General features: G+C 64.6%; 55 protein-coding genes and 1 pseudogene (1 of these 56 cut by a window edge). 33 read left to right on the top strand and 23 right to left on the bottom strand.

The genetic code is table 11. The features are described 5' to 3' along the window. The 3 genes in view from Q352_RS20705 to Q352_RS20695 are tightly spaced (at most 32 nt apart) and all read left to right on the top strand, a layout consistent with a single transcriptional unit that may run on beyond the window. On the top strand, nt 1-1,404 hold the 3' portion of the coding sequence (locus tag Q352_RS20705) for an ABC transporter ATP-binding protein (protein WP_211249619.1). It extends 426 nt beyond the left edge of the window; 1,404 of the gene's 1,830 nt are visible here — the last part of the coding sequence; the start codon falls outside the window, past its left edge; it ends in the stop codon at nt 1,402-1,404. After that, nucleotides 1,401-3,200, top strand: coding sequence for an ABC transporter ATP-binding protein (locus Q352_RS20700; protein WP_036386021.1), 1,800 nt, complete (start codon nt 1,401-1,403; stop codon nt 3,198-3,200). The genes Q352_RS20705 and Q352_RS20700 overlap by 4 nt, the downstream gene beginning before the upstream one ends. A 32-nt stretch (nt 3,201-3,232) precedes the next feature. Continuing rightward, nucleotides 3,233-3,892, top strand: coding sequence for a 4'-phosphopantetheinyl transferase family protein (locus tag Q352_RS20695; protein WP_156952524.1), 660 nt, complete (start codon nt 3,233-3,235; stop codon nt 3,890-3,892). Nucleotides 3,893-3,958: 66 nt separating this feature from the next. Here the strand turns inward: Q352_RS20695 and darG are convergent, their stop codons facing one another. From darG to Q352_RS0110820, 3 genes are all read right to left on the bottom strand, one after another. Next, nucleotides 3,959-5,041 (bottom strand): type II toxin-antitoxin system antitoxin DNA ADP-ribosyl glycohydrolase DarG, encoded by a 1,083-nt coding sequence (gene darG / locus Q352_RS0110830; RefSeq protein WP_028499365.1) that lies wholly within the window; start codon nt 5,039-5,041, stop codon nt 3,959-3,961. Next, nucleotides 5,041-5,691, bottom strand: coding sequence for a type II toxin-antitoxin system toxin DNA ADP-ribosyl transferase DarT (darT, locus tag Q352_RS0110825; protein ID WP_028499364.1), 651 nt, complete (start codon nt 5,689-5,691; stop codon nt 5,041-5,043). Before darT ends, darG begins: the two co-directional genes overlap by 1 nt. A gap of 254 nt (nt 5,692-5,945) precedes the next feature. Further along, nucleotides 5,946-6,812 (bottom strand): YicC/YloC family endoribonuclease, encoded by an 867-nt coding sequence (locus Q352_RS0110820; protein WP_028499363.1) that lies wholly within the window; start codon nt 6,810-6,812, stop codon nt 5,946-5,948. A gap of 318 nt (nt 6,813-7,130) precedes the next feature. On the opposite strand from Q352_RS0110820, the gene rbsK reads away from it, so the two are divergent. From rbsK to rbsB, 5 genes are read left to right on the top strand one after another with little or no spacing between them, the layout of a single operon-like run. Beyond that, complete coding sequence (gene rbsK / locus Q352_RS0110815) at nt 7,131-8,024, top strand: ribokinase (protein WP_028499362.1); 894 nt, start codon at nt 7,131-7,133, stop codon at nt 8,022-8,024. A 5-nt stretch (nt 8,025-8,029) separates the two neighbouring features. After that, nucleotides 8,030-8,425, top strand: a complete 396-nt coding sequence (gene rbsD, locus Q352_RS0110810; RefSeq protein ID WP_028499361.1) for a D-ribose pyranase — start codon at nt 8,030-8,032, stop codon at nt 8,423-8,425. 9 nt (nt 8,426-8,434) lie between these two features. Beyond that, entirely contained in the window at nt 8,435-9,937 is a 1,503-nt protein-coding gene (locus tag Q352_RS0110805) for a sugar ABC transporter ATP-binding protein (protein ID WP_028499360.1), read from the top strand. Next, nucleotides 9,931-10,869, top strand: a complete 939-nt coding sequence (locus Q352_RS0110800) for an ABC transporter permease (RefSeq protein ID WP_233495262.1) — start codon at nt 9,931-9,933, stop codon at nt 10,867-10,869. The genes Q352_RS0110805 and Q352_RS0110800 overlap by 7 nt, the downstream gene beginning before the upstream one ends. A gap of 41 nt (nt 10,870-10,910) precedes the next feature. Next, the gene (gene rbsB, locus Q352_RS0110795) at nt 10,911-11,834 is read left to right on the top strand and encodes a ribose ABC transporter substrate-binding protein RbsB (protein ID WP_028499358.1); all 924 of its coding nucleotides are present in this window, start codon (nt 10,911-10,913) and stop codon (nt 11,832-11,834) included. Here rbsB and Q352_RS23385 read toward each other — a convergent pair. The 6 genes from Q352_RS23385 to Q352_RS0110770 form a co-directional block, all read right to left on the bottom strand. After that, on the bottom strand, nt 11,824-12,039 hold the full coding sequence (locus tag Q352_RS23385; RefSeq protein WP_146745091.1) for a hypothetical protein: 216 nt from the start codon (nt 12,037-12,039) through the stop codon (nt 11,824-11,826). The two genes, rbsB and Q352_RS23385, sit on opposite strands and share 11 nt — an antisense overlap. A gap of 27 nt (nt 12,040-12,066) precedes the next feature. Continuing rightward, on the bottom strand, nt 12,067-13,038 hold the full coding sequence (locus Q352_RS0110790) for a hypothetical protein (protein WP_028499357.1): 972 nt from the start codon (nt 13,036-13,038) through the stop codon (nt 12,067-12,069). A gap of 214 nt (nt 13,039-13,252) precedes the next feature. Further along, the gene (recD, locus tag Q352_RS20690) at nt 13,253-15,076 is read right to left on the bottom strand and encodes an exodeoxyribonuclease V subunit alpha (protein WP_051528875.1); all 1,824 of its coding nucleotides are present in this window, start codon (nt 15,074-15,076) and stop codon (nt 13,253-13,255) included. Next, nucleotides 15,073-18,723 (bottom strand): UvrD-helicase domain-containing protein, encoded by a 3,651-nt coding sequence (locus tag Q352_RS0110780; RefSeq protein WP_051528874.1) that lies wholly within the window; start codon nt 18,721-18,723, stop codon nt 15,073-15,075. The genes recD and Q352_RS0110780 overlap by 4 nt, the downstream gene beginning before the upstream one ends. Nucleotides 18,724-18,731: 8 nt before the next feature. Continuing rightward, nucleotides 18,732-22,052 carry an exodeoxyribonuclease V subunit gamma gene (recC, locus tag Q352_RS20685; RefSeq protein ID WP_051528873.1) on the bottom strand — a complete coding sequence of 1,107 codons (3,321 nt, stop codon included), beginning with the start codon at nt 22,050-22,052 and terminating at the stop codon, nt 18,732-18,734. A 72-nt stretch (nt 22,053-22,124) separates the two neighbouring features. Next, on the bottom strand, nt 22,125-22,805 hold the full coding sequence (locus tag Q352_RS0110770; RefSeq protein WP_028499355.1) for a YiaD family glycine zipper/OmpA-like lipoprotein: 681 nt from the start codon (nt 22,803-22,805) through the stop codon (nt 22,125-22,127). A 35-nt stretch (nt 22,806-22,840) separates the two neighbouring features. On the opposite strand from Q352_RS0110770, the gene Q352_RS0110765 reads away from it, so the two are divergent. Next, on the top strand, nt 22,841-27,235 hold the full coding sequence (locus Q352_RS0110765; RefSeq protein WP_084300071.1) for an RHS repeat domain-containing protein: 4,395 nt from the start codon (nt 22,841-22,843) through the stop codon (nt 27,233-27,235). Nucleotides 27,236-27,265: 30 nt separating this feature from the next. On the opposite strand, the gene trpC is transcribed toward Q352_RS0110765, so the two are convergent. The 5 genes from trpC to Q352_RS0110740 all read right to left on the bottom strand — a co-directional run bounded on the left by trpC (nt 27,266) and on the right by Q352_RS0110740 (nt 30,811). Then, nucleotides 27,266-28,057 carry an indole-3-glycerol phosphate synthase TrpC gene (gene trpC, locus Q352_RS0110760; RefSeq protein WP_028499353.1) on the bottom strand — a complete coding sequence of 264 codons (792 nt, stop codon included), beginning with the start codon at nt 28,055-28,057 and terminating at the stop codon, nt 27,266-27,268. A gap of 49 nt (nt 28,058-28,106) precedes the next feature. After that, on the bottom strand, nt 28,107-29,060 hold the full coding sequence (locus Q352_RS0110755) for a YheT family hydrolase (protein ID WP_028499352.1): 954 nt from the start codon (nt 29,058-29,060) through the stop codon (nt 28,107-28,109). Between the two features lie 25 nt (nt 29,061-29,085). Next, complete coding sequence (mog, locus tag Q352_RS0110750) at nt 29,086-29,694, bottom strand: molybdopterin adenylyltransferase (RefSeq protein WP_028499351.1); 609 nt, start codon at nt 29,692-29,694, stop codon at nt 29,086-29,088. Next, the gene (gene yjgA, locus Q352_RS0110745; protein ID WP_028499350.1) at nt 29,672-30,229 is read right to left on the bottom strand and encodes a ribosome biogenesis factor YjgA; all 558 of its coding nucleotides are present in this window, start codon (nt 30,227-30,229) and stop codon (nt 29,672-29,674) included. Before yjgA ends, mog begins: the two co-directional genes overlap by 23 nt. Nucleotides 30,230-30,346: 117 nt before the next feature. Beyond that, nucleotides 30,347-30,811: a universal stress protein gene (locus Q352_RS0110740; RefSeq protein WP_028499349.1), complete on the bottom strand. Its 465-nt coding sequence runs from the start codon at nt 30,809-30,811 to the stop codon at nt 30,347-30,349. Between the two features lie 112 nt (nt 30,812-30,923). Between Q352_RS0110740 and Q352_RS20680 the strand changes: the two genes are divergently transcribed. The 16 genes from Q352_RS20680 (at nt 30,924) to map (ending at nt 43,789) form a co-directional block, all read left to right on the top strand. After that, nucleotides 30,924-31,493 (top strand): thioesterase family protein, encoded by a 570-nt coding sequence (locus Q352_RS20680; RefSeq protein ID WP_308417833.1) that lies wholly within the window; start codon nt 30,924-30,926, stop codon nt 31,491-31,493. After that, nucleotides 31,471-31,887 carry a hypothetical protein gene (locus Q352_RS0110730; protein WP_028499348.1) on the top strand — a complete coding sequence of 139 codons (417 nt, stop codon included), beginning with the start codon at nt 31,471-31,473 and terminating at the stop codon, nt 31,885-31,887. The genes Q352_RS20680 and Q352_RS0110730 overlap by 23 nt, the downstream gene beginning before the upstream one ends. Before the next feature lie 183 nt (nt 31,888-32,070). After that, the gene (gene rpoE / locus Q352_RS0110725; RefSeq protein ID WP_028499347.1) at nt 32,071-32,670 is read left to right on the top strand and encodes an RNA polymerase sigma factor RpoE; all 600 of its coding nucleotides are present in this window, start codon (nt 32,071-32,073) and stop codon (nt 32,668-32,670) included. A 6-nt stretch (nt 32,671-32,676) separates the two neighbouring features. Continuing rightward, the gene (locus tag Q352_RS0110720; protein ID WP_028499346.1) at nt 32,677-33,180 is read left to right on the top strand and encodes a sigma-E factor negative regulatory protein; all 504 of its coding nucleotides are present in this window, start codon (nt 32,677-32,679) and stop codon (nt 33,178-33,180) included. Beyond that, entirely contained in the window at nt 33,177-34,136 is a 960-nt protein-coding gene (locus Q352_RS0110715) for a MucB/RseB C-terminal domain-containing protein (protein WP_028499345.1), read from the top strand. The genes Q352_RS0110720 and Q352_RS0110715 overlap by 4 nt, the downstream gene beginning before the upstream one ends. After that, entirely contained in the window at nt 34,133-34,603 is a 471-nt protein-coding gene (locus tag Q352_RS0110710; RefSeq protein WP_028499344.1) for a SoxR reducing system RseC family protein, read from the top strand. Before Q352_RS0110715 ends, Q352_RS0110710 begins: the two co-directional genes overlap by 4 nt. A gap of 63 nt (nt 34,604-34,666) precedes the next feature. After that, complete coding sequence (locus tag Q352_RS0110705) at nt 34,667-36,082, top strand: DegQ family serine endoprotease (protein WP_028499343.1); 1,416 nt, start codon at nt 34,667-34,669, stop codon at nt 36,080-36,082. After that, the gene (locus Q352_RS0110700; RefSeq protein WP_028499342.1) at nt 36,079-36,324 is read left to right on the top strand and encodes a glutaredoxin family protein; all 246 of its coding nucleotides are present in this window, start codon (nt 36,079-36,081) and stop codon (nt 36,322-36,324) included. The genes Q352_RS0110705 and Q352_RS0110700 overlap by 4 nt, the downstream gene beginning before the upstream one ends. Nucleotides 36,325-36,392: 68 nt before the next feature. Further along, a complete protein-coding gene (gene lepA / locus Q352_RS0110695; protein ID WP_028499341.1) occupies nt 36,393-38,186 on the top strand; it encodes a translation elongation factor 4 in 1,794 nt (597 codons plus the stop codon). A 63-nt stretch (nt 38,187-38,249) separates the two neighbouring features. After that, nucleotides 38,250-39,212 (top strand): signal peptidase I, encoded by a 963-nt coding sequence (gene lepB / locus Q352_RS0110690; RefSeq protein ID WP_028499340.1) that lies wholly within the window; start codon nt 38,250-38,252, stop codon nt 39,210-39,212. A gap of 152 nt (nt 39,213-39,364) precedes the next feature. After that, nucleotides 39,365-40,078, top strand: coding sequence for a ribonuclease III (gene rnc, locus Q352_RS0110685; protein ID WP_051528872.1), 714 nt, complete (start codon nt 39,365-39,367; stop codon nt 40,076-40,078). A gap of 4 nt (nt 40,079-40,082) precedes the next feature. Next, the gene (gene era, locus Q352_RS0110680; RefSeq protein WP_028499338.1) at nt 40,083-40,988 is read left to right on the top strand and encodes a GTPase Era; all 906 of its coding nucleotides are present in this window, start codon (nt 40,083-40,085) and stop codon (nt 40,986-40,988) included. Nucleotides 40,989-41,021: 33 nt separating this feature from the next. Beyond that, complete coding sequence (recO, locus tag Q352_RS0110675) at nt 41,022-41,741, top strand: DNA repair protein RecO (protein WP_028499337.1); 720 nt, start codon at nt 41,022-41,024, stop codon at nt 41,739-41,741. A 77-nt stretch (nt 41,742-41,818) separates the two neighbouring features. Further along, on the top strand, nt 41,819-42,553 hold the full coding sequence (pdxJ, locus tag Q352_RS0110670) for a pyridoxine 5'-phosphate synthase (protein ID WP_028499336.1): 735 nt from the start codon (nt 41,819-41,821) through the stop codon (nt 42,551-42,553). After that, nucleotides 42,550-42,927, top strand: a complete 378-nt coding sequence (gene acpS / locus Q352_RS0110665) for a holo-ACP synthase (RefSeq protein ID WP_028499335.1) — start codon at nt 42,550-42,552, stop codon at nt 42,925-42,927. The genes pdxJ and acpS overlap by 4 nt, the downstream gene beginning before the upstream one ends. Continuing rightward, nucleotides 42,869-43,789: a type I methionyl aminopeptidase gene (map, locus tag Q352_RS0110660; RefSeq protein ID WP_373280116.1), complete on the top strand. Its 921-nt coding sequence runs from the start codon at nt 42,869-42,871 to the stop codon at nt 43,787-43,789. Before acpS ends, map begins: the two co-directional genes overlap by 59 nt. A 73-nt stretch (nt 43,790-43,862) precedes the next feature. On the opposite strand, the gene Q352_RS0110655 is transcribed toward map, so the two are convergent. The 6 genes and pseudogenes from Q352_RS0110655 to Q352_RS0110630 form a co-directional block, all read right to left on the bottom strand. Then, a complete protein-coding gene (locus Q352_RS0110655) occupies nt 43,863-44,957 on the bottom strand; it encodes a porin (protein ID WP_028499333.1) in 1,095 nt (364 codons plus the stop codon). A 373-nt stretch (nt 44,958-45,330) separates the two neighbouring features. Then, nucleotides 45,331-45,624 (bottom strand): annotated as a pseudogene (locus Q352_RS0110650) (DUF3579 domain-containing protein); the annotation flags it as partial. Between the two features lie 142 nt (nt 45,625-45,766). Further along, entirely contained in the window at nt 45,767-46,576 is an 810-nt protein-coding gene (locus tag Q352_RS0110645; RefSeq protein ID WP_028499331.1) for an alpha/beta hydrolase, read from the bottom strand. Between the two features lie 103 nt (nt 46,577-46,679). Next, nucleotides 46,680-47,138 (bottom strand): c-type cytochrome, encoded by a 459-nt coding sequence (locus Q352_RS20675; protein ID WP_036386015.1) that lies wholly within the window; start codon nt 47,136-47,138, stop codon nt 46,680-46,682. A gap of 186 nt (nt 47,139-47,324) precedes the next feature. Further along, on the bottom strand, nt 47,325-47,780 hold the full coding sequence (locus Q352_RS0110635) for a c-type cytochrome (protein WP_028499330.1): 456 nt from the start codon (nt 47,778-47,780) through the stop codon (nt 47,325-47,327). 136 nt (nt 47,781-47,916) lie between these two features. Continuing rightward, a complete protein-coding gene (locus Q352_RS0110630; protein WP_051528871.1) occupies nt 47,917-48,261 on the bottom strand; it encodes a DUF4870 family protein in 345 nt (114 codons plus the stop codon). Nucleotides 48,262-48,377: 116 nt separating this feature from the next. Here Q352_RS0110630 and Q352_RS0110625 point away from each other — a divergent pair, with 116 nt between their 5' ends. The 6 genes from Q352_RS0110625 to Q352_RS0110600 all read left to right on the top strand — a co-directional run bounded on the left by Q352_RS0110625 (nt 48,378) and on the right by Q352_RS0110600 (nt 52,504). Then, nucleotides 48,378-48,812 (top strand): transcriptional repressor, encoded by a 435-nt coding sequence (locus Q352_RS0110625; RefSeq protein ID WP_028499328.1) that lies wholly within the window; start codon nt 48,378-48,380, stop codon nt 48,810-48,812. Beyond that, on the top strand, nt 48,809-49,738 hold the full coding sequence (locus Q352_RS0110620) for a CobW family GTP-binding protein (protein WP_028499327.1): 930 nt from the start codon (nt 48,809-48,811) through the stop codon (nt 49,736-49,738). The genes Q352_RS0110625 and Q352_RS0110620 overlap by 4 nt, the downstream gene beginning before the upstream one ends. Before the next feature lie 35 nt (nt 49,739-49,773). Beyond that, nucleotides 49,774-49,899 carry a hypothetical protein gene (locus Q352_RS24290; RefSeq protein WP_255420231.1) on the top strand — a complete coding sequence of 42 codons (126 nt, stop codon included), beginning with the start codon at nt 49,774-49,776 and terminating at the stop codon, nt 49,897-49,899. After that, nucleotides 49,896-50,642, top strand: a complete 747-nt coding sequence (locus tag Q352_RS0110610) for a metal ABC transporter ATP-binding protein (protein WP_028499326.1) — start codon at nt 49,896-49,898, stop codon at nt 50,640-50,642. Before Q352_RS24290 ends, Q352_RS0110610 begins: the two co-directional genes overlap by 4 nt. Next, a complete protein-coding gene (locus tag Q352_RS0110605; protein ID WP_028499325.1) occupies nt 50,639-51,511 on the top strand; it encodes a metal ABC transporter permease in 873 nt (290 codons plus the stop codon). The genes Q352_RS0110610 and Q352_RS0110605 overlap by 4 nt, the downstream gene beginning before the upstream one ends. Nucleotides 51,512-51,598: 87 nt before the next feature. Beyond that, a complete protein-coding gene (locus Q352_RS0110600) occupies nt 51,599-52,504 on the top strand; it encodes a metal ABC transporter substrate-binding protein (protein WP_028499324.1) in 906 nt (301 codons plus the stop codon). 57 nt (nt 52,505-52,561) lie between these two features. Here the strand turns inward: Q352_RS0110600 and Q352_RS20670 are convergent, their stop codons facing one another. After that, nucleotides 52,562-52,894, bottom strand: a complete 333-nt coding sequence (locus Q352_RS20670) for a hypothetical protein (RefSeq protein WP_051528870.1) — start codon at nt 52,892-52,894, stop codon at nt 52,562-52,564. A 93-nt stretch (nt 52,895-52,987) separates the two neighbouring features. Here Q352_RS20670 and Q352_RS20665 point away from each other — a divergent pair, with 93 nt between their 5' ends. Beyond that, nucleotides 52,988-53,458: a hypothetical protein gene (locus Q352_RS20665; RefSeq protein ID WP_051528869.1), complete on the top strand. Its 471-nt coding sequence runs from the start codon at nt 52,988-52,990 to the stop codon at nt 53,456-53,458. Further along, a complete protein-coding gene (locus tag Q352_RS0110585; RefSeq protein WP_028499323.1) occupies nt 53,439-53,855 on the top strand; it encodes a YchJ family protein in 417 nt (138 codons plus the stop codon). Before Q352_RS20665 ends, Q352_RS0110585 begins: the two co-directional genes overlap by 20 nt. 6 nt (nt 53,856-53,861) lie before the next feature. Here Q352_RS0110585 and Q352_RS0110580 read toward each other — a convergent pair whose 3' ends face one another. Continuing rightward, entirely contained in the window at nt 53,862-54,281 is a 420-nt protein-coding gene (locus Q352_RS0110580) for a hypothetical protein (RefSeq protein ID WP_112692702.1), read from the bottom strand. A gap of 209 nt (nt 54,282-54,490) precedes the next feature. Continuing rightward, nucleotides 54,491-56,125, bottom strand: a 1,635-nt coding sequence (locus tag Q352_RS23740) for a DUF8616 domain-containing protein (protein WP_036386011.1), incomplete at its 5' end; no start/stop codon positions are given.

Genomic DNA, 56,125 nt, shown 5'->3' with positions numbered 1-56,125 from the left:
GTCGCCGACAGTACGCCGCTGCGAACACGGGCGCAGGTGGCGCCGGTCATGACCGCGCTGGCTCTGCTGTGGCTGGACTGGCGGCTGGCGCTGGCGGCGATGGCCGTGCTGCTGACCGGCATGGCGGTCCTGATGCTGGCGACGCGGAATGCCGCCGATATGGGGCGCCAGTACCACGAGGCTCGCGAGCGGGTCAGCGCCGCCATCATCGAATTCGTCCAGGCCATGCCGGTGGTCCGTACCTTCGACAGCGGCCACGTCGCCTTCGGCCGTTTCCAGCGGGCGCTGGATGCCTATTACGGCGTGCTGACCCGCTGGTACCGCGAGGCCGGATTTCCGGCGCGTTTCTCCTTTGCCATCCTTGGCCCGCTGCCGACGCTGATTGTCCTGCTGTGGCTGGGCTGCTGGCTGATCGCCGGCGACCGGCTTGCCCCCGACACCTGGATCGCCGTGCTGCTGCTGGGCACCGGCATGGCCGAGTCGGTCATGCCGATGATGATGCTCCGGCACATGGTGGCCCGCGCGATGCTGAGCGCCGCACGGATCCGGGAGATCATGGCCTTGCCGGTACAGCCGCAGCCGGCGCGGGGCCGGCAGCCGGCGGATGCCGGCATCACCTTCGACCAGGTCGGCTTTTCCTACCGGACCGGTCACGGCGAACCGGCATTGCGCGACGTGAGCTTCCGGGTGCCGCCGGGTACGGTGACGGCGCTGGTGGGCCCGTCCGGCGCCGGCAAGAGTACGGTGGCGCGGCTGATTCCGCGCTTCTGGGATGTCGATGACGGTCGTGTGCTGCTGGGGGGAGTTGATGTGCGGGATATCCGCGCCGATGTGCTGATGCAGCAGGTCGCCTTCGTGTTTCAGGATACCTTCCTGTTTGCCGACACCATTGCCAACAATATCCGCCTCGGCCTGCCGCAGGCCACGATGGACGAGGTGCGGGCCGCCGCCACCGCCGCCCAGGCACATGAATTCATTTCCGCCCTGCCGCACGGCTATGACACCCCGGCGGGTGAGCGCGGGGTCCGGCTGTCCGGCGGACAGTGCCAGCGCATCACCATTGCCCGTGCCATCCTGCAGAACCGCCCGATTCTGGTACTTGACGAGGCAACGGCGTTTGCCGATCCGGAAAACGAGGCGGCGCTGGTCGTCGCGCTGTCGGCACTGATGCGCGGCAAGACCGTGCTGATGGTGGCGCACCGCCTGTCGACCATCCGCGATGCCGACCAGATCCTGGTATTCGATCGCGGCACCCTGGCCGAATCCGGTCGCCATGCCGCCCTGATGGCGCAGGACGGTGTCTACGCCCGACTATGGCGCCATTACCGGCAGGCCCGCCAGTGGACCTTGCCGGCGAGCCCGCTGGCGTTTTCGGCCGGCATGACCGGGGAGACCCTCTCATGAAAGCGGATACCGGGCATTCGCCGCGCCTTGGCGCATGGCGGGACAGCTATCGCCGGCTGCTGCGCAGCGCCGGCCGGCAGGCGCCGGCCCTGCGCCTCTGCCTGGCCGGCCTGCTCGCTGCCGCTGTCGTCCAGGGGCTGGCGCTGGCCTGCCTGTTTCCGCTGTTCGCTGCGGTTTTCCACCTGCGCGAGCCCGGTGACATCCTGTTCTGGCTGGGGCTGATGTCGGGACTGGCCCTGGCCGCCACCGTGCTCCGCTGGCATGCGCAGGGTTTCGAGTACAACGGCCGGCTGGCGTCCATGACCCATCAGCTGCGCGGCCGGCTGGGCGAACAGCTGCGGCGCATGCCGCTGGCGTCGCTGCAGGATCGGCGCGCCGGGGAAATGAACGCACTGCTGCTCGGCAATGTGGACGAACACTTCAATTACACCCCGCTGCTGGTCAATCTGATCCTGCTGGCCACGGTGACGCCGCTGGTGACCGCCCTGGCGACGCTGCTGGTCGACTGGCGTCTGGGGCTGGCACTGCTGCTGGTGTTCCCGGCCATCGTGCCGTTCTACCGCTGGCGCCGTCCGGCGTCCGGCCGCCACATGCGGCAACTGGCGCAAGCGCACCAGCGCACCAGCGCCGATCTCGTTGAATACACCCAGGGGCTGCCGGTGCTGCGCGCTGCCTGCAGCGCCGGCGACCGGGCGGCGACACTGCAGGCGGGCTTGTGCCAGTTGCAGCAGATCCAGACCGAGGCCCATCGCCGGGGCAGCAAGGCCGAGGTGCTGACCGTCAGCGTGGTTGAACTCGGTCTGCTGCTGGTGGTGGCCATCGGTGTCAGCCGGGTGGTGACGGGCACGCTGGACCTTGCCGTGCTGGCCGCGGTCATGGTGATCGTGGCGCGCTTCTCCGAACCGCTGGCGACTTTTGTCAGTTACACCATGGCGCTGGACCTGATCGAGTCGGCGCTGGAACGGATCGATGCCCTGCTGGCGGTCGAACCGCTGCCGCAGCAGTTGCCGGTCGCCAGACCCGGGGCTTTCGACGTGCACTTCGATGACGTGTCCTTCCAGTACCCCCGGGCGGGCGACAAGACACTGGACCGCTTCAGCGCGACGGTGCCGGCGCGAAGCCTGACCGCCATTGTCGGCCCGTCGGGGGCGGGCAAGAGCACGGTCGTGCGCCTGCTGATGCGCCATTTCGATCCCCAGCAGGGTCGCATTACCCTCGGCGGGGTCGATCTGCGGCAGATCCCGGCAGAAGAACTGAACAGCCTGATCTCGGTGGTGTTCCAGGAGGTCTACCTGTTCGATGACAGCATCCTGGCCAATGTGCGCATGGCCCGTCCGGATGCCAGCGACGAGGCCGTGCAGGCCGCCCTGCACCAGGCGCAGTGCACGGCCTTCATCGAGCGCCTGCCGCAGGGCTGGCATACCCGGCTGGGCGATATCGGTGGTCGCCTGTCCGGTGGCGAGCGGCAGCGGATCTCCATTGCCCGTGCGCTGCTGAAGGAAGCGCCGGTCGTCATCCTCGACGAACCGACTGCCGCACTGGATACGGAAAGCGAGGTCGCCGTGCAGCATGCCATCGATACCCTGGTGCGGGACAAGACCGTCATCGTCATCGCCCATCGCCTGTCCACCATTGCCGGGGCTGACCAGATCCTGGTGCTGGACCCCGGCCTGCCGCCGGTGCAGGGCCGCCACGCCGAGCTGCTGAAACGCTCCGCCCGCTATGCGGCCATGTGGGCGGCCCAGCAGTCGCTCAAGGTCTGGCGAGCCGACGGGGCCCGCCCCGCGCCACAGTGAAACCGGCGCCGGGCGGATTCGTGGACCGGGCGGTGCCGCTGTTGCCCTTGCCGGCCGGCGAGGCCGTGTCGTGGGCCGCGGTGTCGTTTGCCGGCGAGGCGCCGTTCGCCGCATTCGCGGCCCGGTTGCCGGTGGCGCTGCAGGACGCCGTGCCCCGGCGACGCAACGAATTCCTGGCCGGCCGCTATTGCGCCGTGCGTGCCCTGGCCCGTGCCGGCTGCATGGACGCCGCGTGGCCGGCGCGGCGTGATGACGGTCTGCCGGTCTGGCCTGCGGGCTGGCTGGGCAGCATCAGCCATACCGCGGACGGCGCGCTGGCCGCCGTGGCGCCGTGCAGCGCATGCACGGCGCTCGGCGTGGATATCGAGCGGATCATGAGCGCGAACCAGGTGGAAGCGGTCCGTTCGCTGGTGGCAATGCCCGGCGAACTGGAGCAGTTGACGGGGCTGACGCCGGCACAGGCGCTGACGCTGCTGTTTTCGGCCAAGGAGGCACTGTACAAGGCGCTGTATCCGCAACTGCGGCGCTTCGTCGATTTTTCCGCCGCCTGTGTCAGCGGCTGGCAGGACCACGCGCTGTCACTGCGGCTGGCGCAGCACTGGAGCCCGGACTGGCCGCAGGGCCGCTGCCTTCCGGTCGCACATGCGTTCGTCGGGCCGCATGTGCATACCGCCGTCTGCGTGCCGGCATGAAAAATGCCCTGACCGGAGGGCAGGGCTGAAGGGGGATTGCCGGGGACTGGGGCCGGAATGGAGAACTCAGGTGCATGCCGTAACCGGAGCATGCTGAGTCAGCCGCTCCAGTGCAATGCCCAGCATCCGGTCAGTAAACAGGCGGTTCTTGCGTTCGGCGGCATTGGCGCTGCTCCGCCAGTGCTGCAAGCCTTCCCGCAAGCCCGGCACCGTGGGGGGGGCGGCTTCCCGGGTCAACAACCAGTCAACGGTGGCCAGCAATTCCATGCCGAACGGCGATTCGAAGCCATCGATCAATGCCGAAGTGTATTCCAGCGCAGCAGTGTAGGCCCTGGCGTCCTCCCTCAGATACCTGTGCACACAGTCCTTGCGCGTGTCATCGAACCAGATGATGTCGAGCGGGTCGGCATCGCTGATGTGCTTGTCGCAATGCAAATAGCTGCCATCCAGGTCGTTCAGCAGATGATCCAACCGGTTCGCGTAAGGACCGTACTGGTGTGCCACGAACTGGAGTTTCAGCGGGTTGTCTCCGGGGTTGCAGCGCTCGAGTGCGCGCTCGAGAAACCACGCCAGTTTCTGAATCTCCAGCAGGCTGCATTCCATGCCCAGCACCCAGTAGCGGCGCACCAGCTCGGCAATCAGGGCGCGGGAAGGCGTCAGCTTTTCCACTCCGGCGCGCTTGGCCGCGTTCTGGTACTGCAGGGTTGGCTGGAACACCCGTACCTCGGTATCCAGGTCCGCCAGTATGGCCTCGATCTGTTCACGCACTGCAGCCCACGCCAGACCGCCGTTACCCGCTCCCAGCGGAGGGACGGCAATCGATTTCACTTTGTTTTCGATCAGAAAACGGCGCAGGTCCTGCAGGCCCTCCGTTATCCAGGCCAGTTGCGAAGGGGCGCGCCAATGCTGCTTTGTCGGGAAGTTCACGATCCAGCGCGGACCGTCCAGTTCGTTTACCCCGGTGATGAACATCTTGCCGGTCTGCACTTCACCGGCCTTGCAGGCAGCGGCGTACAGGCGGAAGTTCTCGGCAAACCGTTCCTTGAACATCAGTGCGATGCCCTTGCCCATCACCCCGACGGTATTGACGGTATTGACTAGTGCTTCGGTTCGGGCTTCGAGCAAATTGCCTTGCGTGTAGGTAATCATCAGAAATACCACCCTGTACGGGCATGAACCGGCAGGCTCAGACGGCGAGTCTGAATTTCCTGCTCAATGCGTTGTTTCACTGTGCCGGTGTAACACACGATGCCAAGCAGCCCGGCTACTGGCAACTGCCGGTGAACCAGCGCTTCGGCCTGGTAGCGCTCGAATCTGGCCGGGTCTTCCGGATCGCGCTTGAAGTCCCGTCGCTGCAACAGCGGCCAGTCAATCCGGTCGAGATCAGCCAGATCCGAATAGAAGTTTGCCCACTGATAGTAGGCATGACTGTCGGTGAACAGAAACGGCACGCCCAGATTCGCCAGATGCGGCAGGCTGGACACCAGAATCACGATTTCCTCGTTTGCCCGTTTCTGGATGCCACCCCAGCCGGTGTGGATATTGCGCAGCATGGGCGAGAATGGCGTGAAATAGAACGGTATATAGTCATTCAGTCTGCCGCCGGGCGGCAGGGGCACCGGATGGCGGGCGCGCCTGTCGCTCAGTTCCGGGTTGCCGATCGTCACCCACCCTGGTGCCTGCATGGCGCTGTTGCCGCAGTGCAGGCCGTTGTCCAGAATCCACGGCAGATTGTTGCAGTGGACGATGCGCCAGATCAGCGCTTTTTGAGGATTCAGGCCGGGGTAATGGCTGGCCATCGATTGCCTCCGTGGTATCGACCTGTGACGGAGCTTTGCCCCTGGGCAGGTCTCGCTGCGGACGGAATCGTCCACTGGCGCCCGGCCCCTTCGCGATGCCACCTGAACGTCGGGTCATGAATGCGCCAGCCGTATTGTCGTGCAGGCTTGCTGCCGATTCCACCACTCCGCCAGCTCACGCAGCATGCGTGTGGCTGGCGGTCGCGGTCACAGACCGAGGGACATGCGCGTCTGGCGAGACGCGTGCGGAACCCTTACTCGATATTCTGAATCTGCTCGCGCATCTGCTCGATCAGCACCTTCAGCTCGACCGAGGCCTGAGTGGTTTCGGTCGATACCGATTTCGAGCCGAGCGTGTTCGCTTCGCGGTTCAGTTCCTGCATCAGGAAGTCCAGTCGCTTGCCGACCTGGCCGCCCTTGCCGAGGATGCGGCGTACTTCGCTGACATGGGTCGACAGCCGGGCGAGTTCCTCGTCGACGTCGATCTTCTGTGCGAACAGCGCGAACTCCTGCTTCAGGCGGTCGTCGTCGATGCTGCCGATGGCTTCGACCAGTCGGGCGGTCAGTTTGTCGCGCCAGCCGGCGAGGATCTCCGGCAGCCGCGGGCGGATGCGGGTGACGATGTCCTCGATCTGGGTCAGCCGGTCGATCAGCACCGCCTTCAGTTTTTCGCCTTCGCGGGCGCGGGTGGCATTGAAGTCGTCCAGCAACTGGCCGACGGCGCCGAGCACCAGGTGCTGCAGGCTTTCGGCGTCGATGTCGTTGGCGGACAGCAGGCCGGGCCAGCGCAGCAGTTCACCGGTGGACAGGTCGCGGATGCCGGGTGCACGCTGCTTCAGCTGGGCGACGGCATCGAGCAGGCCGGTCAGCACGTCCTGGTCGATTTCCATTCGCGGCGCGGTGTTTGCGGCCTGGCTGATGCCGATGCGGCATTCGATCTTGCCCCGGGTCACGCGGGCGGCAATCTGTTCGCGCAACTGCGGTTCGATCACGCGCAGTTCTTCGGGCAGGCGCAGCTGCAGGTCGAGGTAGCGGTGGTTGACCGCGCGCAGTTCCAGCGCGATCAGGCCACCGGGAAATTCGCGGCTGGCAGCGGCGAATCCGGTCATGCTGAGGATCATCGGAGAAGCTCCATGAGGAAGGGAATGCAGGGTCGATGAGCCCGGAATGCTGTGGCTGGCAGACATCCGTGGCTATGGTGGAATATAACACTGCCAGTGGCCTCCCATCCGTACGGGATTTCCCGACTGCTGTATGAGTCAAAACTTATGCGTAGGCGACGAAAAATGTATCAATGCGTCGGATGGTATTGTGTTGGCGACGTCCGTGTGGACAATCGCGCCCTTGATTCCGGTACGCGGGCGCAGCTGCATGGCTGGCGCCCTTGATGTTCTGGGCGGGAAAGACCCCGGTGCCGGATGGATCACTCAGGAGCAGACATGCCGAAAATCGTAGTCGTCGGCAGCATCAACATGGATCTGGTGGTGCTGACGCCGCGCTACCCCGGGCTCGGGGAAACGCTGACCGGCGAACGCTTCGCCAATTTCGCCGGTGGCAAGGGTGCCAACCAGGCGGTCGCCGCCGCACGGCTGGGCGCCGACGTGACACTGATCGGCTGTGTCGGCAACGACGCGTTCGGCCGCGAGCTGTCGGCGCGCCTGCTGGCCGAGAAGGTCGACACCACCTGGATCGACATCGCCGATGACGTGGCGACCGGCGTGGCGGTGATTACCGTTGCCGGCCATGACAACGCCATTGTGGTGGTGCCGGGCGCCAACCATCGCCTGCGGCCCGAGCATGTCGCCGCTGCCGAGCGGGTGATCCGTGATGCCGACGTGGTGCTGTCGCAACTGGAAGTGCCGATGGACACCGTGCTGGCCGCCGCGCGCATGGCACGCAAATACGACAAGCCGTTCATTCTCAATCCGGCACCGGCGCAGCCGCTCGACACCGAATTGCTGGACTGCCTGACCCTGATCACGCCGAACGAGTTCGAGCTGGCCCGCTCGCTGGGCCGGGAACAGGCCGATCTGGCCGAGCTGCTGACGCGGTTGCCGGGCCGGGTGATCATGACCCGCGGCGTCGATGGCGCAAGCTATTGCGATGCGGCCGGCCAGTTGCGCCACCAGCCCAGTTTCAAGGTCGATGCTGTCGACAGCACCGGCGCCGGCGATACCTTCAACGCGGCGCTGGCAACGTTCTGGCACCTCGGCATCGGGGAAGCCGCCCGTCGTGCCTGCGCTGCCTCGGCCCTGTCGGTCACCCGTCTCGGCGCGCAGGGCGGCATGCCCACGCTGGCCGAGCTTGACCAATTCCTCGCCTCAAGGAGCTGAAACAGATGAAAAAGCACGGAACGCTGAATGCCGCGCTGTCTCGGGTCATTGCCGAGCTTGGCCATACCGACTACATCGTCATTGCCGATTGCGGGCTGCCGGTGCCGCCCGGCGTCGAGCGCATCGACCTGGCGCTGAAGCCGGGCATGCCCGGATTTCTCGACACGCTGGCCGTGGTGCTGGAAGACATGCAGGTCGAACGGGCTCTGCTGGCGAATGAAATCAGCCAGCACAACCGGGATCTGGAACATACCGCCACCGCCATGCTGGAGGGCCGTCCGCTTGCCCATGTCCCGCATGGCGAGTTCAAGCAGATCACCCGTGGCGCCCGCGCCATTATCCGCACCGGCGAAGCCACGCCGTATGCGAACGTGATCCTGTACTCCGGCACGACGTTCTAAGGAGTGCGGGTGAGTACAACGCTGGTAGACATGCGCGGGATCTGCAAGTCGTTCGGACCTGTCGAGGTGCTGCGCGATGTGGCGTTCTCGCTGTGTGCGGGCGAGATCCACGCACTGATGGGCGAGAACGGCGCCGGCAAGTCCACGCTGATGAAGATCCTGACCGGGATCCATGCCGCCGACGCCGGCGAGATCCGCATCAATGGCCAGCCGGCCGTCGTGCGCGGCACCCGCCAGGCCGAGAAGCTCGGCATCGCCATCATCCATCAGGAGCTGAACCTGATTCCGGAACTGAGCGTGACCGAGAACCTGTTTCTCGGTCGCGAGCTGACCTTTGCCGGTACCGGCATCCTGCGGCATGGCGAAATGCGCCGCCGGGCGAGCGTGGCGCTGGCACGGCTGAACGTGACCGGCATCGACCCGGACCGCGAGGCCGGCAGCCTGTCCATCGGTCAGCAGCAGATGGTCGAGATCGCACGGGCGCTGTCGCTCGATGCGCGGGTGCTGATCATGGACGAGCCGACGGCAGCACTGACCGAGCGCGAAATCGATGCGCTGTTCCGCCTGATCCGCGAGTTGCGCGCGTCCAGGGTCGGCATCGTCTACGTGTCGCACCGGATGGAAGAGATTTTCGCCCTGTGCGACCGCATTTCGGTGTTGCGCGATGGTCAGTTTGTCGGCTGCGAGGCCATTGCCGATACCGATCTCGACCATGTGGTGCGGATGATGGTCGGGCGCGAGATCGGTGAGCGCTATCCAAAGCGCGAGGTCAGCCATGGCGCAGAGCGGCTGCGGGTCGAACACCTGTCCGACGGCGGCACCATTGCCGACATCAGCTTCTCGGTCCGTTGCGGCGAGGTGCTCGGCATTGCCGGGCTGATGGGCTCGGGCCGGACCGAAATTGTCCGCGCACTGTTCGGCGTGACGCGCAAGAACGGCGGCCGCATCCACCTGGACGGCCAGCCGGTCGACATTGCCTCGCCTGCGGATGCCATCGCGGCCGGTATCGGCTACGTGACCGAGGACCGCAAGAGCCAGGGCCTGGTGCTCGGGCTGTCGGTGCGGGAAAACATGACGCTGACCCATCTGGCCGGCTTCTCGCGCGGCGGGGTGATCACCGCGGCCAGGGAAAAATCCTTTGTCGCGCGGATGATCGAGCGGCTGAACATCCGTACCCGGGACGCCGACCTCGAGGTCAGGGCGCTGTCGGGCGGCAACCAGCAGAAGGTGGTGCTGGCCAAGTGGCTGGCGATCCGTCCGCGGGTGCTGATCCTCGACGAACCGACGCGCGGGGTCGACATCGGCGGCAAGGCCGAGATTTACCACATCATCAATCAACTTGCGTCCGACGGCGTGGCCATTGTCATGATCTCGTCGGAACTGCCCGAGGTGCTGTCGATGTCCGACCGCATCCTGGTCATGCACGAGGGGCGGATCGCCGCCGACCTGGACGCACAGACGGCAACGCAGGAGCGCATCATGCATGCCGCCACCGGAGACACCCAGTGCTGAGTGAAAAGAACCGTAACCTGTTGCAGAAACTGGCGCCGCTGGTCGCGCTGGCGCTGATCAGCGTGGTGCTGTCGGCGTTGTCGCCGAACTTCCTGACCCTGAACAACATCCTCAATGTGATGCGCCAGGTGTCGATCAATGCGCTGATCGCCTTCGGCATGACCTTCGTCATCCTGACCGGCGGCATCGACCTGTCGGTCGGCTCGATCCTGGCGCTGTCGGCCGTGCTCGGCGCCGGCTGGATGTCGGCCGGCATGGACCCGATCCTGGCCACGCTGCTTGGCGTCGGTGCCGGCGCGCTGATGGGACTGGCCAATGGCCTGATCATCTGCCAGGGCCGTGTCGCCCCGTTTATCGCCACGCTGGCGACCATGACCATTTTCCGCGGCCTGGCGCTGGCGCAGACCAACGGCACGCCGGTCACCGGCATTTCCAGCCCGTTCTTCGATCTGCTCGGACGCGGCTATGTCGCCCATCTGGTGCCGGTACCGGTGGTGTGGATGCTGCTGTCGTTTGCGGTGCTGTGGTTCATTGCGCGCAAGACCACCTTCGGCCGCCATGTCTATGCCATCGGCGGCAACGAGGAAGCGAGCCGGATCTCCGGCGTCCGCGTGTCCACGGTCAAGACCTCGGTCTATGTGCTGACCGGTGCGCTGTCGGCGATGGCCGGCGTCATCCTGACCTCGCGACTGAATTCGGCCCAGCCGAACGCCGGCATGGGCTACGAGCTGGACGCGATTGCGGCCGTGGTGCTGGGCGGCACGTCGCTGGCCGGTGGTCGCGGCTGGATCGTCGGCACGCTGATCGGTGCGCTGCTGATCGGCGTCCTGAACAACGGGCTGAACCTGCTCGGCGTATCGTCGTTCTATCAACTGGTCATCAAGGGCGCCGTCATCCTGCTGGCCGTACTGCTGGACCGGCGGCACAAATAAGCCACCGGCCGGAACCTTATTCAAACACGAGAAAGATCATCATGAGCAAACTGATGCAATCCCTGCTGGCCGGCGCGTTCGCCGTGGTCGTGGCGGCCTGCTCGCAGCAGGGCCCGGAGGCCGAACAGCCGGCGGCGCCGGCCAGTACCGGCCCGACCATCGGCCTGGCGGTATCGACCCAGTCCAATCCGTTCTTCGTCTCGCTGAAGAGCGGCGCCGAGGCTGAAGCCCGGGCGCTGGGCATGACCCTGATTACCGTCGATGCCCAGGACGACCCGGCCAGACAGATCTCCAGCATCGAAGACCTGATCCAGAAGAAGGTCAAGGTCATCCTGGTCAACCCGACCGACTCGGCCGCCGTGGCCAGCGCGGTGAAGGAAGCCAATGCGGCCGGCATTCCGGTCATCACCCTCGACCGCTCGGTCGATGGCGGCACCGTCGCCAGCCATGTGGCCAGCGACAATGTCGCCGGTGGCAAGATGGCCGGCGAGTACGTGCTGGAAAAAATCGGCGGCAATGGCGCGGTGGTCGAGCTGGAAGGCATTCCGGGCGCCAGCGCCGCACGCGAACGCGGGCAGGGCTTCCATTCGGTGATCGACGCAGCCGGCGGGGTCAAGGTCGTTGCCCGTCAGCCGGCCGACTTCGATCGTGCCAAGGGGCTGTCGGTGATGGAAAACATCCTGCAGGGCCACAAGGACGTGAAGGCGGTGTTCGCCCATAACGACGAAATGGCGCTCGGCGCAGTGCAGGCGCTCGAAGCCGCCGGCCTGAAGGATGTGGTCGTGGTCGGCTTCGATGCGACCGATGACGCGGTCAAGGCGGTCAAGGCCGGCAAGATGAGCGCAACCGTGGCCCAGAAGCCGGAACTGATCGGCAAGACGGCCGTGCAGACCGCCAAGCAGATCATCGACGGTCAGGCGGTCGACAAGGCGATCCCGGTACCGCTGGAACTGATCAAGCAGTAACGCCTACGGACTGCTCATGAAGGTGTGCACCGACGGCCGCAGCGGCGTCGGTGCACACCAGCATCCGGGGAAACCCCGCTTCGTCCGTTCTTCGCCGGTGGGGAGCCTGATGCCGCCGCTTCGCACCAGCAGTTTCACGGCGAACTTGATCACCTTGTCGACGGCTTTGGCGAATGCCGGTGCGCAGGTTGGTGGTGTCGGCCATGCTGTATTTCCTCCGTTGAATGCGTCGCTATTTCCCCGCCAGGGCGACGCTGTCCTGAAACGCCTGAACCGATTTGACATAGGCCTGCAGTTCGGCCAGCGTCTGTGCCAGCCCGGCCGAACTCATGGCCTTGCTGTCCACCGCCCTGACCAGTTCGGCGTGGGCCTTCGCCATGGCCCGGGTGCCCTTGCTGACATCGGCGAACAGGGCCCCGGCGCCCTGTTGCGCGCGATACAGGGTCCGGATCTGCTCCAGCCGTGCCAGCCGGTTGTCGAAGGTGGAATCGGGGCGGGTCCGGTCGCGGTTGTAGGCGATCTGCAGCGCACCGCGCGAGAGGCCGGCGGCATTCTGCGCATACTGGGCCAGTCCCGAGTCCGGCCCCAGATCGGTGGCGATCAGGGCGGCCGCTTTCTGGACGGCCGGGTCGGCGGCCCGCACGACCGCGCGAATGGCGTCGCGCTGCCGGGCCATCGCATAACCCTTGCCTGCGGCATTGACCGCGGTGGCAATCAGGCCGAAATCCGCCGCCGTCAGGCCGATATCGTTGCCGGTGGCGGCCTGATAGGTCTTGCCCAGCGAGACCAGGGCGCCATTGAGTTCTCCGGATGCGCTATCGATGTCCGCAGCGTAATTCGCGGCAGCCAGCGATTGCAGTGCACTGGCATAGCTGGCCAGTCCGGCCAGCAAATCGAGGCGGAGGGCCAGCGCCTGCTTGCGCGGGTCTTTCTGCCCGGTCTGCCGGTCGGGAAGCGTTTCAAAGAAACCGGTGAAGGTACTGTCGGTCGGCCCGTCTTTCGGATCGGACGCCAGCGTATACAGCTTGCGCTGGATTTCGAGCTGGTCGAGATAGGTGAAGGCATGTTTCGCACTGGCCGACAGCGTGGCGCTTTCCGTGCCGAACTGCCGGACTTGGGTGAGGGATGGCGTACTGCAGGCGGTGATCAGAATGACTGCCGAGACGATCACTGCACTGCGGGTCGCGGGACAGGACGGACGCATGGAGGAACCTCCGGTCAAAGGGGCGCGTGGTATTTCCTGACAAGACGGGCAGGGGATTGCGCTGTGACGGACAGGTTTTCATGACCACCTGTTACGACATTGGCATAGATCATGAGCCAAGACTAGCAGTACCTGTTTCAGGGTAAAGGTGAAAAAAGCGCCGGATGACAGCCGGTCTGTTATCCGGCGCGACCCCCCTGCCGGGGGAGGCGGTTCATGCCGGCCCGGGCGTGACCTGCAGGCGGCGCGCCAGCCCGGACTGTCGCGTCGGTACCTGCATGACCGCGGCCCGCGCGGCGGCCGGGTCGCCCCAGACGCAGACGGCGTGGCGGGCGCGGGTGACGGCGGTATAGAACAGCGCGCGGGTCGCCAGCGGCGAGTCGGCCGGTGGCAGCACGCACAGCACACGGTCGAATTCCGAGCCCTGTGACTTGTGCACTGTCATCGCGAAGGCGGTGTCGTGCGCCGGCAGGCGGGCCGGAGACAGGTGACGCACGCCGCCGTCGGCCTCGGCAAAGTGGGCGCGCAGGCCGGCCGGGGTGTCGAGCAGGATGCCGATATCGCCGTTGAACAGCCCGAGGGCATAGTCGTTCTCGCGCACGATGACTGGCCGGCCGGGGTACTGTGGCCGGTCGGCCGGCAGATGCAGTGCGCGTTCGATGCGGGCATTCAGCTGGGTCACGCCGTCCGGCCCGTCGCGGTGAGCGCTGAGCACGCGGAAACGGTCGAAGGCGGCGAGTACCGCGGCCGGCTCGTCGCCGTGGTGCACGCAGGCCAGATAAGCGCGGTAGCCGTCGGCGGCGATCCGCTCCAGCGCGGCCGGTGTGCCATTGCCGGCGCTCAGCGCGTCGTCGCCACCGGGCGCCGGTGCCGCGGCAAGGCGGCCGGCGACCGCTTCGCCGTTGCCGGTATGGATGTCGCGCGCCAGCTGGCCGATGGCGCTGTCGGCGCCGAAACGATGGCTGTGGGTCAGCACGGCGACCACCTGACCCAGACGCGACGCCGGCAGCGGGCCGTCCGGCGGTGTCTGGCCGGTGACCGTCGCCAGCATGGCCCGGGTGTCGGCCTCCAGGCCACGGCCGGCGCACAGCGCCGGGAACACGCTGCCGGCCTCGACCGCATCGAGCTGGTCCTTGTCGCCAAGCAGGATCAGCCGCGCGTCTGGCGGCAGCGCATCGACTACCCGTGCCAGCAGCGCCAGGTCGACCATCGACGCCTCGTCGATCACCAGCACGTCGAGATCCAGCGGCCGGCCGGCATGGTGGCGGAAACCGCCGCCATTCGGCTGCACGCCGAGCAGGCGGTGCAGGGTCTGGGCGCTGTCCGGCAGTTGTGCGAGCAGGGCCGGCGGCAGGGGCAGGCGCGCCTTCTGCTGGCGAATCGACTCGCTCATCCGCGCGGCGGCCTTGCCGGTCGGCGCTGCCAGGCGCAGGCGCAGCGGCGGCTGACCGCCCAGTTCGACCAGGGCCGCCATCAGCCGGGTGACGGTGGTGGTCTTGCCGGTGCCGGGGCCGCCGGAAATGATCGCGAACGACGATGCCAGCGCGCTGGCCGCCGCCAGCCGCTGCCCATCGTGCGCAGCCGGCGGCGGGCCGAATACGTGGTCGATGGCGGCCCGGGCACGCTGCGGGTCGAAGCCGGCCGGCGGCCGGGCGCGGGCCAGCAACTGTTCGGCCAGCCGCTGCTCGAATTGCTGATAGCGGGCCAGGTACAACCAGCCATGATCGAGGATCAGCGGTGCGACTTCGCCCGGTGCCCCGACCAGTGCGCTGGCGCGCAGCCGGCTCTCGGCATCGGCCGGCCGGTCGGCACGGCTGCCGGGATGCAGGCAGACGTCGCCGTCGTACAGCGCACGCACACAATCGGCCAGCAGTTGTTCGACCCAGCTGTCGCGCTGTGGCGCCAGCGCGCCGAGTGCGGCGGCCAGGTGGCCGGGCAGGCGCGGCATGGCGGTCGGCGCGATCGCTGCCGGGGGCGCGACCGGTTCTGCCGGGGGCGGCAGGTCGGGCAGGTCGTCGAACAGGTCGGGGGTCATCATGCCGGCGTCTCCTCTCGCGGGGTGGCCAGCCGGTCCAGCGCCTCGATCAGTGAACGGGCCGGTCGCCAGCGATGGACGCCGTGCTCGCCGCTGCCGTCGATGCCACGCAGGAACAGGTACAGCACCCCGCCGATATGGCGGTCATAGTCATAGTCGGCCAGCCGCACGCGCAGATGGCGATGCAGTGCCAGCGTGTACAGCAGCGCCTGCAGGTAGTAGTGCGAGCCGGTCATGGCCGCGGTCAGTGTGGCGTGGTCGTAGTCGGCAGGCTGGTGGCCGAGGTGGTTCGATTTGTAGTCGGCCAGCCAGTAGCGGCCGTCATGTTCGAAGACCAGGTCGATAAAGCCGGTAATGAAACCGTCCACGACGCCGAAGTCCAGCTGGGCTGCCGCCGCAATGAAGGCCGGGTCGACCTGATGGACCGGGTCGGCCAGGGTGCGGGCCAGTGCCCGGGCGGCAAAGGTGCGGCTGGAGAAAGTGAAGCCCATTTCCACCAGCCGCCTGTGGCGTGGCAGCGCCGACAGCGTCAGGCCGTCGGCCAGCAGCGGCGTGGCCAGAATCTGCGCCAGCCAGTTGGCCAGCGGCACCTGCCACTGCGCCAGCTCGTCGTCGCTGAACAGTCCGCTGCGGCGCAGTTCGGTGGCGATGATGTCATGGTGTGCGCTGGCCGGCGCGCTGAACTCGATGCGCTCGAACAGCGCATGCAGCAGGTCACCGGCACGCGCGCCGCGCGGAAAGGCGGCCGGCGACAGCGGATCGGGCGCAGCCGGCGCGTCGGCCGGGGCGGGTGCCACTTCACTGCGGTCGCGTTCCGGTGCCACGTCGACCGGTTCGCCGGCATGTGCCAGAGAGGTAAAGCTGGCGCGCCGCCACGAGGGGCGTACCCGGTCGCGCAGGAACGGCTGTGCGGCCAGCGGGACGGTCGTGTCGCGGGTGCGCGGGGCGACGACGACCGGGGCTGGTGCGGCATCAATGTGCTGCTGGCCGACGCCAGGCCAGCTGGCGATGGCCTGATCCAGGTCGGCGGTTTCCAGCGGGCGCCAGACCGTCTCGTACCAGTCCAGCAGGCGCGGAAAATCGAGATCGGCCTGATCGCTGCCGGCCGGTGGCGGATGCAGCAGCCAGGCCAGGGCCGGCGCGAAGGCTTCCGGGGCGCTGTTTTTCGCCGTACCGTGCTTGTCGAGCAGCGACGGTTGCTTGCCGGCCTTGCCCCAGACCAGATGACAGCGATGGCGGGCCCGGGTCAGGGCGACGTACAGCAGGCGCAATTTTTCGGCGAACAGTGTGACCGAGGCCAGCGCCTGCCGTTCCGCCAGCGCATCGCTGCCGTAGTCGTACAGGGTGCCGACGCGCACGGTCGAGCGGGCATGGGCATGCCACAGCGCGCCATTCCAGGCGAACGGCAGGAACACGACCGGGTATTCCAGTCCCTTGGACGCGTGCACGGTGACGATGCGCACGCGCTGGGCATCGCTTTCCAGCCGCAGCAGGGTTGATTCGCCGCCCCGGGCCGCATCGCGTTCGCGCGCCAGCCAGTCGATGACGGCATTCAGTCCGTGCAGGCGTTCGCTTTCGCCGGCAATCAGTTCGCCAAGGTGCAGCCAGTTGGTCAGCCGGCGTTCGCCATTGCCGAGTGCGACCAGACGCGCGGCGTGGCCGGTAGCGAACAGCCAGTCGCGGAACATCGACATGAACCCCTGTTCCTGCCAGCGCGTGCGCCAGTCGGCGTAGCGGGCCAGTTCGGCATCGAGCGCCTCGCCATCCTCGTGCAGGCGGTACAGGCCGCCGGCATCCAGCGCCGAGCCGGTCAGCGCGGCGGCGCGACGCACCTTGCCGGCATTGGCCGGGTCGGCCACGGCCTCCAGCAGCAGCTGCAGTTCACCGGCCTCGGCGCTGGCCAGTACGCTGTCGCGCGTCTGCAGCACGCTGGGCACGCCGCGCACGGCCAGGGCGGCGGCGACCTGGGCGCCCTGCCAGTGGGTATCGACCAGCACGGCGATGTCGCCGGCCTGCAGTGGCCGCGGTCCGACCGTCAACCGGCCGTCGAGACCGGCGGCGACCTGGCGTGCTATCTCGTTGGCGACGGCGGCCACCGCCAGTGCGGTGGCGTCACCCTTGTTCAGCGCGGCATCGTCCGGCAGCGACCAGACCGTCATTGCCGCATGGCCATCGCCGGCCATGCCGTCATCCGCCCCCGGGCGGGCGTGGACCGGCTCGAACGGGATGCCGCGAAAACCGAACGGGTTGCCGGTGCGCGCAAACAGCGCATTGACGGCTTCGATCAGCGCACGGTCCGAGCGCCAGTTGGTATCCAGGTGATGGCGGGCCCGGGCGGTATCGCGCGCCTGCAGATAGGCGTGGATGTCGGCGCCGCGAAAGCCGTAGATCGCCTGCTTCGGGTCACCGACGTAGAACGCTGCGCCGCGCTGGCCGTAGATGGCGTGGAAAATGCGGAACTGGGTGGGGTCGGTGTCCTGAAATTCGTCGATCAGCGCCAGCGGATAGCGCTCGGCCAGCCGTGCCGCCAGCGTATCGCCATGGGCCGGATCGGCCAGCGCCGCATCGAGCTTGCCGAGCAGGTCATCGTAAGACAGCAGCCGGCGCTCGGCCTTCAGCGCCGGCAGCCGGTCGCGGCATTCGCGCGCGGCAGCGGCCAGCAGGCCGGTGCGTGCGTCGTCGAGCCAGTTCCAGTGGCCGAGCAGGCGTTCGACCGCGGCAAAGAATGGATGGGCAGGTACATCAGCGCCGGCCTTGACGCTGGCCGCCAGCACCGCCGGCGTGAAATAGCCGAGTTTGTCGCCGGGCGAGCGGGTCGGGGCGATGCGGCTGGCGAACAGCTGGTCGACGGCAAGCAGGCGCGCTTCAACATAGTCGGCGCGGTAGATATTGGCTTTCAGCGCGCCGCCGAGCAGCAGCGAGCGCACGCTGTCGCGGGTGCCGTCGGCATGCCACAGCTGCCAGGCGGCGTCAAAGTCGGCTTCCAGCGCGGCCAGTGCCTGGCGATTGGCCGGTGCCCGGGTTTCGCCGTCGGCTGGCAGGATCTCCATGTCCGGGCGGGCGACGGCCGGGGCAATCAGCCGCCGCCAGACATCGGCGTTTTCGCCCTGTTCAGCCAGGTAGCGGGCGATCAGCGGATGGCGGTCGACCACGGTGGTCCGCCACGCATCGTCGACCAGCTCGGCGATCAGCGCATTCTCGTCCGGCACCAGCTCGGCGTCGAACGGCATCGCGCACTCGAACGCGCGATCGGTCAGCACGCGCTGGCAGAAGCTGTGAATGGTGTAGACCGCCGCCTCGTCCATGGTGCGGATGGCGTAGGTCAGCCGCCGCAGCGCACGCTCGCGGCTGACGCCGGCCGTGTCCAGTGCGACCGGCAGCCGTGACAGGAAGGCATCGCTGCCGGGTTCGCGCTCGCCGCCGAGCACCGCGTGCGCATCGACCATGCGCTGGCGGATGCGGTCGCGCAGCTCGGCCGTTGCCGCCTTGGTGTAGGTGACGATCAGCAGCTCACTGACCGCATGGCCGTGCTCGGCCACCAGCCGTACCGCCAGCGAACTGAGGGTCCAGGTCTTGCCGGTGCCGGCGCTGGCTTCGATCAGTTGCACGCCCTGCGGCTGCAGGGCGAACAGGTCGAGGGCTTCGGACATGTCGGGGCCTATTTCCATGATTCCAGATGGTCCAGCAAAGGCAGCACGATGCGCCCGGCCCAGTGTTCGAAGCCGTCGGGTGGCGTGTCGCGCTCGCCGAAGGCCGCGCGGGCATACGGGTTGTCGCCGTCGCCGCGCCGGTCGCCATCGCTGTTCCAGCTCTTCTGCGCGACTGCCGCGCCGGGCTTGTCGCCCCGGACGGCTTCGCCCCAGGCCAGCGCGGTGCGCGGAAAGAACGGCAGGGCGGACTGCTGGCCCTGCAGAAAGCCGTCGACCAGTTCGCCCAGCCGGGCCCGGGCATCGGCGGCAGCCAGCGGCCGCAACCGGCGCGCATCGACCGCCTCCTTGCCCCGGGCCAGCACGCCGGTGACCGGTGCCGGCAGTGTGTCCGGCCAGCCGGCGCACAGCGCCAGATGCTCGATCCACAAGACAATCAGGTCGGACGGGAACAGCCCGCCCGGGCGCAGCACGGTGCGGTTGGGGCGGCCGTCCGGATGCCGTTCGACATCGCCCAGCCGGCCGCTCAGGCGCAGGGTCTGGCCGGTGCCGGCAGGCAGCGGCAGATCGATGTCGAACGGGGCGGTGTTGCCACCGGCGACTTCCCGGGCCCGGCTTTCCAGTACGTCGACCACGCGCTGTTCCTGGTGCAGCAGCGCGCTGCCGTACTCGCCATGCGGCAGCAGCCCGCCGGCGCGGGCGCGATCGAGCAACTGGTGGCCGTCATCGCCATCGGCAATGGCGGCGAACAGGGTGCGGGTCAGCTGCTGGCGGTCATTGAAGTCCAGGGCGAACGGATCGCGACCGTCCAGCGGGCTGCTGTCGTGGTCCAGCCACAGGCCGAGACGCTGGCGCAGCAGCCAGCGGGCCGGGTGGCGCCAGAAGCGGACCAGTGTGTCGAGTTCGAGCAGGGCCGGGATTTCGACCGCCGGCAGCACGATGCCGTTGGCGAACAGCCCGGCGGCCGGGCGGCCGGCCTGCCCTGCATGCAGCAGGGTGGCCAGCTCGGCGTGGATGGCCAGATGGCCGGGTGGCAGTGGCGGGGCGGCGCCAAAATAGCGCGGGCTGAACGGCTGCAGCGCATGGCGCACACACAGCGCCGGCAGCAGCGGTGCGCCGGACGCCAGCCGGTAGCCGCGTTCGATGACATCCATCAGCTCGGCGACGACCGGCGATGGCGGCAGCTCGGCCAGATCGCGCTCGTTCTGGCCGATATAGCTGATCAGCAGCCGTTCGCGTGCGGCAAGCAGGGTTTCGACAAACAGCGAACGGTCATCATGCCGGCGCGAACGGTCGCCAGGACGCGGGTGGCGGGCGATCAGATCGAAACCGGGCGCGCGTGGCTGACGCGGGAAGTCGCCGTCGTTCAGGCCGAGCAGGACGATGACCCGGAACGGCACGCCGCGCAACTGCACCAGCGCACCGACGGTCATGCCGCCGGCCAGGTGGCGGCTGTGTTCGGGTGTACCGCTCAGCCGCGCTTCCAGCCGGGTGCGGGCCAGTGCATACGGCACGGCGGTGCGGTCGCCGGCGGCGCGGCTCTCTTCCTGCAACGCCGCCACTGCCGCCTGCACGCGCTCGAACGGCAGGGCCTCGTCGTCGTCAGCCTGCAGCAGGTCGTCGAGCAGCGCTTGCAGCAGGGCGAACCACTGCGGTGCCGGACGGTCTTCGCGGCAGGCATCGTCGAATGCCGCCAGTCGTGCAAACAGTTCGCACAGGCGGCCCAGGGTTTCCCCGTCGGCGCCTTCCGGCCCCGGGCTTGGCAGCCAGGCCACGTCGTCGGGCGTGTACAGCGCGGCCTCTGCGCTGCTGGCCGGCGGCAGGGCGAAGCCGAGCAGCAGCCGGGTCAGCCCGAAAGCCCAGGTGTTCTGCTGTTCCGCCGGCTGGCCGAAGCGTTCGCGGTGCGCGGCATCGCGGCCCCAGCGCACGCCGGCTGTCGCCAGCCAGTGGGCGATGCGGTCACCGTCGGCGGCGGACAGACCGAAACGGCGTCGCAGCGCCGGCAGGGCGAGCAGATCGGTGATGCGCTCGACCTCGAAGCGGCTGCCGGGCAGGGCAATCAGGCCGAGTACGGTGGCGTACAGCGGGTGTTCGCGCGCCAGCGCGCGGTCGGCGATCGAGTAGGCCAGTCGCGGCCGCTCGTCGACGCGATCGGTGCCGAACACGGCGTCGATGCATGGTGCATAGCGGTCGATATCGGCCGCCAGCAGCGCGACGTCGCTGGCAGTCAGGGTTGGATCGGCGTCGAACAGGGTCAGCAGGCGGTCATAGACGGCCTCGACCTCGCGCATCGGGCTGGAGGCTGCATGGAATTCGATGCTGCGGTCGTCGTCGGCCACGACCAGGGTATTGTCGTGGGCACGGCTGCGGTCGGTCAGATGCAGCAGGTCGTCCTGCAATTCAAGCAGCAGCGGGCGGGGTGCCTCGTCGGCGTGGCGGTTGCTGATGAACACCGGGGTCGATTCGGCTGGTTCCAGGGTCAGGATCTGGCCGAGAAAATCGCGCCACTGCTTGCCGAGCGAGGCCAGCAGCGGGTGGCCGACATCGAGGTGCAGCGTGTCGGCGTCGTCGGTTTCGGTGATGCCGGCGCGCAGTTGCTCACTGTAGTCGCGCACGTCGCCCCACCATTGCGACGACGGGTCGAGCAAATAGAAATCGACGGTACGGTGGCGGGCGATGGCCTGCAGCAGGCGCTGGTACATCGGCGGCAGGCTGGCCGGGGCGAACACCGACAGCCGGGGCGGCAGATCCTCCGGCAACTGGCCGGCCTCCAGCGCCTGCAGCGCCAGGCCCAGCGATTCGGCCCGGTGCGGCGCCGGTTCATCGGCCACCAGCGTGGCCCACAGCGTGGCCTGCCATTCCTCGTGCGGGCCGAGGTCGCAGCGCTCACCGCGTTCCCAGGCCGCGACCCACAGTGGCCGGTACAGCAGGTACTGGTCGAATACATCGGCAATGCGCGCGGCCAGATCGAAGCGGAACACCGCATCGCCCTGGCCGAGATAATGCGCCAGCAGCGGATCGGCGGCCGCGCCATTCCCGCGCTCCAGCAGGTCGAATACCCGCCAGCTCAGCACCTCGGGTGTATACGGCGACAGCGGCTCGGCGGCATGCCGCTCGGGCCGGGTCAGCTGCCAGGCCAGCCGTGCCGGAAACAGAAACTGGAAATGGGCGGCGATGCCGCACTGGCTGGCGATGCGCTGGGTCAGCCAGCGCTCGACCGCGCGCCCCTGCACCAGCACGACCTCGGGCGCCAGCGGGTCGCCATGACCGAACTGGGCAATCAGGATCTGGGCGAGAACTTCGAGGCGGTTGGAACGATAGAGCGTCAGCATGGGCAGGAGGCAAAAACGACCGGAGCGGCCATCTTACATGGCCGCTCCGGGGGATGCCGGCTTGCCGTCAGCTCAGTTGGCGACGACCGGTTCGATCAGCACTTCCACCCGGCGGTTCATCTGCTTGCCGTATTCGGTGGCATTGCTGGCGCGCGGGCGGCTGGCGCCGACACCCTGGTAGCCGAGGCGCTGGCTGTTGACCTGCTTGCCGAGGAAGTAGTCATACACCGATCTGGCACGGTTCTGCGACAGCGGCACGTTGATGCGGTCGTTGCCGCTGGAGTCGGTATGGCCGGTGATGACCAGCGTGGTCTTGCCGTACTTGTTGACGATGCGCGAGATGGTGTCCAGCGTCGGCATGAAACCCGGCTTCAGTGCCGCCGAATTGGTATCGAAGGCGGTGGCGCTGGTCATGGTGACCATGATGGTGTTGTCGGCACGCTTCTGCACGTCGATGGCCCCGGCCTGGATCTGCGAGGCGAGCTGTTTCTGGAAATCCCTGGCCTGCTGGTCCATGTAGTAGCCGACCCCGGCACCGGCCAGCCCGCCGCCGACCGCACCAATCAGTGCGCCCTTGCCGCGATTCTTGTGATTGATGGCGGCACCGACAGCGGCACCGCCGAGGGTGCCGATGATGGCGCCCATGGTGGTGTCGTTGGTTGGCAGGCGATTGCCGTATTCGTCAGTGGCGCAACCGGTGAGGGTGACGGCCGCGATCAGGGCGGCGAGGAGAGCGGGGCGACGGAACGACATGAAGATCCTTTGGTGCTGAGTCAATACAGCCGGAAATGGTACCACTTCAGCCGGGGCTGGCCCATGCGCCGACAGCAGCTGCCATTCATCCATCCGCTTGCCGCGATGGAGTACCGGAGGCTTATAACGAATGGATACATGAAGCCGAACACCCCTTTCCGTGCCTGGCGGCCCGCGCCTGCCAGCGGCCCTGGCTCATACGATTTTGTGATGGTGCAGGAGGCGTTATGCTTTTCTTTTCCAATGTTTTCAGCCTGATGGACTGGTCGGACGATGGGGTGAATAACTGCACGCTGATGTATCTCAGGAATATAGAGATGGCCCGGTTCTCAGCCAATAAACTGCAGGGGCCGGAAATAACGCTGGTTTTGCGATTCAACCAGTTCAGTGTGCATGATTACGGCTACGGGATCGGCTGGGATTTCAATCTCACCCGCATAGAATCCGAATATGACCAGGGGGCACAGATCAGGACGCTGGTCCTGTCTGATGGCAGCCGGTACCGGATTGACAGTGAAACGGCAGAGACGGTTACACTGAAGTACAAAAAAATCAGCATATTCAAATTTGAGAAAAATGGCAATGAGTATACGGTAACTTACAAAAACGGCATTGTGGAAACGCTGACATTTGGCCGGTTGAGTCGTATCCAGTACCCGAATGGAAAAGGGGTCGGGGTCGCTTCGTATATTGATGGTTCATTCACCATAACCGATGATGATGGCGTCGTAATGGTTGCGACCGAGGCCAAAAACGGAACGCACAGGGTGACAACGCCACGTGCCACCTTTGTTTTCAATTTTGCTGGGGATAATCTGTCTGAACTCGCTTCCATTACTGTTGATGGAAGTTCGTCCGGAGAAAAATTATATCAATTTTCCTACGTGTATCATAATAACGGGCTGTGTCTGGAAATGACGTCATGCGAATCGTGGCTGGATTTCTATCAAAAAGAGTCCATAAGCTATGTGGATTTGCCGGCGCCCGCCGGGCTTGCGGCAACGGTGCGAGCCGTATCCACAGTGGACAGTTATGTCTCGACCGACACAGATGGCACCATCAAATCTGTCCATAAAACATATGGATACCAAAAAGAATCTGGCAGCGGCAAGGAAAGAAATTACCTGGGGTACCCGGATGTGGCTGCCTGGAATAACGAGGCTGATAATCTTGAACTATTGCCGGATGACTATCAGTTTGTCAGCTATGAAAAAGTGGGGGCGGCGAAAAACCCATCAAGAACCACAGAGACTGCATATAATAAATATTATTTAATGACCAGCCTGAAACCATTCTATTCATTGCAGGAAAGAACGATATTTGAAATATACGATTACAATCTTGTTGCTGGCTCGAATATTGATGGGCAGTCAAGCACTTTCATGCTGCCAGTGCAAAAGGAATACAAACAATCCAGCCCAGGTTCCAGTGGGAAAATTATTGAACACTCTGATGTTGAGAATTATGAGTATGATGTCTATGCCAACCTGATTCGCTATACCAATATAGAAGGCATGACAGAGTGGAGTGAATATTATGATGCCGCAGGAGAAAAAGACAGTGCGGGGAATTTGCTTTGCCCGGCAAGTCCGTCCGGCATGGCCGATTATTTAAAAAGAAAAATATTGTCGCCAGGCATGGAAAAGGATAATTACCCGAGAAAAGTCTGGGACTACACCTACGTCCAGCTGGATAAAACACAGTTGATTCTGATTGCAGCAGAATATTTTCATGTCGAGAAGCCGTCGCAATCCACGCCTGCACCGGTGTTGCAAAAAACCGCATACAGTTATGAACCGAATGGGCGACCAGGCACGACGGTGGTCAGTGTTGGTACCATTGGGGACGATGGGGTGGTGAGTTATTTGTCCACCACGAAATCCGCTTCCTATGCCGAGGATGACAGCAATAAACAGCTGACCATGACGGAGACCCTTGCAGGCTACGATGGTGCCGGTTCGCAGAGCCTCACACGGCAGCTGTATGTGACCGCTGACATCGTGCAGACTCAGGATAAAAACAAACTGGTGTCCAGTTATGAGTACGACACTCTGGGGCGAGTCATAAAAACAGACTATGCAGTAGGGGGGCGGTTCCCCGTAACGGAAACGATTGTCTTCAATGCTGCCAAAAATACAGTGACGCGCCAGAAAACATCGGACAAAAAGACATCCATCTCGCTGTATGACGGTCTTGGTCGCCTTGTCAAAGAATCCATTTCCGTAGACGGGGAAAACACGCTCTGGGTAATGGCTGAGCAGGAATATAATGACCTTGGTCAGTTGGTGGTCGAGAATAAATATGATTATGCTGCTGATGGAAATATTATCAGCAAGCAGGTCAACACCTTCGTCTGGAATGTATTTGACGAGATGATCAGCCAGTCCAACTGGGATAAAAGCTCGCAAAAATACGGTTACGATTCTCATGAAAATGCATTGTACAAAAAAAGCATTACCGTGACCAAATATCCTGGCGATATTGCAGAAATCATGTTTTACGATAATCATAACCGGCTCAGACTGAAAGAGCAGCGCAGCCCTTCATCAAATACCTTGCCAGATATAAAGGAAACATTTGACTACGATGCTTTGGGACGATTGATACGTCACACCGAGACAGATAGAGAGGCACTGGTATATTCCTACGATGATTTTGACCGGCAGATAGAGAAGAAAGGGACGTCAAGTGGTACGGTAAAAATGACCTATGCGCCCCATAGCACTGACGAACTGGTAGCGTCAACACAAATTGATGCAGCGCTGATGAGCCTCTATTCATACGATGGTCTGGGCCGTGTAAAAGAGTCAAAAGTTTCTGGCGTGGCTACGCGCTACGATTACACCGGGAGTGCGATACTCACGCGACCGAGTCAGGTCACGGTTGCGGCAGATACGGAGCCTGCTGTCAACAAGGGGCGGGTGTGGAAGTATGAGTACGTGGCAGAAATGGATGATATTTCCCAATTCCAGATATGTGACCTTGCAAGCGGCAAGGCGTATTCAGCTCGAAAATTCAATCATGATGCCACTACCGGATTGCTGACCAGTAGCAGTGCCGAAGCATATTCGAGGACTTTTTCCTATGATGACTACGGGCATTTGCTTACGGAGACCGGGCAGTGGATAGACCTGGTGATGGGAAGCTACAAGACGGTTTTTGTGAGGACAAAGTCGGGGAATATCGAGTCGTTGACAGTGACAATGAAATTTGGTGGTGGAACAGGTTATGTGGTAAGGAAACGTTACCGTTATTACCCGGACGGAAAGATAAAATCGGTCGTCCTCGAATTGAACAATGCCATTGTCAGCCAGTGCAATATGGTGTGGGATGGCGCTTCCGGCAATCTGGTGCAGCAGCATCTTTGGGGGCGCCTGATGTGGGATGAAAAATTTGCGGCTCTCTCCATTTACAAGCACTATGGGAAAAATAATCTGGTCAACAAATTCAGCTACTCTGATAAAAATGGGGAATTTTTAAAATCAAGGGTAACATATGATGCGCATTGCCATGTCAGGGACACACATTATTATTTTGCTGGCAGGCAGCATTTTGTGTGGGGGGAAAATTTTGAAATAAATGACCGGGGGCTGGCCTCGAAGTGGGCGAGAAGAGGGAGCATTGTTTATATGAACGAGTATGAAGACAAGGTCATTTCCCAGTCATTCTCCATCGATTCCATGGGTAATATAAGCGAGAAAAAAAGTGAAACAGAAGGCGGGGAAATTATTGAAAAATACAGCTTTGTCAATAATTGTGTATTGAAAAAAATTGAGAAAACAAAAAAAGGTACCAGCGTGGCAACGGTGGCCTTTGCAACGAGTCCGGAGGGAAACTTTACAGAGAAAACCTATACGGCCGGATCTGATGTTGTCTCTGCTCATTACCAGTATGCCGGAAGTGAAAATTTTTCCAGATTACAGGTAGAGTCGATATTGAGTGGCCGTGTGCCGGAGACGCGCACTGCAGACTATTACTATGATGACTTGATGAGGAATGTGTGGGTCACGACAAGGAGCGAAGCGCTTTCGCTGTCACAGAAAACCGCCAGAATTTATGCTGAGAATGAGCTGCTTGTTGAGCAGTATCAGAATGACAGCACCGGGGGGGAGACCTCTCTGATGCTTTTCCTGCGTGTGCAGGGGCAGGTCCTCTATATCACACATGTTAATGCGAAAGGCAGTTGCAGCACCAACCCCTGCCTGTGTGATATTAATGGCAACCAGATTGCGGAGGGATTTTTCAGCGTGCAGTCCGGTTATTCGGACATGCACACCGTAAAAACGTTGACGTATAAATACTATGATTATGTGTTCAGTGGGCAAAACGCCTACGGTCTGACATTTTCGCTGGCGCGCGGGCAGCGCATTTGCGAGACCCAGCTCCTGAAATTCGCAATTCTCGCCAGGCCTGCTGCGGCAGGCCATTGATGCCGGCAGCAGGGCTGGGCCCTGCTGTCGTCAGGCGAACAGGCCGGCCAGTGCGGCGCCGGGCGACGCTTCGCGCATGAAGGCTTCGCCGACCAGGAAGGTCTGGACATGGGCCGCACGCAGCCGCTGTACGTCGTCGACCGTGGCAATGCCGCTTTCGCTGACCGGAATGCGCCGTTCCGCCAGCAGGGTCGGCAGCAGGGCCAGCGTGGTATCGAGGCTGACGTCGAAGGTATGGAGGTTGCGGTTGTTGACGCCGATCAGCGGCGTGTCGAGACGCAGCGCGCGGTCGAGTTCGGCCGCGTCGTGCACTTCGACCAGCACTGCCATGCCGAGGCCGGCGGCCACGGCTTCGAAGTCGCGCAGTTGCACATCGTCGAGTGCGGCGGCGATCAGCAGCACGCAATCGGCGCCCATCGCGCGCGCTTCATACAGCTGGTAGCTGTCGACCATGAAGTCCTTGCGCAGTACCGGCAGTGAGCAGGCAGCGCGGGCGGCTTCGAGGTAGGCCGGCAGGCCCTGGAAATAATCACGATCGGTCAGGACCGACAGGCAGGCCGCACCATGGCCGGCATAGCTGGCGGCGATATCGGCCGGATCGAAATCCGCGCGGATAATGCCCCGGGACGGGCTGGCCTTCTTGATCTCGGCAATGACGCCGGCCGCGCCGGCAGCATGCTTCGAGCGCAGCGCATCGACAAAGTCGCGGATGTCGCCACGGCTTTCGGCATCGCGGCGGAGCGATTCGAGCGGGCGTGCCTGGCGGGCGGCAGCGACTTCGGTCTGTTTGGTATCGAGGATGCGGGCGAGGATATCGGACATGGGAACGTTTCGTGGGCGTGGGCGGACTGGCCGGAGCGCGCGGTAGGGCTTACCCGCCGTTTTGCTGGAAGAAATCCAGTAACCGTTCCGGCAACCAGTCGATGTTACCCGGAAAGCGGCCGCAGACGAAGCCGACATGGCCGCCATGTTCGGGAAATTCGCGACAGACCCAGCGGCTGACGTCGTGTTCGGCCGGCAGCGCGCGCGCCGGCATGAACGGATCGTTGCGCGCGTTCAGCAGCAGGGTCGGCCGGCCGATGTCCTTCAGCAGCGGCTTGCTGCTGGAACGGGTCCAGTAATCGAGGGCGCCGGCAAAGCCGTGCAGCGGTGCGGTGACCGCATCGTCGAAGTCGCTGAAGGTGCGGCTGTGTTCCATGCGCTGGCGGTCGAACAGGTCCGGATAGCGTGCCAGCGTGATGCGGCTGGTCCGCTTCAGGGTCTTCAGGAACATGCCGGTGTACACGGCGCGGGAAAAACCGCGGTCAAGATTTTCGCTGGCCGCGTGCAGGTCCACCGGCACGCTGATGCCGGCAGCCGCGGCCGGGATGGCGTGGTGGCCGGCCTCGCCGAGGTATTTCAGCAGCATGTTGCCGCCGAGGCTGACGCCAGCGGTGTAGACCGTGGCGTGACGGGCGGCGAGCCGGTCGAGAATCCAGGCGATCTCGGCCGAGTCGCCAGCGTGATAAGCACGCGGCAGCGGATTGTCCACGCCACCGCAGCCGCGGAAATGCGGCACCACGCCATGCCAGCCGCGCGCCCGCACCCGACGCATCAGCGCGCTGGCGTAGTGGCTGGCGCTGGAGCCTTCCAGCCCATGGAACAGCACGACCAGCGGAGCGTCCGGGTTGGCCGCATCGGTAAAATCGAGTGCGATGCGACCGCCGTCCGGCGTGTCCCACAGTTCGCGGCGGTAATGCGGATGGCGATCTTTCAGCACCAGGGCCGGCCAGATGGTCTGGCTGTGGCCTTCAGGCAACCAGCGGGGCGGGCGATAGCGTGGCATGCGGCAGGGCAGGAACAGGGCCGGTTCAGGCGGTGCCGGCCGGGCGGAGGGCCGATTTTGGCCGGAATGCCCTGACGATATCGTCGCGGGTTTCCAGGTACGGACCACCGATCAGGTCGAGGCAGTACGGGATGGCGGCGAAGATGCCGGGCACCACGCTGTGGCCGTCCGCATCGCGCAGGCCTTCCAGTGTTTCGCGGATCGACTTCGGCTGACCGGGCAGGTTCAGGACCAGCGCGCGGCCGCGGATGACGGCCGTCTGCCGCGACAGGATCGCCGTCGGCACGAAGCGCAGGCTGATCTGGCGCATCTGTTCGCCGAAACCGGGCATTTCGCGCTCGCCGATGGCCAGCGTTGCGTCCGGGGTCACATCGCGCGGGGCCGGACCGGTGCCACCGGTGGTCAGCACCAGGTCGCAAGCGGCATTGTCGACCAGGTCGATCAGCGCGGCCTCGATCAGCGGCTGTTCATCGGGAATCAGCCGGGTCTCGAACTCGACCGGATTGCACAGCGCGGCGGCGAGCCAGTCACGCAGCGCAGGGATGCCCTTGTCTTCGTAGACGCCCTGGCTGGCGCGGTCGCTGACCGACACCAGGCCGATGCGGACCGGTTCAGGCGTCCTCGTCGTCGTCACCGTCGCGCTCCTGCTTGTAGTTGACCAGCGGCGGTTCCGGATACAGCGCCTTCAGCGCCTGGAACAGTTCGCGGAACGATTTTGGCGGCCGGCTCTCGGCCTGCTCGCGGCGGGCATTGCGGATCAGCGTGCGCAACTGCTGTACATCGCAGCCCGGGTGCTCGGCGACCAGTTCGGACAGCACCTTGTCGTCGGCCAGCAGCCGGTCGCGCTGGCGTTCGATGCCGTGCAGCCAGTTGTTGTGATGGGTGTTTTCACCGCGCAGGGTGGCAAGCTGGATGCGGATCGGCTCGGGATCGACATTGCGCATGATCCTGCCGATGTACTGGCGCTGGCGGCGCTGGGCGCCGTGCGCATTGAGGCGTTTGTACTCGACGACGGCGCTGCGCAGGTCGTCGGGCAGCACCAGGTGCTTGAGCGTGTCGCGCGACAGCTCCGTCAGCGCCTGGCCGAGTTCCTGCAATTCGTCCATCTCGCGCTTGATCTGCGATTTGGAAGGAATCAGGTCGTCGTCGTTATCGGGGGTGGCTTTCAAGGACTGGCTCTCGGCGGAAATGACAAGGCCGGCGCAGAGGCCGGCAGGGGAATCAGGCCGGATTCTAGCAGACGCCGGCCATTGCGCGCGCGACCCCGCGTCCCGGGGCCGGCGGCATCAGGCCTTCTTGATGTCCTCGGGACGGCCGCGCAGCAGCATGACCGGGATCTCGGTCCGGCGCATGACGCCCTCGGCGACGCTGCCCATGATCAGGGTCATGATCTCGCCCCAGCCATGCGTGCCCATCACGATCAGGTCGGCGTTCCACTTCTTCGCGTCCTCGATCAGCACTTCGGCGATCTTGTCGCCCCAGCTTTCCAGCATTGCCGTCTCGCAACTGGCGCCATGTTCGGCCAGCACCTCGATCGCGTCCTTGAGTACATGTTCGCCGGCTTCGCGAATATTCTTTTGCAACTCGGTCGCATCAAGAAATTCCGCGCCGCCCCAGCCGTACTGGGCCAGGTCGACCACATGGACCACTTTCAGGCTGGCGCCGCTTTCCCGGGCAAAGCGCGAGGCTTCTTCCAGTGCGCGCCGGGCCGTATTGCTGTCGTCGACCGGTACATAGAGTCGCTTGTACATGATCTCTCCTATCCGGGGGTTTCTAAACTATAGACTTCTGCCGTCACCAAATGTGCAGCTAGTGGCTTGCCGTTGCCGCGAACGCAAAAAATGTCCGCGAACCGGCGCCGCCATGACCGGCGCAGTGTATCGCGCCGCACCATTGGCACTGATTGATTTGGCGCAGGGTAGTGAATACACTCGATCGAACTTTATCGCGTATCTGGCCATCATGTCGCGTCTGTCCATCGAATTGCCGTCGCATTTCCCGTTCTCCACCACGCTGACCATCGGCATCGGCGACATCAACTATGGTGGCCACATGGGCAATGATGCCGTGCTGCGCCTGGCGCACGAGGCGCGGCTGCGCTTCCTGAAATCGCTCGGCCACACGGAAATGGACGTTCATGGCTGCGGGATCATCATGAGCGATGCCGCAGTGGTGTATCGTGCCGAAGCCTTCCACGGTGACGAACTCGTCGTCAGCGTGGCCGTGGCGGATTTCAACAAATATGGCTGTGACCTGCTGTATGCGATGGTGCGCAAGCGTGATGGCACCGAGATCGCCAGGGTCAAGACCGGGATCGTGTTCTTCGACTATCAGGCGCGCAAGGTTGCCCGCGCCCCCTCCGCCTTCGTCTCCCGCTTCCAGCCGACAACCGATACCGATGGAGAACGTCATGAGGGATTACCCACCGAATAGCCCGGAGGCCATCGCCCGCCTGCTGACCATGTTCATGCTGGGCGACGGCGAGGCGCACGATCACGAATTCGACGTCCTCGACCAGTTGCATGTCTATGACCTCGTCGGCATTGGACGCAAGCAGTTCATTGACGTGTTCCGGACCTACTGCAACGACATCAGCGATGACGCCGACCAGGATGGCGCCATCCACCTGATCGACCGCCAGCGCGTCGACCGCCTGCTCGAAGATGTGACCGAACGCCACCTGCGCGTGCTGGTGTGCGCGCTGGCCATCGACCTGTGCAAGGCGGACGAGGCGATGGGCGACGGCGAAGTGGCCTTGCTGCAGCACATGATGCGAAGCTGGAACCTGACGCTGGCCAATATCGAGGGCGAGTTCGTTCGCTCCTGACCTGGCAGCGCTGACAAAAAAACTGCCGTTGCTGCCGAACTTCCGCCCCTGTCGCCTGTCCATGGCAACAGGTACCCCTGATACGGGTGGGGTCTCCCGCCGGTCGCTGCTGGCAGAGCAGGGCCCGGGCGGAAGCTACACTCAGACAGTGGCATTGCGGCCGCACAGGGGGTTGTTCAACACATGAGCGAAAGGGATGCGGATCTGGAGCTGGTCCGGCGGGCGCAGCGCGGGGACCGGCATGCATTCGACTTGCTCGTGCTCAAGTACCAGCGCAGGCTGGCGAGACTGCTGTCGCGCTTCATACGCGACCCGGCTGAAATCGAGGATGTCACCCAGGAGGCCTTCGTCAAGGCGTATCGCGCACTGGCCAATTTCCGCGGCGACAGCGCGTTCTATACCTGGCTGTACCGTATCGGCATCAATACCGCCAAGAATCACCTGAGCGTCAGTGGCCGGCACGTCGTGCTGCACACGGACAATCACGATGAGGACGGGGAACCGTACGATCCGGCCGGACAGATTGCCGACAACAACACGCCGGAAACCGAAATGGCATCGCGGCAGATTATCGCCACTGTCAATGCGGCGGTTGAAGCGCTGCCCGAAGAGTTGCGGACGGCCATTACCTTGCGGGAACTCGAGGGATTGTCGTACGAAGATATTGCCGTGGCCATGCAGTGCCCGGTGGGGACAGTGCGTTCCCGCATTTTCCGCGCACGGGAAGCGATCGCGGCCCAGCTCAAGCCATTACTGGATACACCGAAGAACAAAAGGTGGTGAATCAAGATGGACAAACAACAGTTATCCGCGTTTCTCGATGGAGAATGGCCGGACGGCAAGGGCACTGTGCCCTGGAATGACCCGGACGGCGCATCCGAGCGGTGTGATGACTGGCAGTGCTGGCATGTAATCGGCGACGCCATGCGCCAATCGCGCTGCCTCGATGTCGACGTGGCCGACCGCGTGCGTCAGCGACTGGCAGAGGACGCGCCGGTTGCGGCACCGGTGTCGGGCCGGCAGGTGCGGCGCTCGCACCGCTATGCCGGCTGGGCCGTGGCCGCCAGCCTGCTCCTGGCCGGCATCATTGGCTGGAGCCCGCTCGACTCCGATAGCCCGGATACCGGCAAGATCCCGCTGAAAGTGGCTGACGGCGGGCCGGCGACGGTCATGCCGGTGGCGCGACCGCTGGCGACCGCTGGCGATGCCAATCCGTATATCGCCGCTCACCATGAGCTTGCATTCGAATCCGGTATCCAGACCGTCGCCATGGCGACGGAGGGGAAGCCATGAGCGGCTGGCGTGCCGCTTTGTGCGTTCTTGTGGTGCCGGTCTGCGCGGCGGCGGTACCGCTGGGCGGCAAGCAGGCGGTCGCACTGCTCGACCGTGTGGCCGCTGCTGCCTATCGCCAGTCGTACAGCGGCATCTATCAGCATCAGTATGCGCGCAGCCTGATGACCTATCGGCTGGCCCACGCTTCCGGCCTGGGCAATCCGCTGGAAAAACGCGAGTCGCTGGATGATCCGCCGTGGGAGGTGGTGCGCGACAACCAGTCGCTGACCGTCTACGCACCGGACCGTCAGGCGCTGAAGGCGGCCCGGACCGGCGCGTTCCAGACCTTTCCGTCGCTGTTCGGCGACAACCGGGCCGAGATCGCCCGCCACTATGCGGTCGAGCGCATCGGCAAGGACCGGGCTGCCGGGCGCGACTGTGTCTGGTGGCAGCTGACGCCGCGCGATGCGCAGCGCTATCCGCGTCGTTTCTGTGCCGACATCCGCACTTCGCTGATCCTGAAATCGGCCATCCTGACGGCAGACCGCCAGATCATCGACCGGCTGAGCTTCAGCGAGCTGAAACTGGGCAAGCTGGGTGACCTCGGCCAGTTGCAGCCGCAATACCGCGACGGCGCCGTCTGGCGGATGCCGGTTGCCGCCGGCGACCGGGGCGATGGCGGTCGCGGCATCCAGATTCCGGGCCTGCCCGAAGGCTTTTCCCTGCAGCGCGACGTCAGCCGTCGCCTGCTGTCCGGCCAGCAGGCGGTCAGGCACCTGGTGTACAGCGACGGCGTCGCCTCGCTGTCGGTCTTTATCGAGCGGGTGCCGGACGCGGTCCAGCCGACGGCGATGCAGAACGGCGCCATTACCCTGCGCAGTCGCAAGATGGGCGATATCCTGGTGACCGTGGTCGGCGATCTGCCGGATAATGCCGTCCAGTCCGTTTCCCACACCATCATCCTGCTCCGCCCATGATAGAAACCGAAGCCAGCGTCCTGTCCGTCGAGCATGACGGCGCCCATGCGTGGGTCGAAACCCGGCCGCACGGCAGTTGCGGCGCGTGCGCCGGCAGCGGCGGTTGCCACTCCGTGTCGATTTCGCGGCTGTTTTCCGTCGGCCGCCAGCATTACCGGGTCGCGAACCCGGTCGGCGCGCAGGCCGGCGACAAGGTGATCGTCGCCGTGGCCGAGCGCGCGCTGCTGCACGGCTCGCTGCTGATGTACCTGGTGCCGGTGGCGGCCCTGTTTGCCGGTGCGTCGCTGGGGGCGCTGGCGGGCGAGACCGCGTCCGTCGTCGGCGGCGCGGCGGCTTTTGCCTTGTCGCTGTTGATCATTCGTCGCCTTGCCACCAGATACGCCGGACGGGCCGACTACCAGCCGGCCATTGTTCGCCGCCGCGCCGCCTGTGCCGGCGGCCACTGTTCCGGGCACAATAAAACATAGCATTCTTGCCGCGCCGGGCATTGACCGGGCGCGACCGTTACGCATTCAGGGGGATTCCTAACGATGAAAAAATCGATTGTCGCCGTTTCTCTGGCGCTGGGGCTGGCGCTTGGCCAGGCGCCGGTGCTGGCCGCATCGCTCGCCAACCTGCCGGACTTCACCCAGCTGGTGAAGAAAGAGGGCAGGGCGGTCGTCAACATCTCCACCAAGCAGACCGTGCGCCAGAATGTCAGCCCGATACCGGACGACATGGCAGGCGACCCGTTCTTCGAGTTCTTCCGCCGCTTTGCCCCGCCGCAACAGCGCGAGTTCCAGGCCGCCTCGCTCGGCTCGGGCTTCATTCTGTCGCCGGACGGCTACATCATGACCAACGCACACGTGGTGGCCCGTGCCGACGAGATCACCGTCACGCTGACCGACAAGCGCAGCTACAAGGCCAGGCTGGTCGGCGCCGACGCCCGCACCGACGTGGCACTGCTGAAGATCGACGGCAAGGACCTGCCGGTCATCGATCTTGGCGACCCCTCGTCGCTGGAAGTCGGTGAGTGGGTGGTGGCGATCGGCTCGCCGTTCGGCTTCGACAACTCGGTGACCGCCGGCATCGTATCGGCCAAGGGCCGCCAGCTGCCGGATGAAAACTATGTGCCGTTCATCCAGACCGACGTGGCGGTGAATCCGGGCAACTCCGGGGGCCCGCTGTTCAACATGCAGGGGCAGGTGGTCGGCATCAACTCGCAGATCTACAGCCGCTCCGGCGGCTTCATGGGCATCAGCTTCGCCATCCCGATCGATGTGGCGGTCAAGGTCTCCGACCAGCTGAAGGCCTCGGGCCGGGTCAGTCGCGGCCGCATCGGCGTGCAGATCCAGGAACTGACCAAGGAACTGGCGGCCTCGTTCGGCCTGCCGCGTGCGTCCGGCGCCCTGGTCAATGCGGTCGAGCCCGGCGGTCCGGCCGAAAAGGCCGGCCTGAAGGCCGGCGACATCATCCTGAAGGTCAACGGCTCGGCCATCAATTCGACCTCGGATCTGCCGCGGCTGATCGGCAGCATCAAGCCGGGCCAGGCAACGGCAGTCGAGGTGTGGCGCAACCGCGGTGCGCAGAGCGTGACCGTGGTGCCGGACGAGCTGAGGGAAAGCGACGATACCCAGGCCGAACGTGCACCGGCCAGGCCGCGCGAAGCCGCGCCGAAGAGCCAGCCGGTCACCTCGCTCGGACTGGTGCTGGCCGATGCGCCGCCGGCCCTGCTCGGACATCTCGGCGTGCGCTTCGCGCTGGTCGTCCAGCGTGCGACCGGGGCGGCCGCCCGGGCCGGCCTGGTGCCGGGCGATGCCATTGTCGGCATCGGCAATGACAATCTGACCTCGTTCGCGCAGCTGAAGGGCCGCGTCGACAGTGCGCCGTCCGGTTCGGCGCTGCCGCTGCGCATCGTGCGCAATGGCGCGACGCTGTTCCTGGCACTGCCGATCAGCAAGCCGTGACCCGGCTGACACTGTATTTCCGCGAATACTGCAGCCTGTGCCACGCCATGCGCGCGGCACTGGCGCCGTATGTGGAACGCGGGGCGGTCGAACTGACCGTGATCGAGGTCGATGACGACCCGGCGCTGGTGGACAAGTATGACGAGCTGGTGCCGGTCCTGTGCGGTCCGGACGGGCGCGAAGTCTGCCACTGGCATTTCGATCAGGCCAAGCTCGCTGCCTGTCTCGCGGAATTCGGGTAGAATCCGCGCGATATTCCGAACTCCAGTAGGGCGCGACGTGCGCCCTTCTTTATTGCTTGCAGGAACGAATGAAGCACATCCGCAATTTTTCGATCATTGCCCATATCGACCATGGCAAATCCACGCTCGCCGACCGGTTCATCCAGTTCTGCGGCGGCCTCGACATGCGGGAGATGTCCGCACAGGTGCTCGACTCGATGGACATCGAGAAAGAGCGGGGCATCACCATCAAGGCGCAGACCGCGTCGCTGACCTACAAGGCGCGTGACGGCCAGGTGTACAACCTGAACCTGATCGACACCCCGGGGCACGTCGACTTCAGCTATGAAGTCTCGCGCTCGCTGTCCGCCTGCGAAGGCGCGCTGCTGGTGGTCGACGCGTCGCAGGGGGTCGAGGCGCAGACTGTCGCCAACTGCTATACCGCGATCGACCTCGGGGTCGAAGTGGTGCCGGTGCTGAACAAGATCGACCTGCCGGCCGCCGAACCCGAACGCGTCAGCCAGGAAATCGAGGACATCATCGGCATCGAGGCGATCGATGCCGTGCGCGCCTCGGCCAAGTCCGGCATCGGCATCGAGGACATCCTCGAAGTCGTGGTCCGGCGCATCCCGGCGCCGACCGGCGACCCGACCGCGCCGCTGAAGGCGCTGATCGTCGACTCGTGGTTCGACAACTACGTGGGCGTGGTCATGCTGGTGCGGGTGATCGACGGCGCACTGAAGCCGAAGGACAAGATCAGGTTCATGGCCACCGGCGCCGAGCACCTGTGCGAGCAGGTCGGCGTGTTTACGCCGAAGTCGGTGCAGCGGACCCAGCTGAGTGCGGGTGAGGTCGGTTTCGTCATCGCCGGCATCAAGGAACTGAAGTCGGCCAAGGTCGGCGACACCATCACCCTGACCTCGCGTCCGGCCGCCGCCGCGCTGCCGGGTTTCAAGGAAGTGAAGTCGCAGGTGTTCGCCGGGCTGTATCCGGTCGAAAGCCATGACTACGAGTCGCTGCGCGATGCGCTGGACAAGCTCCAGCTGAACGACGCGTCGCTGAACTTCGAGCCGGAAGTCTCGCAGGCGCTGGGCTTCGGCTTCCGCTGCGGCTTCCTCGGCCTGCTGCATCTGGAAATCGTCCAGGAACGTCTCGAACGCGAGTTCGACATGGACCTGATCACCACCGCGCCGACGGTGGAGTACGAACTGCTGCTGAAGGATGGCACGGTGGTCGAAGTGGCCAACCCGTCCAAGCTGCCCGACCTGAGCAAGGTCGACGAGATTCGCGAGCCGATCATCACCTCGACCATCCTGGTGCCGCAGGACTATGTCGGCGCGGTGATGACGCTGTGCAACCAGAAGCGCGGCGTGCAACGCAACATGCAGTATATGGGCCGGCAGGTGATGCTGACCTACGAAATGCCGATGAACGAAGTGGTGATGGACTTCTTCGACAAGCTGAAGTCGACCAGTCGCGGCTATGCGTCGCTGGACTACGAGTTCAAGGAATTCCAGGCGGCCGACCTGGTCAAGCTCGACGTGATGGTCAATGGTGAAAAGGTCGATGCGCTGAGCCTGATCGTCCACCGCCAGAACGCGATCTACCGTGGCCGCGAGCTGGTGTCGAAGATGCGCGAGCTGATTCCGCGCCAGATGTTCGACATTGCGGTGCAGGCGGCGATCGGCAACAACATCATTGCCCGCGAGACGGTCAAGGCGCTGCGCAAGAACGTGCTGGCCAAGTGCTACGGCGGTGACATCACCCGCAAGAAGAAGCTGCTGGAGAAGCAGAAGGCCGGCAAGAAGCGCATGAAGCAGGTCGGCAACGTCGAGATTCCGCAGGAAGCGTTCCTCGCCATCCTGCAGGTCAGCGACAAGTAAGGCCCGAAGCCGGCCGCGGCCGGCTTCCCGCCGCCCCGAATAAAAAAACCGGAAGGAAAAACAATGAACTGGCTGTGGATTTTCGCCGTGCTGCTCGTACTCGGCATCGTGCTGATACTGGCGGCACCGAAAAAGAAGCCGGAAGACAAGGATCAGCCGATCCTGAACCAGACCGGCTACCTGGCGCTGGTCATCGGCGTGTTCGGACTGCTGGCCCAGTTCATGAGCTTTACCGCGGTCATGCTGGTCTTCGTGCTGGTGACCGGCCTGATTGCCGCACTGAACCGCTTCGTGCTGGTGAAATCGCGCCCGGCCGAACAGCTGGAACCGTCCTGGATCGAGTATGCCCGCGGATTCTTCCCGGTCATCCTCGCCGTGTTTGTGCTGCGCTCCTTCCTGGTCGAACCGTTCCAGATCCCGTCATCGTCGATGCGGCCGGGCCTGGTGGTCGGCGACTTCATTCTGGTCAACAAGTTCGCCTACGGCATCCGCACGCCGGTGCTCAACAATGTGCTGGTGCCGGTCGGCACGGTGCAGCACGGTGACGTGGTGGTGTTCAACTTCCCGCCGAACCCGCAGGTCAACTTCATCAAGCGCATCATCGGCCTGCCGGGCGATACCGTCGAATACCGCAACAAGCAGTTGCTGGTGAACGGCAAGCCGGTCACCGACAAGCCGGTCGGCAGCTACGAGTACAGCGAAAGCAATCTGCAGTTCGTGGCCACCCAGCGCTACCGCGAAACCTTCGGCAGCAAGGAATACGACGTGGCCAGGGTCGAAAATTCGCCGACCCTGTACCTGGCGGCCGTGCGTTCGTTCCCGGGGCGCGAGAACTGCAACTACGACGATGACGGTTTTGTCTGCAAGGTGCCGGCCGGGCAGTACTTCGCCATGGGCGACAACCGCGACAACAGTGACGACAGCCGTTACTGGGGCTTCGTGCCGGACAATATGCTGGTCGGCAAGGCCTTCCTGATCTGGATGAACTTCGGCGATTTCGGCCGGGTCGGCAGCAAGATCCACTGATCCGTGCGGCGTGCGGACTGCGGTATCGCGCCGGGATGCGTAGAATAGAAGCGTAGCGGGCGCCCGGCGCCCATCTTTCCTCGCGTGGGCCCCGGCCCGCGCGATCTCCGACTTTCCCCGGTCGCGCGTTGCGCGGCCGCCTCTGCGACGCTGTGAAAACACCTTTACCCATTACCAGGCTGACGCAACGCATCGGCCACGACTTCTCCGACACGGCGCCGCTCAAGGAAGCGCTGACCCATCGCAGCTATGGGCAGCCGAACAATGAGCGGCTGGAATTCGTCGGTGACGGCATCCTCAACTACACCGTGGCACGCATGCTGTTCGACAGTTTTCCGGAACTGCCGGAAGGCAAGCTGTCGCGGCTGCGCGCCAATCTGGTCAACCAGAGCACGCTGGCCGAAATCGCGCGCGAGCTGAACATGGGCGACTGCCTGTTCCTCGGCGACGGCGAGCGCAAGAGCGGCGGCCACGACCGGCCGTCCATTCTCGCCGACGCGATGGAAGCGCTGTTTGCCGCGGTCAGCGTCGACGCCGGCTTTGCCGCCGCCGAGGGCGTGGTCCGCCGGCTGTATGCGTCGCGCATCGCCGGCATCGACCTGAACCGGCAGGCGAAGGATGCCAAGACCCATCTGCAGGAAGTGCTGCAGGCAAGGCGCCTGCCACTGCCGGCCTACCGGATCGTCAACCAGACCGGCGACGCCCACCTGTCGCACTTCGACGTGGCCTGCGACATTCCTGCCCTTGGCATTGCCAGCCGCGGCGAGGGCGCCAGCCGCCGCGCCGCCGAGCAACTCGCGGCCGAACGTGCGCTCGACCTGATCGCCGCGCACGATGATGCCGCCAAACCCCGACACAAACTGTGACCGCATGACCGATCTTACTGAAAACCTGCCCGACAACTTCCGCTGCGGCTTCGTCGCGATTGTCGGCCGCCCGAACGTCGGCAAGTCGACGCTGATGAACCACATGATCGGACAGAAAATCTCGATCACGTCGGAAAAGGCACAGACCACGCGGCTGCGGGTGACCGGCATCGAGACGCGCCGGGACGTGCAGTACATCTTCGTCGACACCCCGGGCTTCCAGACCCGCCACCGCAATGCGCTGAACGATGCGCTGAACCAGAGCGTGCGCAGCACGCTGTCCGACGTCGATTGCGTGCTGTTCGTGCTCGAGGCCGGCAAGTTCGGCCCGGCCGACCTCGAAGTCATGGTGCTGCTGCCGAAACACCGGCCGGTGATCTGCGTGATCAACAAGGCCGACCAGCTGAAGGACAAGGCGGAAATGGCCGGCTTCCTGGTCAAGATCAGCGAAGCGCATCCGTTCGTCGACATCATTCCGGTCAGCGCCAAGCATGGTCAGCGGCTGGACGAACTGATGGACCTGATCACGCCGCACCTGCCGGTCGGCGTGCCGCTGTACCCGATCGACATGGTCACCGACAAGAACGAACGCTTCCTCGCCGCCGAAATCGTGCGCGAAAAGCTGTTCCGCTACCTCGGCGAGGAACTGCCGTACGCGATGAACGTCGAGACCGAGGCCTTCGAGCTTGACGGTGCGATGCGTCGCATCCACGTACAGGTGCTGGTCGACAAGCCGGGACAGAAAGCGATCGTCATCGGCAAGAACGGCGAAAAGCTGAAGAAGATCTCGACCGAGGCGCGGATGGACATGGAACGGCTGTTCGACGGCAAGGTGTTCCTGCAGGTCTGGGTCAAGGTCAAGGGCGGCTGGGCCGACGACGTCCGCTTCCTCAAGCAGTTCGAACTCTGATCGTGCCCCGCCGTTTCGTCAGTGGCTGACACCATGTCCAGCCCGGGAAAAGTCACCCGCCAGCCGGCCTATGTACTGCATGCCATGCCGTACAAGGAAACCAGCCTGCTGGTCGAAGTGCTGACGCGCGACTACGGCCGGCTCGGGCTGGTGGCACGCGGCGCCCGCCGCCCGCGGGCGGCAATCCGTGGCGTGCTGCTGCCGTTTGCACCGCTGGAAATCGGCTGGTTCGGCAAGGGCGAGGTCAAGACCCTGGCCGACGCCGACTGGCTGGGCGGGCTGCCGCAACTGGCGGGCGGCCGGCTGATGGCCGGTTTCTACCTGAACGAGCTGTTGCTGAAGCTGCTGGCGCGCGAGGACCCGCATGAAACGGTGTATGCCGACTATGCGGCGACGGTACGCGAACTGGCCGCTGCCGATGCCCGGCTGGCGCCGGCGCTGCGCCGCTTCGAGCTGCGGCTGATCGCCGCGCTCGGCTATGCGCCGCAGCTGGATGCCGACCGCGACGGCCAGCCGCTGGACCCGGAGGCCGAATACGGCTTCGTGGCCGGCGAGGGCGCCTGTCTGGATGGCGACGCCGGTTGTCGCATCAGCGGCGCGACGCTGCTGGCGCTGGCGGTGGAAACCTTCTCCGATCCGCGCGTGCTGCGCGAAGCGCGGCAGCTGAACCGGCATTTGCTGGGCCATATCCTCGGCGAGACCGAACTGGCCACCCGGCTGCTGCTGAACGAAGTCACCGCGCTCGGCGACTGAGCCGGCGGGTGGATCGAAAACGTCGCCCGGCTTCGGTACAATCGGGGCCGTCATCCAATCCTGTCCGGGACCGCAACATGCTTCTCCTCGGTGTCAACATCGACCACGTCGCCACGCTTCGCAACGCCCGCGGTACCCGCTATCCGAGTCCGGTCGAGGCGGCCCTGGTCGCCGAGACGGCCGGCGCCGACCTGATCACCCTGCATCTGCGCGAAGACCGCCGCCATATCCGCGATGCCGATCTGGCCGTGATCCGCGCCTCGATCAAGACGCGCATGAATCTCGAAATGGCGCTGACCGACGAAATGCTCGACAACGCACTGCGGGTCGCCCCGCAGGACGTCTGTCTGGTGCCGGAAAAGCGCGAGGAACTGACCACCGAGGGCGGGCTGGACGTGATCCGCTACTTCGAGACCATCCGCCACTACACCCGCCAGCTGCAGGCCAACGGCACCCGCGTGTCGCTGTTTATCGATCCCGACGACGAACAGATCAAGGCCGCACAGGAAACCGGCGCCACGGTGATCGAGCTGCATACCGGCCGCTACGCCGATGCCGAGGGCGAGGCGGTCCATCAGGCCGAACTGGTCCGCATCCGTCATGCCGCGCTGTATGGCGACGAGCTGGGTCTGGTGGTCAACGCCGGCCACGGGCTGAACTACCACAACGTCAAACCGATCGCGGCCATCCGCGAAATCCGCGAACTCAATATCGGCCATGCCATCATCGCCCAGGCGCTGATGACCGGGCTGGCGCCGGCAGTGCGCGAGATGAAGACGCTGATGCTCGAAGGCCGGCACGACGCGCGATGATTGTCGGCATCGGGACCGACCTGGTCGAGATTGTCCGTTTCGACGCGCTGCTGGCGCGGCATGGCGCGCGCGCGGGCCAGCGCATCCTCGCACCGGAGGAACGCGACGAATGGGCGCGTGCGGCGCTGCCGGCGCGCTTTCTGGCCAAACGCTTCGCCGCCAAGGAAGCGTTTGCCAAAGCCGTCGGCACCGGCGTGCGTGCGCCGGTTCTGCTGACCGCCATCCGCATCGGTCACGATGCGCTTGGCAAGCCGGAACTGGCATTCGAGCCGGTACTGGCCGCGTGGCTGACCGCGCGCGGCATCCGCCGTACCCATCTGTCGATCAGCGACGAACGCAGCCTGTGCTCGGCCTTTGTCGTGCTGGAAGGGTGAGCGGCGGCCGACCGCCGCCGGACGTGATACCATTCATGGTTTGACACAGAACAAGTTTTCCGCCATGAGCATTGTCATCAAGCAGGGCGACGACATCGCCAAGATGCGCGTCGCCTGCAGACTCGCGTCCGAAGTTCTCGACTACATCACCCCGTTCGTCCAGCCCGGTGTCACCACCGGCGAACTCGACCGCCTGTGCCACGAGTACATGACCCAGGTGCAGGGCACGATTCCGGCGCCGCTGAACTACGCGCCGGACGGCGGCACGCCGTATCCGAAGTCGATCTGCACGTCGGTCAACCAGGTGATCTGCCACGGCATCCCCGGAGACAGGGTGCTGAAGAACGGCGACGTGATGAATATCGACATCACCGTGATCAAGGATGGCTGGCATGGCGATACCAGCCGCATGTTCCTGATCGGCAACAAGGTCACGCCGCAGGCGAAACGGCTCAGCGACATTACCTATGAATGCATGTGGAAGGGCATCGACATCGTCCGCCCGGGCATTCACCTTGGCGATATCGGCCATGTGATCCAGCGTCATGCCGAGAACGCCGGCTACACCATCGTCCAGGAGTTCTGCGGCCATGGCGTCGGCGAGAAGTTTCACGAAGACCCGCAGGTGCTGCATTATGGTCAGCCCGGTACCGGCGTGGAAATCCTGCCCGGCATGATCTTCACCATCGAACCGATGCTGAACGCCGGCAAGCGCCATATCCGCATCAAGCCGGACGGCTGGACCGTGGAGACCAAGGATCGCAGCCTTTCGGCGCAGTGGGAACACACGATCCTGGTGACTGAAGACGGCCATGAGGTGCTGACGGTCTCGGCCGGCACGCCGCCGCGTCCGGTGTTCTGAACGAGACGCGACAGCGGCAATGAAAAACGGGCAGCGAAAGCTGCCCGTTTGCGTTACCGGCCGGAAAGTCCGGTCAGAACGAGTGCTTCAGTGCCAGGCCGTAGGCTTGCGGGTCGGCACCGGCAGCGATCGTCGGGTTGTTCACGCCGAAGTTGGCAGTGGCAGCCTTCTTGTTGTCGATCTGGGTGGCGTAGGCAAGGATCTGCGTACGCTTGGACAGGTCGTAGGTTGCACCCAGCACCCACTGGTTGGCCTTGTAGTCGCCACCGTTGGTCTTGCCGTCAGCCTTGCCGACCATCGTGTACGAAGCCTTCAGGCCAAAGGCGCCGAACTGGTAGCCACCGACCAGGGTCCAGCTGTCCTGATTGTAGGTATCGTAGTCGACATATTCGTAGCCGGCGCCGAGCATGGCATTGCCAAACTTGTAGCTGACCGCGGCCAGGTAGCCGTCGAGCTTGTTGTCGACAATGATCGTCGGCGTCAGCGAGTTGGTGAAGTTGCTGCGGTCGGTGGCGTGGTTGTAACCCAGCGAAGCGGTCAGGCCGTTTGCCGAGTACTTGACGGCGGCGCCGTACACGCTGGCATCCGTGCGATCTTCACCCACGTAGGTGCGGTCTTCGTCTGCCGAGTAGCTGGCTGCAAACTGGACGCCGCTGAATACCGGCGACAGATACAAGGCGGTATTGGCGCGACGCGCACCGGCGCGGCCGAAGGTGGTGTCCTTGCTCCAGGCGTTGTCGGCCGAGGTGTTGGTCATGATGTTCAGGCCAACGCTGTCGCCGATAACCTTGTATGCATCATCATGACGGCCGAGGCGTACTTCGCCGAAGCCACCTTGCAGGCCAACGAACGAGTTGCGGGTTGCCCAGTTCGAGGTGGTGTCACCATCAACCGACAGGCCTTGTTCAACCTGCCATACCGCCTTGAGACCGTTGCCCAGATCTTCGCCGCCCTTGAAGCCGATGCGGGAGTTTTCGTTCTGGATGCGAATGCGGCCCTTGTACTGCTGGGCATCCGGCAGGGTCGCGCCGGTCGTGTTGTTCTTGGCACCGGTAGCCTGAACGTATTCCACGCCCGCGCTGATGAAGCCGTAGATAGTCGTATCGGCCATGGCGACCGGGGCAGCAAATGCGCCGGCGAGGGCGGCGGCAATCAGTTTCTTGTTCATCAAAGCATCACTCCACTGGGGTCTTGAATCTTGTCCATCGTTCGTTGACGACGTGCCGGTGACTATACCGTGGGGGTATGGCATTCGGATGACAAAACTGTTGCATGCAGCGTGTTTCAGGGGATTTATGTTGTCATAAAACAACAGAAAATTAGGATGGGTTTGTTTTATGTTGCTTTCTTGCAGCGCAACATGAAGGCGGGATGCTGATGGCGTAAATTCTGCAGGGCGGCATGCATGGCTTTCATGCCGCCCTGAGCGCAGCCCTGGTGCCGGCAGCGCGACGGATAAAACAACAAAAAACCGGGCAAAGCCCGGCTGGTGTTGTTTTTTCGCCGCAGTCGGGTCAGGCCAGGAAGCGGCTCGGGTACACCTCGTCGATCAACTGGCGGCAGTCGATCACCCGCAGATCGTTGTCGCGGGCGAACGACATCAGAAACTGGAACACGCGCGGGTCGATTTTCTCCAGCTTCTTGTCCACGGCGACGCAGCGGACGTTTTCCAGCAGCAGCGGCCGGACGTAAGCATGGTATTCGAGTTTTTTCTGGTCGGATTCGAACGAGGCCAGAATGCCGGACAGACGCTCGGCCCAGTCGCTGGGACGGAAAGTCCTGCCCTCGTTGGTAATGCCCTGGATGACGATTTCGTACGGATTGCAGATCATGATGTGGCCAGGCGGACTGGCAAGCCCTCTTATTTTTTGCGCTCGATCAAAAAGTTGCGCATGGCGATTTTACTTGAAGCGGGAGCGCGACCCAAGCATCGTCCGTGTTGCGCTGCCGCATTTGCGCCCGCTGCCGGCGCCGGTCTCAACTGAATCGGGTGTGCAGCCACTCCAGCAGGCGCTGGGCCGCTGCGCGTTCCCGCGTATCCAGCATCAGCATGTGGCCGGTGCCGGGCAGGATTTCCGCCGCCACCCCGAAGTGGGTGGCGGTTGCCAGCAGGTCGGTGCTGCCGATAATGCGGTCGTCGGCACCGCCCATCACAAGCGCCGGCAGGCGGTCATGCATCGGCGGCAGTGACAGGATGCCGACAAGCATCATGTCGAACACGGCGCGCATCGATTCCGGCTGGAAGCGTCCCAGCCACTGCGCGAGCCGCTCATCCGGCATATCGGCACTGAACAGCAATTCCTTTGCCTTGCCGAGGCTCGGATGATAATCAGGGCCGCTCTGGAACAACTGCACGGCAGCCAGCAGGTCGGGGGTGTGCCACAGCATGGCCAGCGAGGCATGGGTCATGCCGGTCGGCGGTACCGATGCCAGCATGGCCACACCGGCCGCCGGATGGCCCTGTTCCAGATAGCGCTGGATCACATACCCGCCCATCGAATGGCCGATCAGCACCGGTGGTGCCGGCAGCGTGGCGGCGATCTGCGCCACATTGCGCACGTAGTCGTCGATGCCGATGGCGGCGAGCCAGCTGTGACCATCGCTGTCGCCATGCCCTTCCAGGCTCAGCGCATGCGCGCTCCAGCCGTTGGCGGCAAACCAGGGCAGCCAGAACTCGTCCCAGACCCAGGCGCTGGAGTAGGCGCCGTGAACGAACAGCAGCGGCGGTCGCGTGTCGGCGGCTGCCGGCAGACGGGAAATCAGTTCCAGCTTCAGGGGAGGGGTCATGGCAGGCGCTGTCGTGTCGTGAGGGGCTATGGTGATGGCATGGCGGTGACTTGCCAAGCAGGAGTGTGAAAAGGATGTTGTCGTGCGCGGTGGCGCCCGACGATCACTCGGTCACGGTGCGGCGGAAAGCGTCATGGCAGCTCTTGCAGCTTTGCGCCAGCTGGCCATAGGCCGGGCTGACATCGGCGAGCTTCAGTGCCGGCTTGCCGGCGGTCACTGCCGCCAGCTGGTCGGCGTGCTGGTAGAAGGTGTCGCGGGCTTTGGCGAAACGGGCCGGCTCGCTCCAGATTTCCGGACGGGCCTTGCTGCTGCCGGTCGGGGCGGTGGAGAAGTGGGCGAAAGGCTTGCGTGATTCGTCCTTCAGCTGCGCGGCCAGCTCGGCGAAGCGGATCGGATCGAACGGCTGCTTCTCGCGGACCATCAGCCCCAGCGGCTCGAAGGTGTTCAATACCGACTTGAACGCCTGTACCCGGTCGCGGGTTTCGGGGTCCTGCGGTTTTTCACTGGAACAGGCGCTCAGGGCGACAAGGGCGGCAAGGCAGACAGACAGGGACGGCTTCATGAGTTCTTCGGCGCAGGGCGGAGTCAAAACGACGGCGGATTATGGACCGGGTCGCGGCTTTTTTCATCTGCCATGAGCCCGGAAGCGAAATGCCGCCCCGTGGGGCGGCATCAGACTGCTCATCAAGGTGGGCGCCGGCAGTTGCAGAGGCGCCGGTGCCGACGCTGTCGTGAGCAGGGCGGAGACTCAGTCCTTCTTGAACTGGTCGTGGCAAGCCTTACAGGTCTGGCCTGCGGCGCCGAAGGCCGGCTTCACGTCGGCCAGCGTGGTGGCGGTGGCGGCAACCTTGGCCAGTTCGGCAATCTTGGCCTGATGGCTGTCGGCCTGCTTCTTGAACTCGGCCGGCTTGGTCCAGATTTCCGCACGGGCTTCGGTCTTGCCCTTGTCGCTGCCGGCCGGGAAGTACTGCCACGGCTGGCTCGACAGGGTTTCCATATTGGCGGCGTACTTGGCGAACTCGTCCTTGTTCCAGGCGGTCTTGCCCTTGACCATGTCGCCCATGGCGCCGAACGACTTCTTGTATTCCTTGAACACGTGCTTGCGCGCCTGGATCGGGTCCTTGGCGGGGGCGGCGGTGGCTGCGTGGGCGGTCAGGCTGAGGCCAGCCAGCAGAATGGCGGCAAGCGTAAGCGGCTTGTTCATGTGAGGAGCTCCTGGAAGCGTGAAAAAAAGAGTGTCCGGGCTATTTAGCGGGTGGGGAGTTAACGCTGACTTAAATCCATGCGCCCGCCATGGGAATGAGCGCGGTCACGCGCATTCCGCATGGGGCGGGAGCGGCTCAGTACGGCATCGGCTTGTTGTCGTTCAGGAACAGGAAGCCCTTGACCACCCGGTAGATGTACCAGATCCAGGCCACGCCGCCGATGACCAGGCCAAGGCCGAACCAGAAAGTCAGCCCGGCCAGCACGCCCCACAGTACGGAAAACCAGAATGTGCGCATCTGCCAGCGGAAGTGGCTCTCGTACAGGGTGCCGGCGACATCCTCGCGCTTGATGTAATTGACGACGATGGCAACGATGGCGGTGACGCCGATAAACAGCGACAACCCGTACAGGCCGTAGACGACCAGGGTCAGCGTGCGCAGCGAGTCGTCACCCGGGCGGTGAATCTGCAAGTCGGTCATGGAGAACTCCGGGATGCCATGAAAAATGAAACCCTACCACAGCCCCGGGATTGCCGATGGTGATGTTATAAAGTAACATTCGTCCGGTTTTCACTTTCCCTGCTGCTGGAGTTGTCGTGCCGCATCCCGATTTTCTGCTGGCTGCCGACCGCCATTGCGTCGCCCACGGTGCCCGCCTGACCGATACCCGGCGCCGCGTGCTGGAACTGGCGCTGGCACGCGAAGGCGTGGTCAAGGCCTACGATCTGCTGGCGGACCTGCAGACCGAACGCGGCCAGGTCGCGCCGCCGACGGTCTACCGTGCGCTGGAGTTTCTGGTCGACCAGGGCCTGCTGCACCGGGTCGAGGCCCTGAACGGTTACATCGTCTGCCATCACTTCGACTGCCCGCACGAGAGCCTGCTGCTGGTGTGCGAGGCCTGTGGTGGGGTCACGGAGCTGGATGGCAGTCCGGCGCTGGTTGCACTGCGCGCAGCGGCCTCGGAGGCCGGTTTTGCCCCGCGTCGCGATGACGTGATGCTGTCCGGTCGTTGCCGGGAGTGCCGCGCATGAACCCGACCCGTACCCCGGTCAACCTGATTACCGGCTTTCTCGGTACCGGCAAGACCAGCACCATCCTGAAACTGCTTGAACAGAAGCCGGTCGACGAAATCTGGGGCGTGATCGTCAACGAGTTCGGCGACATCGGCATCGATGGCGCCGTGCTCGGCGATCGCGACGGCATGGACGTGCGCGAAATCGCTGGCGGCTGCCTGTGCTGCGTGACCGGCCCGCAGCTGACGACGACCGTGGTCAGGCTGATCCGCGAACGGCGGCCGGCCCGGCTGCTGATCGAGGCCAGCGGACTGGCCCATGCATCCAATCTGGTCGACGACCTGCGCCGTGCGCCGCTGGGCGACGCACTGGACGTGCAGGCAACGCTGACCCTGGTCGATCCGCGCCAGTTCGTTGTACTCAACTATCGCAACCACCCGATCTACGGTGACCAGGTCGCCTGCGCTGACGTGCTGGTCGCCACCAAGTGCGATCTGGCCGATGACGGGGTGATGACCCGCTTCCGTGCCCAGACCGCCGATCTGTTCCCGCCGAAGACCGCCGTGGTTCAGGCTGACCATGGCGCCATCGACCTGTCGCTGCTCGATCTGCCGGCCCGGCCGGCCGGCCGCTATCGCGTCAGACGCGATACGCCGGACAGCGGCTTCGTCACCAGCGGCGTGACCTGGCCGGCCGACGTCGTGTTCGATGCCGACCGGCTGTGCGCAGTCTTCGACCGCATCACCGGACAGGTACCCGGCCTGGTGCGCGCCAAGGCGGTGATGAACCTCGGCCGCGACTATGCGTGGTTCAACTGGGTCGAGGGCGTCTGGGGCGCGCAGACCGTCGCCTGGCGCCGCGAAAGCCGCTTTGAACTGATCGCGCCGCAGGATGCGCCCGACACCCTGACCGATGCGCTGGCGGCCTGCATCATCGCCGCCTGATCCCTGTTGCCATTACGGAAAACGAATCCGAATCCATGAACTTGTCCCGTCTTTTTCCCGTGAGCCTGCTGGCCGCCTCGGTCTGGCACCGGCTCGCGCTGGCCGCCGTCGCCGCCGTCCTGCTGTGGCTCGCCGTCGGCTGGGCGCTGGAGTCCGCATGACCATCGCGCTCAAGAATGTTACCGTCTCCTACCGGCGCCGCCCGGCCATCCATCACGTGTCGGCCGAGTTCGCCAGCCACCATGCCACGGCGATCTTCGGCCCGAATGGCGCCGGCAAGTCGACCATCCTCAAGACCCTGATGGGGTTTCTGAAACCCGATACCGGTCACGTCGAACTGGACGGACTGCGGCGTGCGCAGATCGCCTACATGCCGCAGGCGGCGCAGATCGACCGCACGCTGCCGGTCACGGTGCTGGACACCGTACTGACCGGTGCCTGGTGCACCACCGGTGCTTTTGGCGGCGTCGGCCGCGCCGGCCTGCAGCGCGCGGCGCAGGCGCTGGCCGACGTCGGCCTGCACGGCTTCGAGCGGCGCAGCATCGGCGAGCTGTCCGGCGGCCAGTTCCAGCGCGTGCTGTTCGCCCGCATCCTGATGCAGGACGCACCGCTGATCCTGCTCGACGAGCCGTTTGCCTCGGTCGACGCCAAGACCACCTTCGACCTGCTGGCCTTTGTGCGGCGCTGGGAAGCGGAAGGGCGCACCGTCATTGCCGTGCTGCACGACTACGAGCAGGTACGCGCCTATTTCGACACCACGCTGCTGCTGGCGCGCGAAGTCATCGCCTTCGGTCCGACCGAAACCGTGCTGACCGAAGCCAATCTGGCGCGTGCCAACCATATCGCCACCCACTGGCAGGCTCATCCGCCGGTGTGCGTGGTGCCGGAACAGGAGGCCGCATGACCGTCACCGGCCTGTTGTTGTCACCTTTCATCGAATTCGGCTTCATGCGCCGGGCGCTGGTGGGCTGCTTTGCCCTTGCGCTGGGCTGCGGCCCGATCGGTCTGTTCCTGGTCATGCGCCGCATGAGCCTGATGGGCGATGCCATGAGCCATGCCGTGCTGCCCGGGGCGGCGGTGGGCTTTATCCTGGCCGGGCTGAGCCTGCCGGCGATGTCGATCGGCGGCTTTGCCGCCGGCGTGCTGGTGGTCATCGCCGCCGGCGTGGTGACCCGCTACACCACGATCAAGGAGGATGCGAGCCTGGCCGCGTTCTACCTGATGTCGCTCGGCCTTGGCGTGCTGCTGGTATCGCACTTCGGCAGCAATATCGACCTGATCCACATCCTGTTCGGCAGTGTGCTGGCGGTCGACGACGGTGCGCTGCTGCTGGTGACCGCCATCGCCACGCTGTCGATGTTCGGCCTGGCGGTCATCTACCGGCCGCTGCTGCTGGACAGCTTCGATCCGATGTTCCTGCAGTCAGTAGGTGCACGCAGCAATGTGTACTACCTGCTGTTCATGGTCCTGGTGGTGCTGAATCTGGTCGCCGGCTTCCAGGCGCTGGGTACGCTGATGGCGGTCGGCCTGATGATGATTCCGGCAGTGACCGCGCGGCTGTGGGCCAATTCCATCGGCCGCATGCTGGCAGTGGCAGTCGGCGTCGCCATGCTGGCCGGCTACGTCGGGCTGCTGGCGTCCTATCATCTGGACCTGCCGTCCGGGCCGGCCATCGTGCTGTCGGCCGGGCTTATCTATCTGCTGTCGCTGTTTGTCGCGCCGCAGGGCGGCGTGCTGCCGCGCTTCATCCGCGGTCGCCATCTGAGCGGCTGACCCCCTTTCCCTTTCTGCCTTAATTCGACCCTGACTCCGTCCTTCGGGATGGCGTCCGGGTCCGTGCAACCTCATGGAGTCGGAATCATGCAAAAAAAGCTTATTTTCGCCCTGCTGGCGACGCTGCCGATGCTGGCCCACGCGGCGCAGAAACTGCCAGTGGTCGCGAGTTTCAGCATCCTCGGCGACGTCGTGCAGCAGATCGGCGGCGACCGGGTCGAGGTCAGGACCCTGGTCGGTCCGGACCAGGACGCCCATGTATTCCAGCCGCGTCCGCAGGACGTGAAGACGCTTGCGGCTGCCCGCCTGTTCGTCGTCAACGGGCTCGGCTTCGAGGGCTGGATGCCGCGCATGAGCAAGGCGACCGGCTACAAGGGCACCACCCTGGTAGCCAGTGAGGGCATCAAGCCGCTGAAGAGCGAGGAAGAAGAGAAAGATCATGATCACGCCGGCCACGACCACGGCAACTTCGACCCGCATGTCTGGAACAACCCGCAGAACGTGCGGGTGTGGACGCGCAATATTGCCGCCTCGCTGAGCAAGCTCGACCCGGAAGGGCGCGACTACTATGCGCAGCGCGCTGCCGCCTACGACAAGCAACTGGCCGACCTCGACCGCTGGGCCGCGCAGACCTTCGGCCAGCTGCCGGTGGCCAAGCGCAAGGTCATTACCGGCCATGATGCGTTCGGCTATCTGGCACGCCGTTACCAGATCACCTTCCATGCGCCGCAGGGGCTGTCGACCGAATCGGAAGCCTCGGCGAAGCAGGTGGCCGGGCTGATCCGCCAGATCAAGGCCTCCGGCATCAAGGCGGTGTTCGTCGAGAACATTTCCGACCGGCGTCTGGTCGACCAGATTGCGCGCGAAAGCGGTGCCAGCGTCGATGGCAAGCTGTACTCGGACGCCCTGTCGCGTGACGCCGCTGCCCGCAGCTATACCAGCCTGTTCCGCCACAATGTCGAACAGCTGTCCGCCGGGATGAAAAAGAACTGAACCGGCGTTTCTCCTCCGTGCAGACAGCCCGCCGGCCCCCTGGCGGGCTGTGTCGCGTCAGGGATGGAAATGCACCCGCTCATCGAATCCGGGCTGGTCGCTGGCGGCGCGCGCCTCGACCTCCAGCGCGTTGTGCCGGTAGCCGTGGCGCAGGGTCTGCCATGCATAGCGCAGCAGAAAGCCGGCCAGGCCGTAGCGGTGGTATTGCAGCACATGGCAGGCTTCGTGCCGGCGCCAGCGCACGTCATCCAGGAACGCCTGTGCCGGCACCCCCCACAGCAGCAGGCGACGGCCAATCACCATCGCCGCCGCCCGGCCGCCCAGCACCCGGGCGGCGAGACGGGCGAGGAGGGCGTTTTCGATGATGCGGCAGTCGATCGGGCGGGACATGGACGGGCAGAAGGGCGGCAACAAGGTTGTCAGTATCGCATCCACACCGGACAATGCCGACTCCGGTCAAGCTGTCCTGCGGAGTCACTGCACATGAATCGATCCGTTTTCCGTCCGGCCCTCGCCGCCCCGCTGTTGCTGGCACTGTCGCTGACCGCCTGCGTGGCTCCCGGTCCCACCGGCAAGAGTGGCGACGGCTGGTCGCTGCCGACCTTCGGCGGGCTGGGACACAATGAAGAAGACCAGTTGCTGGCCGAAGCCAATGCCCTGGCCGGGCAGGTCGGCAATGGCCAGCTGACCCGGCTGCAGGCCGCTGACCGGCTCGACCAGAAGCGCCTGGCGCTGGTGGGTCACAATGCCATCGACGATGCGCTGTTCAAGGCCTATCGCGATCAGACCGTGCTGCTGCAGCGCGGCCAGATTGCCCAGGCCGACCTGCGCACGCGACTGGTCAGGGAAATTGACCGCGCCCGCCGCAACTGGAATGCCATGCCCTTGCCGCAGCGGCCCAATGCCGCCTTTACCCGTTTCCTGATAAGGATCTATGACCAAGCACCGCTCTGAACCCCGCTTCGACCCCGAGTCGCCTTGCCCGTGTGGCCGCCCGGCCGCACTGGTCGAATGCTGCTGGCCGCGCCTGGCCGGCCGGCTGCCCGCACCGACCGCCGAAGCGCTGATGCGCTCGCGCTATACCGCCTACGTGCTGGAGCACGCCGAGTACCTGCTGCTGAGCTGGCACCCGGATACCCGCCCGGATGCACTGGACTTCGATGAACCGCTGAAGTGGACCGGATTGCAGATCGAGTCCACCGAGGCAGGCGGCGAAAACGACAGCGAAGGTACCGTGACCTACGTTGCCCGCTACAAGCTGGGCGGGCGGGCGCGCAAGATCCGCGAAAAAAGCCGCTTCACCCGCGTCGACGGGCGCTGGGTCTATGTCGATGGGGATATCGACGACTGACGCCGCTCAGGCGCGTGGCCGCTGGCCATCATCTTCCACCCCGACCCGGCTGGCCGCCTGATAGGCGCTGACCGCCCGGATGCGCTGGGCATGGATCGGCTCGGCCGCGCGCGCAGCCGGCTGCAGCGGGGCCGAGGCCATCACCCCGTACAGGCCGCTGGTCAGCGTGTCCTCCAGCTGGCGCGCAGCGGTCGAGATGGTCACGCTGGTTGCGGTCGTCTCTGCAATCCGCTCGGCGGCGGCGGCCTTGATCGTGCCGGTCAGGGCGTCGCTGCGATCAGCCTGCCGCAGCTTGCCCGTCACTTCAGCCTGGTTCAGTGCCTCGGCCACCGAGCGGGCACTGTCCTGATTGGCCACCAGATTGCTGCGCACCGTATTGATGTACGAGGCGGCCTGGGTGGCGCGAAGCATGTCTGTCGTGCTCATCGTGTCGTCTCCTGTTCTCTCTGGCCACTGCCACTGCTGGCAGTGTTGCGATCACCGGCTTCATATTGTCCGAGTCTGTTTCGAGCCAATAGTTCATTACGGGCAAGTGCCGTATTGTCATTCTTTCATATACGTTCTGGTATGTATATATAAAAATGCCTTCCTGCCTGGCAGGAGAGTCGCGTGGAAATGGAGCGGGTCACATTGCCTTACGAGGAAAAGTAGAGGTGAGGATGCTTCAGATACACGGCCGGGCGGATGGCACTGGAGATGAAACTGTTGGCAATGGTGGTCCGCAGCGCCTTGAAACCGGCCTGGGGCTGGAAGACTGACAGGCTGGATCCGGGAGCAACATTCTGTCCCAGGGGCTGTGCGGCGACCCGATAGTGATAGCCGGTCACCTGCCGTTGCAGCGTGTTGGCAAGGCGCTGTGCCTGTGCCCCCATTTTTCCGCCCACTGCACTGTAGCAGGACACCAGACGTATTTTCTGCCCGGGCAAAAGCGGAATATTTTGCAACTGCCTGCCCAGTGTGCCACCCGAAATCAGTCTGGTACTCAAGGTCGTACCTGGTGCGCCGTGTGCGTTGACTGCCGCGACCAAGGGGTCGGTGAGGTCCACGGTCATATCGCCAAGCAAGTAGATCTTTCCGCTTGCCGATACCGACCATGTGAGTCTGGAGCTGGAATAGGCAGCCAGAATGCGCGGGGTGCCGAGACCAAGCAGCGTGGCGCCGATACCCAGTCCCAGCGAGACCCATCCCAGAATGCGTGAGGTTTCGGGGTCCGACTTTTCCAGGAGCGCAGAGGCGATGGCGGTTGATCCGGCCGCCAGTCCCAGCAGCGTGCCCGTTGCGACGAGACACAGGGCCAGGCCAGTCGTCAATGGTGCGGCAAAGCAGACGGTGAGCAGGGTGAGCACGATGCCAAGAGCGCCCAGAATGACCCCCACCGTGCTGTTGCTGGCGAGTGGCTTTCTGCTGTACGGGGAGGGCATCATGTAGTGCCAGAACGGGATGAATTGCATATACAGCTGAATTTCCGGTGCGTAGCTGTATGTCCCGTCCTTCGGCAGGTACAACTGACTGCGCGGGCCAATCCAGTCAATGCGCTCGCCATGCATGCCGATCTTTGGCCGGGTATCCCCGTTCCCCGCCGGCGCCTGCAGGCCGTCGCTGTCCGGTTCGGGCTCAGGATCCGGCTCCGGTTCGCTCTCCCCCTGATAACTGTCGTTCTCGTCCTGCCCGACCACATACCACGGGCACGGCCGCTGCAGCCGGTAGTTGCCGTCGCCACGCTGGGTCAGCACCGGCTTCAATGTCGCATCCCGGTATTGCTGCGCAAACGGCAGAGGCGGCGCCTCGCGTGCCGGCCGGCTGCGGTCCACGCAGTAGCCCGGATACTGCAGCAGCGCCAGCCCGCCCGCGCTGCACTCGTCTCCCGCCGCCACCTGCCAGCGCACCGTCAGTGGTCCGCTGACCGCTTCCCCGCTTTCGTCGTAGACAAAGTCGCCGTTTTCGCTCAGCCGGTAGCCGTCTCCCGGTTCGACCAGCTGCACCGTCCGCCACGCCCGGTCGTGCCCGTCCCGGTAATCCATCCGCTGCCGGATCTGCCGCGCCGGATCGGTGGTCTCCCGGTCGGCGCTCAGTACCAGCCGGTGCGCCGGCAGCCGGCTGTCGATCTCGCCGATCCAGCTGCCCGCAGCGTAAATCACCACTTCGGCCATGCCCTGCAGCGCGTCGCTGGCCGAGACGCTGGCCTGTTCCGGCGTCAGGCCACCCGGCAGGTAGCTCGCCACCGGGTCGAAGCCGCTGTGTGACGCCGCCATCTCCCGGCCCAGTGCGTC

Source organism: Microvirgula aerodenitrificans DSM 15089 (assembly GCF_000620105.1).
Taxonomy (GTDB): domain Bacteria; phylum Pseudomonadota; class Gammaproteobacteria; order Burkholderiales; family Aquaspirillaceae; genus Microvirgula; species Microvirgula aerodenitrificans.
This window is presented reverse-complemented; position numbering and strand designations above follow the sequence as displayed.

What these genes read in the sequence shown, in the direction of transcription:
- Q352_RS20700 (WP_036386021.1), top strand. Translation starts at nt 1,401, where the DNA reads ATGAAAGCGGATACCGGGCATTCGCCGCGCCTTGGCGCATGGCGGGAC.
- darG (WP_028499365.1), bottom strand. Translation starts at nt 5,041, where the DNA reads ATGATTACCTACACGCAAGGCAATTTGCTCGAAGCCCGAACCGAAGCA.
- darT (WP_028499364.1), bottom strand. Translation starts at nt 5,691, where the DNA reads ATGGCCAGCCATTACCCCGGCCTGAATCCTCAAAAAGCGCTGATCTGG.
- Q352_RS0110820 (WP_028499363.1), bottom strand. Translation starts at nt 6,812, where the DNA reads ATGATCCTCAGCATGACCGGATTCGCCGCTGCCAGCCGCGAATTTCCC.
- rbsK (WP_028499362.1), top strand. Translation starts at nt 7,131, where the DNA reads ATGCCGAAAATCGTAGTCGTCGGCAGCATCAACATGGATCTGGTGGTG.
- rbsD (WP_028499361.1), top strand. Translation starts at nt 8,030, where the DNA reads ATGAAAAAGCACGGAACGCTGAATGCCGCGCTGTCTCGGGTCATTGCC.
- rbsB (WP_028499358.1), top strand. Translation starts at nt 10,911, where the DNA reads ATGAGCAAACTGATGCAATCCCTGCTGGCCGGCGCGTTCGCCGTGGTC.
- Q352_RS23385 (WP_146745091.1), bottom strand. Translation starts at nt 12,039, where the DNA reads ATGGCCGACACCACCAACCTGCGCACCGGCATTCGCCAAAGCCGTCGA.
- Q352_RS0110790 (WP_028499357.1), bottom strand. Translation starts at nt 13,038, where the DNA reads ATGCGTCCGTCCTGTCCCGCGACCCGCAGTGCAGTGATCGTCTCGGCA.
- recD (WP_051528875.1), bottom strand. Translation starts at nt 15,076, where the DNA reads ATGATGACCCCCGACCTGTTCGACGACCTGCCCGACCTGCCGCCCCCG.
- Q352_RS0110780 (WP_051528874.1), bottom strand. Translation starts at nt 18,723, where the DNA reads ATGTCCGAAGCCCTCGACCTGTTCGCCCTGCAGCCGCAGGGCGTGCAA.
- recC (WP_051528873.1), bottom strand. Translation starts at nt 22,052, where the DNA reads ATGCTGACGCTCTATCGTTCCAACCGCCTCGAAGTTCTCGCCCAGATC.
- Q352_RS0110770 (WP_028499355.1), bottom strand. Translation starts at nt 22,805, where the DNA reads ATGTCGTTCCGTCGCCCCGCTCTCCTCGCCGCCCTGATCGCGGCCGTC.
- Q352_RS0110765 (WP_084300071.1), top strand. Translation starts at nt 22,841, where the DNA reads ATGGTACCACTTCAGCCGGGGCTGGCCCATGCGCCGACAGCAGCTGCC.
- trpC (WP_028499353.1), bottom strand. Translation starts at nt 28,057, where the DNA reads ATGTCCGATATCCTCGCCCGCATCCTCGATACCAAACAGACCGAAGTC.
- Q352_RS0110755 (WP_028499352.1), bottom strand. Translation starts at nt 29,060, where the DNA reads ATGCCACGCTATCGCCCGCCCCGCTGGTTGCCTGAAGGCCACAGCCAG.
- Q352_RS0110740 (WP_028499349.1), bottom strand. Translation starts at nt 30,811, where the DNA reads ATGTACAAGCGACTCTATGTACCGGTCGACGACAGCAATACGGCCCGG.
- Q352_RS20680 (WP_308417833.1), top strand. Translation starts at nt 30,924, where the DNA reads ATGACCGGCGCAGTGTATCGCGCCGCACCATTGGCACTGATTGATTTG.
- Q352_RS0110730 (WP_028499348.1), top strand. Translation starts at nt 31,471, where the DNA reads ATGAGGGATTACCCACCGAATAGCCCGGAGGCCATCGCCCGCCTGCTG.
- rpoE (WP_028499347.1), top strand. Translation starts at nt 32,071, where the DNA reads ATGAGCGAAAGGGATGCGGATCTGGAGCTGGTCCGGCGGGCGCAGCGC.
- Q352_RS0110720 (WP_028499346.1), top strand. Translation starts at nt 32,677, where the DNA reads ATGGACAAACAACAGTTATCCGCGTTTCTCGATGGAGAATGGCCGGAC.
- Q352_RS0110715 (WP_028499345.1), top strand. Translation starts at nt 33,177, where the DNA reads ATGAGCGGCTGGCGTGCCGCTTTGTGCGTTCTTGTGGTGCCGGTCTGC.
- Q352_RS0110710 (WP_028499344.1), top strand. Translation starts at nt 34,133, where the DNA reads ATGATAGAAACCGAAGCCAGCGTCCTGTCCGTCGAGCATGACGGCGCC.
- Q352_RS0110705 (WP_028499343.1), top strand. Translation starts at nt 34,667, where the DNA reads ATGAAAAAATCGATTGTCGCCGTTTCTCTGGCGCTGGGGCTGGCGCTT.
- lepA (WP_028499341.1), top strand. Translation starts at nt 36,393, where the DNA reads ATGAAGCACATCCGCAATTTTTCGATCATTGCCCATATCGACCATGGC.
- lepB (WP_028499340.1), top strand. Translation starts at nt 38,250, where the DNA reads ATGAACTGGCTGTGGATTTTCGCCGTGCTGCTCGTACTCGGCATCGTG.
- era (WP_028499338.1), top strand. Translation starts at nt 40,083, where the DNA reads ATGACCGATCTTACTGAAAACCTGCCCGACAACTTCCGCTGCGGCTTC.
- recO (WP_028499337.1), top strand. Translation starts at nt 41,022, where the DNA reads ATGTCCAGCCCGGGAAAAGTCACCCGCCAGCCGGCCTATGTACTGCAT.
- pdxJ (WP_028499336.1), top strand. Translation starts at nt 41,819, where the DNA reads ATGCTTCTCCTCGGTGTCAACATCGACCACGTCGCCACGCTTCGCAAC.
- acpS (WP_028499335.1), top strand. Translation starts at nt 42,550, where the DNA reads ATGATTGTCGGCATCGGGACCGACCTGGTCGAGATTGTCCGTTTCGAC.
- Q352_RS0110655 (WP_028499333.1), bottom strand. Translation starts at nt 44,957, where the DNA reads ATGAACAAGAAACTGATTGCCGCCGCCCTCGCCGGCGCATTTGCTGCC.
- Q352_RS0110645 (WP_028499331.1), bottom strand. Translation starts at nt 46,576, where the DNA reads ATGACCCCTCCCCTGAAGCTGGAACTGATTTCCCGTCTGCCGGCAGCC.
- Q352_RS20675 (WP_036386015.1), bottom strand. Translation starts at nt 47,138, where the DNA reads ATGAAGCCGTCCCTGTCTGTCTGCCTTGCCGCCCTTGTCGCCCTGAGC.
- Q352_RS0110635 (WP_028499330.1), bottom strand. Translation starts at nt 47,780, where the DNA reads ATGAACAAGCCGCTTACGCTTGCCGCCATTCTGCTGGCTGGCCTCAGC.
- Q352_RS0110630 (WP_051528871.1), bottom strand. Translation starts at nt 48,261, where the DNA reads ATGACCGACTTGCAGATTCACCGCCCGGGTGACGACTCGCTGCGCACG.
- Q352_RS0110620 (WP_028499327.1), top strand. Translation starts at nt 48,809, where the DNA reads ATGAACCCGACCCGTACCCCGGTCAACCTGATTACCGGCTTTCTCGGT.
- Q352_RS24290 (WP_255420231.1), top strand. Translation starts at nt 49,774, where the DNA reads ATGAACTTGTCCCGTCTTTTTCCCGTGAGCCTGCTGGCCGCCTCGGTC.
- Q352_RS0110610 (WP_028499326.1), top strand. Translation starts at nt 49,896, where the DNA reads ATGACCATCGCGCTCAAGAATGTTACCGTCTCCTACCGGCGCCGCCCG.
- Q352_RS0110605 (WP_028499325.1), top strand. Translation starts at nt 50,639, where the DNA reads ATGACCGTCACCGGCCTGTTGTTGTCACCTTTCATCGAATTCGGCTTC.
- Q352_RS0110600 (WP_028499324.1), top strand. Translation starts at nt 51,599, where the DNA reads ATGCAAAAAAAGCTTATTTTCGCCCTGCTGGCGACGCTGCCGATGCTG.
- Q352_RS20670 (WP_051528870.1), bottom strand. Translation starts at nt 52,894, where the DNA reads ATGTCCCGCCCGATCGACTGCCGCATCATCGAAAACGCCCTCCTCGCC.
- Q352_RS20665 (WP_051528869.1), top strand. Translation starts at nt 52,988, where the DNA reads ATGAATCGATCCGTTTTCCGTCCGGCCCTCGCCGCCCCGCTGTTGCTG.
- Q352_RS0110585 (WP_028499323.1), top strand. Translation starts at nt 53,439, where the DNA reads ATGACCAAGCACCGCTCTGAACCCCGCTTCGACCCCGAGTCGCCTTGC.
- Q352_RS0110580 (WP_112692702.1), bottom strand. Translation starts at nt 54,281, where the DNA reads ATGAGCACGACAGACATGCTTCGCGCCACCCAGGCCGCCTCGTACATC.